Consider the following 57,671-nt stretch of genomic DNA (forward strand, 5'->3'; position numbering starts at 1 on the left):
AAAGCCCTTGCAAAAAAAGCAAGAAAACAAGAAATATATGTATTGCCGGGAGTTGAATTATCAGTAAATGACGGAGCAAACGGAATCCACTGTCTTGTTATTTTCAATCCTGTTGAATGGCTTGAAAATGGTACAGACTACATCAATCAATTTATAACCCAAACATTTGCAGGAAAGCATAATTACGAAAACGAAAATGGTCGCTCTAATGATAATCTGATTGAAACAATCAAAAAATTAAATGCTTTTGAGAAAGACTATTTCATTATAATGGCTCACATTGAGCAAAAAAGCGGTTTTTATAATGAGTTGGATGGAGGGCGAATCCAAGAATTAAGTAACAATCCTTTATTCCGTAAAGCCGTTCTTGGATTTCAAAAGGTTAGAACAAGAGATGTTATTGACAAGTTAAACCTATGGCTTGACAATAACCTACCTGCTTTTGTCGAGGGTTCAGATGCTAAAAATATTGAAGGAGTTGGAACAGGAAATTGTGTCAACGACATTACTCAAAAAACATACCTTAAAATTGGAGCATTCAATTTTGAAGCGATTAAATATACTCTGTTGGATAAGCAATTCAGACAAGAGAAAGAAACAACCAATCCAGTTAATGGCTACATAAAATCCATCAGTTTTAAAGGCGGAAAATTAGATGGTTCAACACTTCACCTAAACCATTCTATGAACAACTTGATTGGTATTAGAGGAAGCGGAAAATCTTCAATTTTAGAAGCCATCAGGTATGCTTTGGATATTGATTTGAACCGAAATCAAAATGTTGATTTTGAATATAAAACTAATTTGGTCAATGCTTTATTGGGAAGTGGTGGAAAAATAACATCTGTTTTGGTTGATGACCAAGGTAATGAATATAATGCTGAAAAAATTCTTGGAGACAGAACAAACATATATAAAAACGGAGAATTGCAACTTGGTTTAAAACCCAATGCCATTGTAAAGAAGCCGATATATTTTGGTCAAAAAGACCTTTCCCAAATAGGCGATTCTCTTTCAACTGAATATCTAATAAGCAAATTGATTGGTGACCGATTATTAACTAAAAAACGTGAAATAGAAGAGAAAAATCAGGACGTTTTAAAGCTTATCGGAGAACTCAAAAAAATAGATACCAAAGTCGGAAGAAAAGCAGATATAGAAGCCAAACAAGCTGAACTGAAATTAAAAATTCAGGTTTTCAAAGAAAAAGAAATTGACAAAAAACTCGAAAAACAAATATCTTTTGACAAGGACAGCAATTTTATCAAACGACTTGAAAAATTTGAGCAACGAGTAATTGACGGACTAAACGAATATGTAAGTGAGTATGAAGATAGTTTCCAAAGTTTCAAAGCATATTCGTCCAAAGAAAACACTAACGACATTGATGTTATAACACAACACTTTGAAGTATTTGAAAACCTTTTCCGTGAAGCCAAATCCCTTTCATCAAAATTGGGTGCAGAAAATTTAAAGCTTCAAAAAATGCATCAAGATTTCAATGTGAAATATGAAGCCCTAAAAGAAGAATTTTCAAAAATCAAAAGGGAAATTAATTTGCCCAACATTGAGGCGGACGATTATGTAAAGTATACTAAAGAGCTTGACCTTACAAAAGCTCAATTATCCGAATTGAATAAACTATCGAACAAGAAAAAAGAGATAGAGACCCAATTGAAACAAACATTGGTCTCATTACAAAATTTGTGGCACAACGAGTTTGAAATTGTACAAGAGGAAATCAAAAAAGTTAATGACGACCAAGATGCAATCAAAATAGCGGTTGACTTCAAAGGGAATAAGCAAGATTTTAAATCGTACTTAAAAGAGAACTTGAGAGGTAGTAATTTAAGGGATAACAACATTCAAGCAATCGTAGATAATTATAACGATTTGATTTCTGTTTATGAGGATTTGAACCAACCCAAAACCAAAATTTCCGAAAATCTTTCTGATGTACAACTAAACACATTTAGAGAATATTTCAACAGCAATATAGAGGCGTTTTTAACTTACCGAATACCTGATAAGTTTGACATTATTTATCGTGGACGACCATTGAACGAACATTCTTTGGGGCAAAGAGCTTCGGCATTGATTATATTCTTATTGACACTAAAAGAAAGTGATTTAATTATCATTGACCAACCAGAAGATGATTTGGACAACCAAACCATTTACAATGATGTGATTAAAGTATTGAAAGAATTAAAAAATTCTTCTCAATTCATTTTTGCTACCCACAATCCGAACATTCCTGTTCTTGGTGATTGCGAGCAAGTCATTTCGTGTAAATATGATGCCAACAGCATACAAATAAATCTTGGAAGCATTGATAATCAATTTATCAGAAATGAAATTGTAAACATTATGGAAGGCGGTCAAGAAGCATTTAACAACAGAAAAAGAATTTACGAATTATGGACGCATTAGAATTATTGGATTTAATCCAAATGGGTGAATCGAGCAAGGTTCAATTTAAAATTCGGGTAAACAATGCCAACTCAATTGGTGCGGAAATGGTAGCCTTTTCAAACACAAAAGGTGGAATGATTATCGTTGGAGTTGATGATAAAACAAAGTAAATAAACGGACTTTCTTTTGAAGAACTGCAAAGCACAAATGAGCTTTTGGCAAATGCAAGATCCAACAACATAAAAGCACCTATATACATCTATACCGAAACAGTAAAAGTAGAAGAACAAAATCTAATTGTTGCCCACATTTCAGAAGGAACAAGCAAACCGCATATGGACAATAATGGAATAATTTGGGTAAAAAACGGCTCTGACAAAAGAAAAGTAGTTGCCAAAGAAGAAATTGCCCGATTGCTTCAAAGTAGCGGAAACCTTTTTGCAGATGAAACAACAGTAACAGGAACAACAGTTAATGATATTGACGAAGAATATTTTCAAAAATTCATACTTGCAAAAACCAAGAAAACAATTGATGAATTAGGGCAATCAACCTCTACTATTCTTTCTAATCTTGGAATGTTGAAAGACGGAAAAATTAGTCTTGGAGGTTTGCTTCTATTTGGGAAAAATCCTCAACAATTTAGACCAACGTTCACGGTACAATGTGTTTCCGTGGTTGGAAATAATATCAGTACAAATGAATTTCGGGACAAAGAAGAACCTTTTACAGGAAACCTAAAAGAATTGTATGATAAAACTCTTTCTTTCATCACACGAAACCTAAAAAAACTGCAAAAAAGTGATGGTTTCAATTCTCAATCTGAATTGGAAATTCCTATTGAAACAATTGAAGAATTACTTGTGAACGCATTAATACACAGAGATTATTTTATTTCATCAAGTATTAAAGTATTCATCTTTGATAATCGAATAGAAATAATAAGCCCAGGAAAACTTCCTAATACACTAACTATTGACAACATTAAGATCGGAACTTCCATACCAAGAAATCCGATACTTTTTACTAATGCAAGATATGTTCTTCCTTTTGTGGGAGTTGGTAGTGGCATCCCGAGAGCCTTTGAGAATTCACCTGATTTGGAATTGATAAATGACACAGACAGAGAACTATTTATTTCTGTGATTAAACGACCTTGATAAATGCCGATATTTCAGAAATCAGTCATACAAAAACACCTTAAAAATCTTGATAAAGAAAAGGTAGAACAGGCATTTGAAACATTCCGAAAAAATTATAGTCCTTCCAAAATTGAGCAAATAAAAACGCTCAAAGAAGAAGAGTATCAGGACGGATTTTTACGTGAAATATTTGTTGATGTTCTTGGCTACACGCTTCGACCAGATGAAAATTACAATTTACAAAGAGAGTTCAAAAACCAAACAGACGGAAAAAAAGCTGATGGAGCAATTTTAAAAGATGAAAATGCCATTGCGGTAATTGAATTAAAATCTACTTCTACCAAAGACTTAACAAAAATTACCCAACAAGCTTTTAATTATAAAAACAATCAACCAGAGTGTAAATACATAATAACCTCTAATTTTCAAAAACTTCGGTTTTACATAGACTACTCTACCGAATTTGAGGAATTTGACTTGTTTTTTCTTGACAGAGAACGATTTGAGCTACTTTACTTAATTCTACATAAAGAAAGTATTTTTTCAAATCTTCCAATACAACTTAAAAAAGAAACGCAGTTTCACGAAAAAGAAATTTCGGAAGAACTTTACAAAGACTATTCGCATTTCAAAGATAAATTGTTTCACAATTTAATTGCAAATCATCCAGACAATGATAAGTTGTTGCTTTTCAAAAAATCGCAAAAACTTTTAGACCGTTTTCTATTTATTCTTTTTGCAGAAGATAGCGGATTATTGCCACCAAATTCGATTTCAAGAATCATCAAGCGTTTTGACATCTTAAAAGAAGAGGATGCTTACAAACCGATTTACGAAATTTTCAAGCAGTATTTCGGATATATGAATATTGGGCGACCAGGCAAAAAAGAATCCGACAATATTCCTGCATACAATGGTGGCTTATTTTACGAAGATTTATTGCTCAACAACCTAAACATTGATGATGAAATTTTAATTAACGATTTAAAGAAACTATCAACCTACGATTTCAATACAGAAGTTGATGTAAATATTCTTGGTCATATTTTTGAACATTCACTAAACGAAATCGAAGAAGTTACAGCAGAAATTGAAGGTACAGTTTCCGATCAAAAAAGAACAAAAAGAAAAAAAGATGGTGTTTTTTACACGCCAAAATATATCACTACTTACATTGTTGCCAACACTATTGGTAAACTTTGCATTGACAAAAGAAAAGAACTCGATATTGAAGAAATTGAATATGATGATTCGTTTCTAAAAAAAGATAAGACGTTAACAGTAAAAGGAAAAAAACTTTTCACAACGTTGACCGACTATAAAAATTGGTTGACAAATTTAAAAATTATTGACCCAGCTTGTGGTAGTGGAGCCTTTTTAAATCAAGCGTTAAACTTCCTAATCGAAGAACACGAAAAAATAGACGACATCATTGCTGACCTGACAAATTCACCTTTACGCCTTTTTGATACCGACAAAAACATACTTGAAAATAACCTTTTTGGTGTAGACATCAACGAAGAAAGTGTTGAAATTGCTCAATTATTGACCCAGCTTGTGGTAGTGGAGCCTTCGCACAGCTAAAAAAGACCGCAAACTTTCTAAATTGAACAATAATATTAAATGCGGAAACTCACTTTTAGCATCAGAATTTGATTGGCATAAAGAGTTTCCAGAGATTATGAAAAATGGCGGTTTTGATGTTGTTATTGGAAATCCACCTTATATTAAAGAATACACAAACCGACAAGCTTTTGACGGTTTACACGACCATCCTTGTTATCAAGGTAAAATGGATTTATGGTATTTCTTTGGTGCTTTGGCTTTGGACATTATCAAAAAAGACTACGGTTTAATTGGTTATATAGCACCAAATAATTGGATAACAAATGACGGAGCATCAAAATTCAGAGATTATGTAATTGAAAAAGGTAAAATTACAGAGTTTATAGATTTTAGCGATTTTAAGGTTTTCGATTCTGCAGGTATCCAAACTATGATTTACATTATGAAAAGAACGGACGATAATGAAAATTATGGTCTTGCCTTTTCCAAAGTTCTAAACAGCAAAATAAAACACGAAGATACACAACGTTTTTTGGAGAAAATAGTTGATGACAAATACGAATATTTTACTTCTACCATTGAGAAAAAGGAATTAGCAGGAAAGCCTATCAATTTTATCAATGGAGACCTTAACTTGATAATAGATAAAATATTATCAAAGAAAAACTTCAATTTAAAATCTGAAGAAATTGCTTCGGGAATTGATTTATTACAAGATTTCGTAAACAAAAAGCATAAAGAAACTCTTGAAGATGTTGAAATAGGAGATGGTATTTTCAATTTAAGTCAATCTGAATATGATGATTTAAACTTATCTGAAAAAGAAAAGGAATTGGTAAAACCTTTCTACACGACAAGCGAGCTTCTTCAATATTACGGAAATCCTAAAAATAAACTTTGGATAATCTATACGGATTCAAGTTTTAAAGAAGAGGAGAAAATACTTCCGTACCCAAATATTAAAAAACATTTGGATAGATTTTTAGATGTCTTTACATCTGTCAATAAGCCATATGGATTACACCGTTCAAGAGACGAAAAGTATTTTAAAGGAGAAAAGATTTTTTCATTACGAAAATGTTCCGTTCGTCCGAGATTTACATACACCGATTTTGATGCCTATGTGAATAGAACTTTTATGATTATCAAGACCGATAGAATAAACCAAAAGTATTTGACAGGGATTCTAAACTCAAATTTGATGGCATTTTGGTTAAAGTACAAAGGTAAAATGCAAGGAAACAATTATCAAATTGACAAAACGCCTTTAGAAAATTTACCTTTACAAAATCCAAGTACTGAAATTCAAGAAAAAATTGCTGATTTAGTAACAAGTATTATCTCAAATACTCAAAAGAAATCTGACTACCAAGAATTGTTAGAAAAAGCAAAAACGGATAATAATTTTGACCGAGAAATACAATTAACCAAAGCTTTAGAAGAAATAACATTGGAATTGGGAAATGCCGAAAGTAAAATCAATTCGATTATGTATGAGCTTTACGAAATTGAACCAACTGAAATTGCAACGATTGAGAAAAATATAAAATGAATGAAATAGCCAACGCTTAAAGCCATACACATTTGCAATTCGCACAAGCCAACACCACACCCAAAATTGCAAAAGAGTATGTCTTTGCCAACACTGACAAACAAACTGAAAAATAAAGCCAGTGGCTAACAATGTATATAAAAAATAGCGGTCAAAGTGCTAAAAGGAAAGTATAAACATAAAACAAAGGTCTGTGATAAACCGAAAAGTTAGTGCGTAAAATCCGCTACTTTTCATATACGAGACCGTTGTAAAACATTTAAGACCGAAATTTTGTAACATAAGAAAATGAATATCACCTTTTAAAAAAATAAAATTTATGAGAAAATTAATTTTGACTTTGACATTAGCATTGTTCACATCAATAGCTTTTGCGACTGAAATTACCGCTACGGTTATGTTTGAAAACTTAACGGACAAGGAATTAAAATCGGGAGAATTCACAATTATTGACCTGAACAGAAAAATTGAGGTTTCTAAAGCAGAAAATTTTAAAATTACTTTGCCAGAAAAAGGGAAATATCAATTCAGTTTTGTGTCTGACGACTTTACTGCTTATACTTTTTATCCAACACGAATTAATAAAAGGAAAAACACAATCACAGTTCGATTAATGGAAAAAAAGAATTCAAGAACGGTAAAATTTATTCTTTCCCGATGAATTTAGAAACTGACTTGACTGATGAGCAAATCGAGCAACGAATTGAAAATGGAACTCTGAATTTCATAATGCACGGAATTGATAGTTCTATACCAAAAGAATATGTTGAGTTCAAAGAAAAATATGGAATCGGACTGATAAAAGAGAATTGTGTAATTGACCCTTTGTCTTTCAAAAAAGCAACTGAAAATAATCAAATGATTTTCGACTTTTTAAATAAAAAATACGGAACTGATTGGCTGAACGAATTGAAAACAAAACCATTCGGAATAAAATAAAAACGTTTTACAACAAAGGCTATAAGTAATGCGAGATTATGAGCAAAATTCAATGGTTTTGGCATTTTTTTCGCTCACAATTTATATATTTATTGATTGAAATTTATAAATTAAAAATTGTTCGCTTGGGTCGGTGCTGAATTGAAAGGTTTTGTCTTTTTTGGCTCGCACTACTCATAGCCCAAACGTTAGTCGCAACCTAAAAAAACGAACAACTTATCAGATGAACAAACTATTCCACATATTCAGAGTTGACGAAGAAGAAGCAAAAAAGATTTCTGGACAACCTGACGAACCCCACAATCACGAGTTTGAAGAGTTATTAATTGGCATTGAAGGTGAATTGGAGCATTTCATTGATTTTAACACTACCAAAATCCAATCTCCTTTTGTGAGTTTCGTAACCAAAGGAAAAGCACACAGAGTAGTTCCAAAGCTACATAATGGCAAATGCGATATTTGGGCAATTCGTTTTAAAAGCGAATTTATTCCAGAAACCACATTTCAACTCTATTCGTTTTATCACACTCAAGCAAATTTAGAACTTGAAAAAGGACATTGTTTTCAGAGACTGGTTACCCTTTGTGAGATGATTTATGCCGAAACACAACAAGACACAACAGACCTTTCCATAATAAGGCAACTATTGGGTGTCCTGTTCACGATGATAGAAGCCGAACGAAAAAAGTTAGAACCACAAGACGAGCCTATTCAAAAAACGCAACATATATCCTTCGGAAACTTCCTGACGATTCTTGAAGAAAATTACCGAAGACCATTTGGTGTGGAATTCTATGCGGAAAAACTTTTTATGTCGTCAAGGAATTTGAACATCATCTGCCAAAATATTTTAGCACAGAGTGTTTCAGAAATAATCGAAACCCGAAAATTAATTGAAGCTAAAAACCTATTGATCTCTACAGAAAAAACCATATCTGAAATAGCTTATGAATTGGGCTACAATGAGAATTCTTATTTTTCTAACGTCTTTAAAAAAAAGGCAGGTCAATCGCCAGGTAAGTTCCGTGAAGAGATGAAAAATAGGTTAATTTCCTAAATCTACACTCCTCTTACCGAAAAGTGTAATTTGCTTCATCGTAAGTGCTACTATCTTTGTAAACAAATATTATTAACAATTAAATTTTATATGATTATGAAAAAAGTACTGATTTTATTAGCAATTACATTTTTGAATGTAAACGTATTCGCACAAGCAAACTGGAAGGTAGACCCTTACCATTCGTCCTTAAATTTCAATATTTCACATTCCGGAATTAGTATCGTGAATGGGAAATTTATGGAATATACCGGAAACCTTACTACAAATGGGGAAGCTTTAGAAGGGGCAAATGTTGATTTTACTGTTAAAGTAACAAGTATCAATACCAATGTAGAAGACAGGGACAACCACTTGAGAAGTGCTGATTTTTTTGAAGTTGAAAAATATCCAGAAATGACTTTTAAAAGCACGAAAATCTTAGCTACTGGAAAACCTGATCAGTATTTATTATATGGCGACCTAACCATAAAAGATGTAACCAAACCCGTGATTTTTGATGTGTACTATGGCGGAACTGCCAAAAGTGACCAGGGCGAAAAATTAGGATTGAAAGCCAAAACCACCATTAACAGATTTGACTACAATATTAATTATGATCCTACCGCAGAGGTATTGGCAAAGATGTAAACATAGTGGTGCACTTACAGTTTGCCAAGCAGTAATACGTTTAAAAATTATCCAATAACATTAAAAATATAAGAAAATGGAAACAACAAAATGGGCAATAGACCCAACACACAGCGAAATTACATTTAAAGTAAAACACCTGATGATTTCTAACGTAAAAGGAGAATTTAAAACCTTTCAAGGAACCATAGATGGCGAAGATTTTACAAAAGCAACCATTTCGGCAAACATTGATGCAAGTTCTATATCAACGAACAATGATGATCGAGACACGCATCTAAAAAGCCCCGACTTCTTTGAAGTTGAAAAATATCCGGAAATTACATTTGTGAGCAAATCCATTAAAAAAGTAGATGATGATGAATACCAATTAGTAGGTGACCTTACAATTAAAGGTACTACAAAAGAAATCACACTAGATACCGAGTTTGGAGGTTATATGAAAGACCCTTACGGAAACGAGAAAGCAGGTTTTTCCATAAATGGTAAACTGAACCGAAAAGACTTTGACTTTAATTGGAATGCCGCCCTCGAAGCCGGAGGTGTAATGGTTGGAAATGAGATAAAAATTAATGCAGAAGTTCAATTTGTAAAACAATAAGTCATGAAAATAGGAATAACAGGTGCTACAGGCCAACTGGGCCAATTAGTATCAAAAGCTAAAAGACAAGAATCCCGATGCCAAATTAGTGGCACTCGTGCGAAATCCCGATAAGGCAAAACCTTTAGGTATAGAGGCCAAAGCTTTCGATTATGAACAACCAGAAGCTTTACCAAAGGCTTTAGAGGACATAGATCGTTTGGTTTTTATATCGGGAAGCGAGATAGGTAAACGTGAAACCCAACATAAAAATGTAATCAATGCGGCAAAACAAGCTCAAGTTAAGCAAATTGCCTACACCAGCTTGTCGCACGCCGATACGTCGTCAATGATATTAGCTCCAGAACACCTTGCTACCGAAAAAATGTCGCAAGACTCGGGCATTCCGCACACGATTTTACGTAATGGATGGTACACCGAAAATTATACTGCGGGATTAAAGCAAGCAGTAGAGCAAGGTGCTATAATTGGTAGTGCGGGAGATGGAAAAATTTCATCAGCAACACGTGAAGACTATGCCGAAGCTATAGCCGAAACCATCATAAACGATGACCATACAGGCAAAACGTATGAATTGGCTGGTGATCAAACCTTCACCATGCAGGATTTGGTCGCCGAAGTGAGCAAACAAACGGGTAAAAACATCGAATTTGTGAACCTTCCAGAAGCAGAATATGCACAAAAGCTACAGGAAATTGGATTACCTGAAGGGATGGCTAAAGCGTTTGCGAGTTTAGATTATAGCGCTTCTAAAAACGATTTGCATGATGAAAGTGGCGAACTCGCCCGTTTAATTAACCGTCCCACTACTTCTTTATCACAGGCGGTTAAAACTGGATTGAATTAAATTTTAAAATTACGGCAATAGAAACATAGAATCTATTGCCGGTTTTATTCTTTATTCAACACAATTGGTTATTAGAATACGAATAGATTATTAATTGATCCTAGTCCACTATTGCAACGCTATAATAGGTCTGAAGAAGTGGTCAATACGGTTTGTTAAATAGCCAGTCCAATTTCTTCAGCTACCAATGGCGAAATATTGCAGATGAAAGGAGGTATTATTGATATTGTAATATAAATATAGAAGATGAAGGTTATTCCAGGACATACATGTCGTGTAATTAAGAAAACTCAACTAACAAAAAATATGCTTCGCATAGATTTTGAAATTTCGCAATCTAATTCGGCTATTGTATTCAAACCAGGTTGCTATGTAAAGTTACACCTCCTCGTGACTAACCGAAAAAAGCCTAAAGTGCGCACTTATACTTTAAAAAATTACGATGAGGTCAATAAAATTCTCACTATAGATTTTGCATTGCACCAACCCGCCGGCATAGCAACAAACTGGGCAATGTGTGCTTGGGCTATTGAACTGAACGCTTTATTCTTGTTTGGCGCTGTGGGGCTAATTTTTACGGGAGCAGGAAAATATTCAATTGATTATCGGTTGGGTAAAAAAACGGCCTAATCTAATTTTTTGCAAAGCAAATGAATAGAAAGCAATTTTTAAAATCAATAGCTTTATTGCCCTTAATACCTTACAGTATGACATTAAAAGATTTAAACAAAATGACCTCAACAATGAGTAACACAGGTAAAATGCCTGTGCTTTTCTTAGGTCATGGCGACCCTATGAATGCCATTGAAGAAAACGAATTTGTTTCGGCATTCAGAAAATTAGGTCAAGAAATTATAAGACCAAATGCGATTCTTTGTATTTCAGCACATTGGGAAACTAAAGGAACATTTGTAACAGCAATGCAAAATCCACCAACCATTCACGATTTTGGTGGTTTTCCACAAGCATTGTTTGACGTTCAATACCCAGCAAAAGGAAGCCCAGAATTGGCGGAAGAAACCAAAAGTATTATTACCAAAACAGAAGTTGGATTAAACGATAAATGGGGGCTTGACCATGGAGCTTGGAGCGTAATCAAACATTTATATCCAAATGCCGATATTCCGGTCATACAAATGAGCATTGATTATTCGAAACCGGCAAGGTATCATTACGAATTGGCTCAAGAGCTAAATAGCCTTCGCCATAAAGGCGTTTTAATTATTGGAAGCGGTAATATGGTGCACAACCTGCGTAGGGTGTCCTGGAACAAGCTAAACGAAGAATTTGCTTTCGATTGGGCTACCGAAGCCAACGAAAAAATGAAAAGCCATATTTTAAGTGGAGACCATCAAAAACTTATCGACTTTAAATCGCAAGGAAAAGCATTTGATTTAGCCATCCCAACACCTGAGCATTATTTGCCTTTACTTTATACCTTGGCATTGAAAGAAGAAAATGAAAAGGTAACATTGTTTAACGACAAATCTGTTGGAGGTTCATTGTCAATGACTTCTTTAAAAATAGAACCTAATTGATGAGCATAGAAAAGTCGAGTAGGTAAAGGGGAATCTCACCCCTAAACCTCTCACAGAACCGTACGTGATAGTCTCCCATCATACGGCTCTTCTTAACAAGTCTATGGCGTAAAACCGTATTGCCAATGCACAAACAGATTAGGATAATGCTTTGCAGTTTCCTGTAACCATTTGTAGGCAAAAAACCAGTGTTTACGCCTAAATCTCCGATATTTGTTGCGTACCCATTTTGCCAGACGCATATTCAAGAAACGAAATACATAGTGTAATTCACTCATTCTTACTTTGCCGTAATAATTAATCCAACCTCGTACTTTTTCTGCTATTATGCCTGCCAAATCTGGCAGGCGTAAATGAACCATACGATGAAGTTTCATCTTAAACAAAGTTTGATTGATGCGTTTCTGTCGTTTACGACTGATTGACGGTGTAAATCCCAAATGAAAGTTCCCAAAATAGCCCTTTACCATTCTTGGCTTAAATGTAAATCCAAGAAAATCGAATGTTACATAATGAACCTTAAATGGTGGATGCTTCTTTTGGTTGCGTTTGCAATAAACGATATTGCTCTTGCCGTCTTTTATCTGCAATTTGCACTGTTTAAATCGGGCTTTTACCGCTTCCAACGTCCGCAAGGCTTGTTTAAAATTATCGCAATGGATGATAATATCATCAGCATAGCGCTCAAACTTTACTTCCGGGTGGTTGTTCTCAATCCACTTATCAAAAACAACATGCAAGAAAATGTTTGCCAGTAATGGGCTAATAACACCTCCTTGTGGTGTGCCTTTGTCTCGTGAATGAATACTACCGTCTTTCTTTTGAATTGGAGCCTTTAACCAACGTGCTACATACAAGTGAATATGCTTTTCTTTGGTAAAATGTCCTAATGCTTTAAGCATTAAGTCATGGTCTATCTCATCAAAAAAACTCTTGATATCCAAATCTATCACCCAATCCATTTTCATGCAGTTTTCCCTGCATTGCTTTATGGCTTGATGCGCTGATTTGTTTGGTCGATAGCCAAAAGAATCTTTACTAAACTGTTTATCTACAATCTGTTCTAATTCTTCTCTTATTACCATTTGAGCCGTTCGGTCTTACTGTTGGAATGCCAAGCTTCCTGATTCGACCGTCTTCTTTGGGTATTTCTACCTCGCGCATTAGTGCTGGAAAATAACTACCATCGCTAACCTATTCCATACAGGATATAAGTATTTCATAGGACGTGAATGTACTTCTTACTGACAAATTATCAACACCTGAGTTTACCTTTGTTACTCTTTACCTTTTTAAAGGCATCCCATACCTGTCGCTTTAATATCGGTTGCGACTTTTGTTTCTCTTTGAAAATCATCCTAAAAAAATCTTTAGTTGTAATACAATTTAAAACTGTTAAGTCAGTCCCTTCGCTCCATTTCCATTACAGAAACTTCATCACTACTACAGACTAATCCGCCACTAATTAACAGTATCGCTACTTTCTACCTTGCCCTTCGGGGTTGTGGTATTTTTGCACTATTAATTAGCTTCTTCTCCTGTTCCGTAATTGAGCCGTAAGCAAAGCTCCTGCCCTCTTTATGCCGATTGCCACTTGACCAGAAATAGGTATCATGTCAAGTTCTGTTCTCGCAAGACCGCCCATCCCTCGATTTTGACAATACTAAAGTTGTTTACGACACTTCTACAAGGGTTCAATCTCGTCTCTTTCAGCTTCTTTACTCCTACCATAGCAAACTACTCTGAAAACAACACAGGTAGTGCATTTAACCTTATCGCTCAAGACCAACCCGTGAAAGGAAAGCCCCATAAGGCGGTTTGACTGGTGTGCCTAATCACTCCCAGCCGAGAGACCAATCCTCATCGTACTCTTTACGTGAATCCACCTGAAACAAATGCCAGGGTCGTTTCTAAATACCAATGAGACTCTCATCTCAATTACAGTTATGTTACTTGTTTTCAATGAACTTAATCACTATCTTGTATCCCCAAGTAACGCAGGACACACGGCAGTGACTAACAACGTATATAAAAAATAGCGGTTCAATAATCGCTTAATCAAAAGAAAATGAATAAATTAAAGGTCACCTATAATCCGAAAAGTTAGTGCATAAAATCCGCTACTTTTCATATACAAAAACGTTAGTCGCAAGGTTATAAAGACATACAACACAAACACAATATGAAAAGTATTGACGCTTACATTTATATTATCATTAGTCTACTTGGAGTAGCATATCCTATATTATTACAAGTTGTAGCCCGACTTGATGAAAAGTATGAATCAGAGCAAATTGTGAAACTTTTTAATAAGGAATGGGAAGGCAATGCTTTTCAATATTCATTGTATTCATCTCTAGTCTTAGTAGTTATATGGTCTTTAAAAATTCCACCTATATTTCAATTAAATGGGCTCTTAGGCTTTTTAATAGAGAATTCAGCCGACATTCTAATTGGATTAAATACGATTTTACTTGTGATATTCTTTTTTTTGTATGTGCGAAAAGTGTTGATTTATTATACTCAGACAGACCTTATTTCTTACCTAATCAAAAGGCACTATGAAGGATAACCCTGATTTAAAATATTTTTCTGTACTTTCTGATTTATTGTTGAAATCAATTAGAAATCAGCAGACTAATGTTTCTAAAACTCTTTCCGACTTTTTTTATGGTGCATTTAGACAAGTAAGAGAGCAATCTAAAAACAAACCAGTTGTGTATCCAGTCATTTATTACGAAGTTGTGTATAAAGCAATTGAAGAGTTGGCTATTCTTAAAGAAAAAAGAAATTACCTATTAGAGCATAGAACTGCAGGTGAAATTTGGCTTCTTGGAGAATTACAAGATTCTGAAATTTCAGAAGAAACATATTCTTGGATGTGGCGAAATTTACTTCTTGCAATTCGCTACAAGCAAGACGATTTAATTATGAATCATTGGGAAACCTGCCATCAATATTACAATTATAGTCTTCAATATATCCACGAAGAATACGATTACACTTCAGGAAATTTTCAGGTAAGCAACAAAGAAATAGTTGAGAAAAGAATAAATGAAAGATTGAGATTTATTGAGTTTCATTATGCATTAGGTGGTTTATTGACATACAAGGAGCGTTATGCTTGTTTAAAACGTATTTTCAATTACACTCAAAGTGAACCCCCTAAATATGAATTGCTCCCTGAGTCTATGTATGAAATATTTAAGTTTTATGCTGACATAAGAGACCCTTATGAAAGAAAATACTCTTGGATTTCTTACAAATACCCCTTTCCCGAGACTAGTGGAATCAGAGCGGATTCAGTAACAAAAAAATGGATTATGTCATATATGGCGATTTTGTTTTTAAGACAGTATACCATATATCCATATTTAATAACAATGAAACCGTTAGATTTTCCACCTGTACCAAACACACAAAGTGAAATAAAACAATGGATTGAAGGTCTTGATTTCTTCAAAAAACTTGTTGCTGACCATTTACAAAATAGTCTTTTGCTAAAAACATTGAATCTTGACTTCATTACAAAAGATTGGTGTGCTGAAAACAAAAAAATATATCCAACAGACTTCATTGATGAGTTTAAAGAGATACTTGAAAATGCATACAATATAAACGCTCTTAACCTCCCTGTAGCAGAAGAAAAGGTTGCTCTATTTGAAAATTCAACTACAAGAATAATTGAAGAAACATTTGAAAAACTTCAACCAATCAATAATAAGGCAGCAATACAAGATGACAATTCTGATAAGTGGTATGTAAGTGGACAAAGAATGCTTCAGGACAAAGATGCTTTTTCTGTGAATCCAGAAGTGCAAGACATTGATTTTGACTCGTTCTTAGCAACTATTGTGTCAAGAAGCATAATTGACGGATTAGGTGAAACATTTTTAAGAAAAACATCACAATCATATTTGCTAAAGCCTGATGAATTATTTAAAGCAATTGACAATCTAGCAGTTGACGAGAATTATCTGATTGTTACGTTTGGACTTAACTTTGATTACTTCATTAACCATCTAAAAATTAATGATTTATCAACGACTGAATACAAGAAAATCCAAATTCATTCTTTTAATGGCTCTCATTTAGTGCGTCAGTCTTTGTTTGTGTTAAGAAAGAGTGACTTGCCAAGTATTTCAACAAAACCAATTGATGAAACAATAATTACAAAGTATTCTTTAAAAAAGATTAGTCAATCATTAAACCTGTTCTCTTCCGTTATAGATATGAACAATACTAGTGATGATGTTTTCATAGAATACAAAGAGCATAAATCAGACGATGAATTAAGAAAATCAGTTCTTTTGTCAATAATCATATCGACAGAACTTAAATGGAAAAAGAATATTAAGGTAATTGAGCTTCGACAATTTTCAGAGTATAGACAGAAAGGAATAGCAAATAAATTAGACGATGTAAAACCAATTGACGATGAGAAACCCAGCAGCTAACAGCGTGTATGTGCAATAGCGGGTGAAGTGGTAAATCGAAGGTCTGTGCTTCTAAGAAACTTTGTGCTAAACGGACAGGAAAGTGCATCTAATCCGCTACTGCACATACACGCGGAACGTTGGTAGCAACTACTCCATAATATTTTTAAAATTATAGGCTCACCCATTTTTTGATAAAGTAAGTTGAAGGATTTTTTTTGGTGGAATTTTTCTAAATCCTAAATGATAGGCATATCACGATGATTGATAACGAATAAAATCTTATCACGACGAGAAAATCACAATACGCAACAATAGGCTGATTTGCAATAAAATAGTGAATAAAGAAAACGACAAACGATGCTAAATCAAAAATTAAAGCTAAACGTCAGCGAAATTTTATAACATCGAAATTATGGGAAATTTGAAACGTGAGTATGAAAAAAAATGGGTGCGAAAGGCTTGGGCATTTTCAGCAAATGTTCTCGCCTACTCCACCGCTACTACCAACAATGTGTATCATTAATAGCTGTGTTTGGGCAAAATTTTAAGGTTTGTGATTTTTTTCTATCTTTACCAATAAAAACGAAAATGTGTTGACTTTTTGCACGCCACTAATGATACACTCGCCCGTTGGTAGCAACTACTCCATAATATTTTTAAAATTATAGGCTCACCCATTTTTTGATTAAATAAGTTGAATGGATTTTTTTCGGTGGAATTTTTCAAAATCCTAAATGATAGGCTTATCACGATGATTGATAACGAATAAAATCTCATCACGACGAGAAAATCACAATCCGAAACAATAGGCTGATTTGCAATAAAATAGCGAATAAAGAAAACGACAAACGATGCTAAATCAAAAACTATGGCTAAGCGTCAACGAAATGTTATAACATCAAAATTATGGGAAATTTGAAACCTGGGAAAGAAAAAAAATAGGTGCGAGAGGTTTGGGCGTTTTCAGCAAATGTTCTCGCCTACTCGACCGCTACTACCAACAATGTGTATCATTAATGGCTGTGTTTGGGCAGAATTTTAGGGTTTGAATTTTTTTTCTATCTTTACCAATAAAAACGAAAATGTGTTGACTTTTTGCACGCCACTAATGATACACTCGCCCGTTAGCACACATTAAAACCAACAAACACATTGTATTTACAATAATTTTTCGTAGTTTCAGCATTGAATCAAAAAATAAATATTATGAACAAGTATGAATTATGGGAGCAAAAAGTTAATTGCGAAATCCCAAACAAGGAAAATCCATTTGACGAAGCTGGTTTACAGCACAACCAATTAATGGCAATTATCGAAGAAAAAGGTAATCCTAAAATGTCTTTGGATGAAGTTTATGAACTTTGCGACAGTGTGCTGTATGAAAAATAAAGAAGAATTAATACCTAATTACTCTTCAAAACAATTCGCCACACCAATAGTAAATCTTGACAGTCAAAGAGAGTATGAAAACTTTATTAATTCTCTTGACTTAGATAATCAGCTTAAAAGGTATTTATTTGAACTTTTTGATATTATGTTTAAATATGATGCAAAAAATCTATGTGATATAATAGGCGAAATAAAACGATTTGAATCAAATTTATTAAAAAATCACAAACCAAAAGATGTAGAAAATGTCCTGATTACTTCTTCGGTAGGTCGTTACTCCTTAGCTTATTGGGATGACCGTTATGATCAAGGAGATATTTCAGCTAAAGCATTTTGGAAGAAATTTTTTACTGGCGTTGCGGATGCAGTAGGAGCCACTGCTGGAGCAATTACTGGTTCTGCTACAGTTGTTGGTGGAATTGCTGGTGGTGTCGTTGGTGCAATTGGAGCAAGTTCAGGGTTTGCTAGTGTATGGGATGTTTTTGCAAACTAAGGAGAACATTATGAAAGTAATATTTTTTACATTTTTTATATTTTTTACTTTTTCAGTTTCTGCACAGATAGACCCTGTTTGGTATAATTTGTTAATACCACACGATAAGGCTGAAACAATAAAAGATATGTTAGAAAAGGAAGGTGTTGATTTATCAATTGACACCTTACCTTATTTAATATTAGATTACAAGAATGACAAATTTTTTCTAACTAAAAAGACTGAAAAGTCAAATATCAGGGCATTCAAGATTCTAAAAACCACAGCGGATTTTTATGTTGTTTGTAGTGATAATGTAGATTTATGTGATTGTAAAGCCAATACATTCATTTATAAAAAATCAAACGACAAACTACAACGGATTCAAAGACCTTTTAGCTTCTCTTTAAAGAGAAATATAATCAAAAGATTAGATGATATGGAATTAGATAAGCCTGAAGGTTATGAAGACTTATCTTTTTGTGAAATACTTGAAGGTCTATAACTGAAGTCAAACGTGTGCTAACAGCGCATAACAAAAATGGCGAAATTTGTGATTGAATCGAAAATTTTGGTATTTTTAGAAACTTAAAGTTAACCGAAAAGATTGCGCATTTTAGCTCGCCACTTTCGCTATGCGCGAGACGTTGGTAGCAACTACTCCATAATATTTTTAAAATTATAGGCTCACCCATTTTTTGATAAAGTAAGATGTAGGATTTTTTTCGGTGGAATTTTTCTAAATCCTAAATGATAGGCTTATCACGATGATTGATAACGAGTAAAATCTTATCACGACGAGAAAATCACAATCCGAAACAAAAGGCTGATTTGCAAATAAAATAGCGATTAATGAAAACGACAAACGATGCTAAATCAAAAATTAAAGCTAAATGTCAACGAAATGTTATAACATCAAAATTATGGGAAATTTGAAACGTGAGTATGAAAAAAAATGGGTGCGAGAGGCTTGGGCATTTTCAGCAAATGTTCTCGCCTACTCCACCGCTACTACCAACAATGTGTATCATTAATAGCTGTGTTTGGGCAAAATTTTAAGGTTTGAGATTTTTTTCTATCTTTACCAATTAAAACGAAAATGTGTTGACTTTTTGCACGCCACTAATGATACACTCGCCCGTTAGTGGCAAGCATAAAAAACACGAAACATAAACAGTAATAATATGAAATTATCAGACTTCGCTCTCATAACACACTATGAAGACAGACTCGGAACCTTGGCTGAGAAGGCATCAAATGAACCTTGGGAGTTTTCAGAAGAACATAAATACTATGACGACAGACCATATGCAATATTGAGAAGGTATGTTGAATATACCTTTACAAAATTATGGGATGAAAATAAAATCAAGTACACAAACAACAAAAAGTACGCTTCTTTTAATACAGGTTTAGTTTCAGACCATTTGGAAGATATATATGCTTTTTTTGAAAAACACAACACGCAAAATAGATATGTTCTGAAAGGTTTTTTTTGGGAAAGTGAAGATGCTATTTCAACTAACTTTGACCACGACCTACCACATACAGCAAACTATTTTGAAGTTCCAGGCGATTTACTATACGACCCAAATAGAAAACTAATGCCAAGATATGACCATATTATAAGGGACAACAAAGAAAGGTGGATTAGAAACTTGGGGCAAATGTCAGACAAGGAAATCCGTCAAACACTTATGGGTGCTATACCCGAAATCGAAAAAATGGTTAGGAATAATTATAAGATTGCTATACCTCAATTTCGCTTCGATGAATTTAGGGGCAACAGAATTCAGCTTCTTTTACCATTGCAAATTGAAAGAAATGGAAAAATTGACTTACTAGCTTTAGTCGTAGACAAGGTAAAAAAAGTAACAATAGATGAAGAAACCCAAGAAGAACAGGAAACTCAAGAAGAGCAAGACAAAACATACATTGCTACAACTTGTCTAGAATTGCCAATGGCTTACACGAACGCTAGGCTGATTGTTAAACCTTCAAGTGATTGGTTAAAGCCTTAATATATGCCTACAATAATTGACAACATAGAATTAGACGAAACGAATGTTGAGTTCAATTATGCTTCCGACTTTGTAAAGCATACCGACAGACTTGTCTACTTAACAGGAAAAGCAGGAACGGGTAAGACCACGTTCCTAAAATATCTGCGAGAAACAACAACAAAGAATACTGTAATTCTTGCACCGACAGGGGTAGCTGCTATAAATGCAGGTGGGCAAACTATACACTCATTTTTTCAGATTAGACCAAGCGTCTATGTTCCAAACGATAAAAGATTAAGAACAAGAGCAGACATTGGAGATGAAGATAAAAGCACCATTTACGAGCATTTCAAATACTTCAAAGAAAGACTAGAAATAATAAGGGGTTTAGAACTCCTAATCATTGATGAAATCTCAATGGTCAGATGCGATTTAATTGATGTTGTTGATAGACTATTACGGGTTTTTAGAAGAAGAGAAAATGAACCTTTTGGTGGTGTTCAAGTAGTTCTAATTGGTGACACATTTCAGTTACCTCCAATTGCCGACTTTGAGCAATGGAATTTACTTCAACCATATTATAAAAGTCCATTTTTCTTTAGCTCAAAAGTTATCGAACAGAATAAACCTGTTTACATTGAACTAAAAAAGATTTACAGACAAAACGAACAAGAATTTATTGACCTTCTAAATCGGGTTCGAATAAATCAAGTAACCGCCAACGAATTTAAATTACTTAATTCAAAGTATAACCCTACATTCACACCTAATGGTCAAGCAAATTATATCACACTTGCAACTCATAACAAACTAGTCGATAGTACGAACCTCACAAAACTAGCTGAACTAACAACAGAACTAAAACTATTTGAAGCCACTGTCAGCGGACTTTTTCCAGACAATATAATGCCAACAGACAGAATTTTGCAGCTTAAAGAAGGTGCTCAAATTATGTTTATAAAGAATGATAAGGCAAAGAGATACTACAATGGAAAAATTGCCAAAATCAGCAAAATAGAAGAAAATAAAATCATCGTTGAATTTTCAGAAGGGAATGAAATAACAGTAGAAAAACAAGAGTGGAATAATATAAAATATACTTGGAACGAAAAGGAAAAGAAGATTGAAGAAGAAGTAATAGGGACATTTACACAATTCCCTATAAAACTTGCTTGGGCAATTACAGTTCATAAAAGCCAAGGACTTACTTTTGAAAAGGTTATTGCTGACTTAGGAGCCGCATTTGCTTCAGGACAGGTTTATGTTGCATTAAGCAGATGTACTTCATTTAGTGGATTAGTCTTGAAAACTCAAATCGGACAAAATGCGATTAAGACAGACCCCCAAGTTTTACAATTCGCACAAAATGAAACACCAAGTACATTAATTGTTCAAGAATTGAATTCGGGTAAAGCAGACTTTTATTACAGGAAAGTTCGAGATGAAATTCATTCTCTGAATTTTGAAGAAGCGTACAATAATTTCATAAAAGCACTCAAATTTAGAAATGATATTGAAACAGACCAGTTTAAAAAATATTTTATAGTTACAGCTAAACGACTTGGTTCATTTAGACAAAAATTTCCTGAGCTAATTGCTGAAAAAGAGACATTAAAACAGGAAAAGAAAGAATTGGAGCTTACAGTTTCAGAACTTGAGAATGAGAAAGCAACTCAACAAACGAAAATCAATGAACAAAACAAATCAATAAAACTCTTACTTGACAAAACTAAAGAGCTTGAAAAGTTCAATGAAAAATTAAAGTCTGAAATAACAACTTTGAACAAGAATAAATTAGATGCTGAAAAATCAATCCAACAGCATCAAAAAACTATTCAAGAACATAAAAAGACAATATCAGAACTCGAAGCAACGAAAAGAAACAATGAACAAGAAATAGAACGATTAAGAAACTTAAAATGGCACCAAAAACTATTCGGACAGAAATAATGCCAGCCACTAACAGCACCTACACGCAAGTGGCGGTTCAGTGGTTAAATCAAGCTTTGTGCTTCTACCCAAGTTTGTGCTCGGTTGACAGTATATCGCTCCGAAATCGCCACCTGCGTGTAGTCGCAAAACGTTGGTAGCAACTACTCCATAATATTTTTAAAATTATAGGCTCACCCATTTTTTGATAAAGTAAGATGTAGGATTTTTTTCGGTGGAATTTTTCTAAATCCTAAATGATAGGCTTATCACGATGATTGATAACGAATAAAATCTCATCACGACGAGAAAATCACAATCCGCAACAAAAGGCTGATTTGCAATAAAATAGCGAATAAAGAAAACGACAAACGATGCTAAATCAAAAACTATGGCTAAGCGTCAACGAAATGTTATAACATCGAAATTATGGGAAATTTAAAACGTGAGTATGAAAAAAAATGGGTGCGAGAGGTTTGGGCATTTTTCTGCAAAAGTACTCGCCTACTCCACCGCTACTACCAACAATGTGTATCATTAATGGCTGTGTTTGGGCAAAATTTTAAGGTTTGTGATTTTTTTCTATCTTTACCAATAAAAACGAAAATGTGTTGCCTTTTTGCACGCCACTAATGATACATTCGCCCGTTGTGCAACATTTAAGAAAACCCGTACATGACATTAAACATGACTGAATTTTGGGATTCAAATTATTACGATAATCCGCCTTTGACCGATAAAATGATTCAGCAAGCGGAAACTGTATTAGGATTAAAACTGCCTGATTCTTTTCTTGATTTGCTTAAAATTCAAAACGGTGGATACACAAAAGGATTTGCCTTCCCAATGACAACAAAGACTACATGGGCGGATAATCATGTGCCATTGACTGAATTGTTCGGAATTGTTTTGGACAAAGAATCGGATTCTGCACATAATATTATGCAATCTGACTATATGACTCAAGAGTGGGGATTGCCTGAAAAGCAAGTTTTATTGACTGGAGATGGTCATTGGTGGATTACTCTTGATTATCGAAAGAGTGATAAACCTTCAGTTAGGTGGATTGATTGTGAATGTGGAGAGGATATTCATATTGCAGATTCTTTTGAGGACTTCTTAAATGGACTTGTAAGCGAAGATGAATTCGCAGATAATATGATTTAAAATTATAATTAAATGAAAGTAATAGGATTTATAATATTTGTGGTCGTTTTTTTCTGTTCTTGTCAAAGCGACATAAAAGCAAAATTTGAAATAACGAATGAAACAGAAATATTGATTGATTCTATTAATATAAAATCGTTTGACCACAACGATAACCCGAATTGGATAAAACTTAAATCTGGACAAAATCAGCTCTATTGGTTAGATATGACTAATTTGCCAAAAGTTGATGGGGATTATTTGTTGACTTACAGAGATTCAGTACTTAAAACTGTTAGATTTGGTTATTTTACAAACGGATTTCCATTGGAAAAAGTGACCAACATAAAAATTAAAAAAGATACTGTGATTATTGACCAAATCTATGATGACTATTAGATAAAACGTTGCACAACAATGTATAAAAATAATAGCCGAGATAGTAGTAAATCCAAGGGTTGTAGCCCGCTTCAACTTTCTTGTAACTTGACAGGAAAATGCCACGCAGTCGGCTACTATTCTTATACTAAACGTTACCTACCATTCCCCATATCAAGAAACTCGATTAATTTCTATTGCTAACGATGCCGATAAAATATTGGTTATTATTTTTGTAATGATCCTTTGTAAGACCGATTTTTCAAATGGTGCTTGAGATAGAGCCCGTGCGCTCATTCTGGTTGAAATGTAAAAAAGCCCCGACTCTTCTCAGGGCTTTGTTGATAATTTCAGTGGTGGCTACGATAATTCGCAGACCCCGTTCAGAATAATTTTCAATACAAAAATACATTTCCTTAGGATCTTTTTTGTTTAATACTTAAATATTTTTCAATTATGGCAAGAAAGAAAAAGTTAGAAATGGAAATTGTAAACCAACATGCAACAGGTATTGACATTGGAAGTCGGTCTCACTTTGTAGCAGTTGGACAAGCCCTAGAAGATGTAAAAGAATTTGGGGTTTATGCAGAAGATCTTACTGCAATTTGTCAACACCTAAAAAGCTATGGTATTACCTCAGTTGCCATGGAAAGCACAGGAGATTATTGGCAAAATCTTTTTACAGAACTCATCAAGCATGATTTTGAAGTTATTTTATGCAATGGAAAATTTACCAAACACGCAAAAGGTAAAAAAACAGATGTTAAAGATGCAAGATGGATTCAAAAACTGCATGCATTAGGTTTGCTTACAAGTAGTTTTTTGCCTGACCAGCAGACTGAAATACTTAGAACTTATGCACGTCAGCGAGGCAATATTATACATCAAGCGTGGCACTTCAAGAAAAATGCAAAAGCATGCCTTAAGTTTTTAAATTTTAGACTTGATGTTGTAGTTAAAGACATTTGTGGTCTTACAGGTCTTAAAATCATAGAAGATATTTGCAAAGGAAATTTAGACCCTAATGAACTTGCTAAGCATCGGCACTACAATTGCCGAAAGTCTGAGGCAGAAATAGCAAAAGCCCTCCATGGCAATAACAGGAAGACTTTCTTTTTGGGTTAAAACAAGAATTTCAAACTTATCAGTTTTTACAAAAACAATTAAAGGCTTGCGATAAACAGATAGACCAATTCATAAAAAAGCATCTTGACACAAATCCAGAATTAAAAAAACTAAAAACCAATCCAAAACCTTATAAAAGAGAAAATAAGAATGCTCCCAAAATAAAGGATTTTAATCAAGTAGCTTATCAGTATTTTGAAGGTGTGGATCTGCTTGCCATTGAAGGCGTAAGTCATGCTACAATACTTAGTATTATGGTAGAGATAGGTCCGGAAGGATTTAGAAAGTTTAATTCTTCAAAAGAATTTGTCTCTTGGTTAAGACTAGCACCAAACAACAAAATATCAGGCGGTAAAGTGCTTAGTTCAAAAGTTCCTAAAGGGAGTAATAGATTAAAAATAGCATTACGACAAGCAACTAATTCTATTGGAAATTTAAAAGATACACACTTGTCTGATTTCTTTAAGCGTGTCGCATTTAGAAAAGGAAGACAAGCGACAGTAAGCGCAACAGCAAGAAAATTGGGTGTAATCATATGGAATATGGTTACAAAAAAAGAACCTTATAAACCGCCAAAAGAATATCTATTCCTCGATCAAAAAAGAAAGTTAGGCATAGCCAAAAGAATGAGGAAACAAATCGCTAAATTTGGATTAACTAATGAAGATTTAGGCTTAAATGCAAATATCTATAAAACAGCAACTTAATTTACGTTAGTCAGAATATAAAACACAAATTCAAATTGAAAAATATTAGACAATTTTTACTTTTAATCTTCCTTGTTTCTTGTAGCAAAGAAAGTGGAACAAAAAGTTATTTCAATTCGGATTTTGAAGATACTAAATCATCTAAGATAAATTTAAATGAATTTAATTCATACGGTGAATTAATGAATTCAATTGAAAAGATTGCATGCTCTGACAGGATTACAAATTTATCTTTTAACGGAGTTCATAATAAAAAGGAAATCCACATTTTTAGTTTTTGTCCTGATAAAATGCCAGTTTATGACCCGAAAAACAGGAATACGATCTACTTCGAAAAAGGAAATTTAATTAAAAACGAGAAAATCGTAAGTTTTGATTCATTGGATTACATTTTAAATAAAGATTTCAAAAATTACGGGGAAAATCTAAATTTCGCTGACAAACCCGAAAAATTAGTAATTATTATATTAGATGATAAAAATGGGGATTTAGAAACATTGAAAAACTTTTTAGATAAAATCACTAAAGCATATGATACAATTGGAACTTCAAAAAGTTTAAAAGTAATGATGGACAATTATGTGGAAATACCACCAATGCCAAAACTCTGAATTAAAAACTGAACTGATAACAAAGTATTGCGTGGAGAATACGCACCACAACAATAGCTATAGGCAATAGCTTGGGTTCATGCTAAAAACGAAAGTTTGGGATTTATTTTCTAACTCTACGACTGAAAACAAAACTGAATGGCTTTTTTGGCGCTACTGCCAATAGCCAAACCGTTAGAGTGCATTTGAAAAAAGCAATTAACATATCGATAATATTTATCATTCTTTTGGTCGGTTGTTCTCAATCAAAAAAGGACAAAGTCATAACGGATAAGTCCAATGACCTAAAGAACAGTATTGAGAACGTAAAATTGGAATTAGATAAATTAATAATTGAGTCAATCGACAGTACAGTCTTCAGAGATTACAGCATTGAATTTATAACAAATGCCTCAATTGACAGTTTGACTAAATCACATCTGACTTTTTGGACTTTAGAAAACACTAAACTTACCGATAAAGAAAGGCTATTGCTGAAAAGCTTAATTGAATCCGATAAAAATTATAATTTCAATGTTAGTGATTTGATAAAAGAAAAACTGTCAAAATCAAATCAATTGACGGACAATCAATACATTAAAAATTTAAATAAAATTGCAATTGATTCAAGTCAGAATGTTGCTCTAACAATTATTGGGACATATTTTACGAGTAAAAGACCTGAAAGTAGGATTTCTGGTTGGGAAGAAATTGTTGTTTTTGAGAAAATCGCTGACAAATGGAGAAAAAGAAAAGAGGTTATGTATGTGGAATATTAAAATACGCACTCTAACACCGGCTATAATCCATTGCTCGCTATGGCGATAAACCAAAAAACAGTAGCTTTAACATGGCTCGATTCCTACTCCGAAAAATCTCTAATTTTTCTCCGCAACGGAATCATAGCCAAACCGTTGTGTGTAACTACCAAAAAATATTTTAAAAATTATAGGCTCACCCATTTTTTGATAAAGTAAGATGTAGGAATTTTTTCGGTGGAATTTTTCTAAATCCTAAATGATAGGCATATCACGATGATTGATTACAAATGAAATCTCATCACGACGAGAAAATCACAATCCGCAACAAAAGGCTGATTTGCAATAAAATAGTGAATAAAGAAAACGACAAACGATGCTAAATCAAAAGCTATGGCTAAACGTCAACAAAATGTTATAACATCGAAATTATGGGAAATTTAAAACGTGGGAAAGAAAAAAAATGGGTGCGAAAGGCTTGGGCGTTTTCAGCAAAAGTTCTCGCCTACTCCACCGCTACTACCAACAATGTGTATCATTAATAGCTGTGTTTGGGCAGAATTTTAAGGTTTGTGATTTTTTTCTATCTTTACCAATAAAAACGAAAATGTGTTGCCTTTTTGCACGCCACTAATGATACACTCGCCCGTTACCTGCAAGCTGAATAAAGAGCCACCGCTCGGTCAAGCACATTTATTTTTTGCCAACGCTAAAAGCCAACGCAAAAAAAATAAAAGAGCTTGCCTTCCCCACCGCCACCCGAAAAAAATATTTGACAACTTGATGTAAAATTCGCAAATTATTTTTACATTTGCTAAAAATAAGTCAAATCAATAAAATGGCAAGTTTCGGAAATTTCATAAAAACAGAAAGAGAAAAACGAGAATGGACTCAAACTGAATTCGGTGCAAAAATCGGAATCAATACAAGTGCAATAAGTCGAATAGAAAACGGAAGTCAAAAATTTAGTAAATCAAAGCTAAAGAAACTTTCAGAATTATTTGAAATTCAATTGCAACAAGTAACGGACTTATTTTTTGCAGACAAATTTGCTAGAGAAGCTTTTAAATATAAATGCTCGGAATCAGTATTTACTGTTGCTGAAGACACTGCAAATTATTATCGTAACACCAATGTTAAACAGGGAAAACTAGAACTATGAGTAGAGCTTTAAAATATATTGACTTGTTCTCTGGTGCTGGTGGTTTTTCGCTTGGTTTTGATAATAAAGGCTTTCAAAATGTCTTTTCAGTAGACATTGAACCTAGTTTTTGTGAAACGTATAATCATAACTTCCCAAGTCATAATTTAATCCAAAAGGATATTTGTAACGTAACAGACGCTGAATTAAAATATTTAAAAGAATATGATGAAATTGATGTTGTTATAGGCGGACCACCTTGTCAAGGGTTTAGTATTGCTGGAAATATTGGAAGAAAATTTATTGAAGACCCAAGAAACAGATTATTTAAAGAATTTGTAAGAGTTGTAAAAGTTGTTGAACCAACTTACTTTGTAATGGAGAACGTTGCTCGATTATATAACCATAATAAAGGAAACACTAGAAAAGAAATTATAAATGATTTTGAAAATCTAGGTTATAAAGTTGAATGTAAAATTCTAAATTCAGCAGATTATGGAGTTCCTCAAGTTAGAAAAAGAGTAATATTTATTGGCACTAAAAACAGTCAAAAAATACTATTTCCAAAAAAAGAAATTGATAAATATATAACTGTAAAAGAGGCTTTATCTTCATATCCAAAATTAGAATCTGGTCAGGAATCAAAAATCCCAAACCATATAGCAATGTCTCATTCTGAACAAATGTTGCATAAAATGAGCTTTGTTTCAGATGGTGGAGATAGAAATGAAATCCCTGAACAAATTAGACCAAAATCAGGTGATGTTAGAAAATATATAAAATATTCAAGCGATAAACCTTCAGTAACAGTTACTGGAGATATGAGAAAAATATTTCATTATGAACAGAACAGAGCATTGACAGTACGTGAATTAGCAAAACTTCAATCTTTCCCTGATGATTTTGTATTTAAAGGCACAAAAATATCACAACAACAACAGGTAGGTAATTCTGTTCCGCCAAAAATGGCTGAAGCTATCGCTAGTATAATTATTAAAATGAGTGAAAATGTTTAAATATCCTAAAGTTAATTACATAGGCAATAAAGAAAAGATTGCAAAGTGGATATGCGACCAATTCCCAACGGATGCAAACACACTTTTTGATGCTTTTTCTGGTGGATGTTCTTTAAGCTATGAAGCAAAATGCAGAGGATTGGAGGTTTATACAAATGATATATTAAAAATAAATTACCACATTGCAAATGCGTTAGTTAAGAACAATAATACTTTACTAGATAAGTCTGATATTGAAACTATTTTTAGAGGAGAACCTTTTGAAGGTTTTATGTTTCAAAATTATTCAGAAGTGTATTTCTTTCCACAAGAATGCAAAGAACTTGATTTGTATAGGCAAAACATTGAATTACTTGAATCAGAGGAGAAGAAATCATTAGCATTTTCTTTAATGAGAAGAGCTATGATTCGTAAAATGCCCTATTCTAGGTTTACATTAAATTGGGATAAAATAGTTCAATTAAGAGATGAGGAATACAGCTATAAAAAATATAAGCGAAGAAGAGCTTATCACAACCAATCATTTAAACATCATTTTCTTCAAAATTTAAATGAGTACAATCAAGCGGTATTCAATAATGATAAAAATAATATTGCTTACAACGATGATATTTTCAATTTGTTAGAAACTGTAAAAGCAGACATTATTTATTTAGACCCACCATATACAGGAACAATGAATAATTATTTTGGTTTTTATGGTTTGGTAGACGATTTTATAACATCAGAAGTAACAAAACCATTTGAAAACAACTTTGTAAATAAAAATTCTGCAATTGAGCTTTTTGATAAATTGTTTTCTAAACTTAATAATTTTAAATATTGGTATTTAAGCTACAATAACTCTTCTTTTCCAAGCAAGAATGAATTACTTTATCTGTTGGGTAAATATTCAGACAATGTTGAAGTAATTGAGCGTAAACATAACTATCAAATTACTGGTAAAAACAAAAAAGAAAAGAATAAAGAATTTTTATTCATTGTGAAAAATGAAAATTATAAAGAAACTATTAAAGAAAATTATGCCACAGCAGAACTATGAAGAGTATTGGAAACTGACCAATGCCTTTTCTGATTATAATGGTACAAAGTTTTTAGACACATTGGCTGTTTGTATCAATTTTATTGATGACCATAAAAACGAAGAATATTCTGAAGAAAAATATTCAAAACTTCAGGACGAGATTCATAAAGTAAATCCTATTAACCATATTTCGATTAGAAAGTCTATTAATCAATTGGTTAAAATGGGATTTATTAATTCTTTTTTGGTTTCATATCATCCTCAAGCTAAAGAGTATATTGAAGCTCGAACAAATAAGAAAAGAGAAACACTTTTATCCAAAATTGTTTACTCAAATTCAAGTTTCAACAGAGCGGTAAATAATGAATCTTCGATAAAACAAATCAATTTCCTAATTCAAACACTAATTGAGAAAGGCAAATTATCAAAAGAAGAAATCATTGCCTTAATGCTTGTTGATATTGAAGCTTATAAAAAACCATTTATAACTGAATCAGAACTTTCAGAATATGTCAAAGAAGCTAAAGAAATTGGTTTTTTAGAAAGAAAATATAATCAAATTGGTTACCTATACAACCTTCTTGGAAAATTAGATGATTTAGTTTTTGTGAAAGAAGACCTCTATTTTAAAGAAGATGCAGAACAGATTTTTGGAGAGGATTTAAAAGCAGTATCAAAAAGAAGAGACCCATATTTACATAGATTATACAAAAATCAATTACAAGAGGAATGTGAAGAGATTTATGGAAATCCTATGTGTGTTTTAGAGCATCTTTCTTATCCTGTTTTAATTGCAAGTCATATCAAACCATTTATTGATTCTGACGATAATGAAGCATACGACCCAAACAATGGATTGTTATTAAGCAGAACAATTGATTCGTTATTTGACTTAAAATACATATCATTTACAGATGAAGGAACTATGATTTTCTCAAATAGAATATCAGATGATGTAAAGGAGTTTTGGAAAAATTATAAACTCGAAGAAAATATATTAAACGATAAGAGAAAAACATATTTGGCTTATCATAGAAATCTAATGACAGAAATTGATGCCCGAGCATAAAGCCATACACATTTGCAATTCACACCAGCCAACGCTGCAACCAAAAATTGCAAAAGAGTATGTCTTTGCCAACGCTGAAAACCAAGCAGAACGGAAGAAGTCGAGTAGGTAAAGGGGAATATCCACCCCTAAACCTCTCACAGAACCGTACGTGATAGTCTCCCATCATACGGCTCTTCTTAACAAGTCTATGGCGTAAAACCGTATTGCCAATGCACAAACAGATTAGGATAATGCTTTGCAGTTTCCTGTAACCATTTGTAGGCAAAAAACCAGTGTTTACGCCTAAATCTCCGATATTTGTTGCGTACCCATTTTGCCAGACGCATGTTCAAGAAACGGAATACATAATGTAATTCACTCATTCTTACTTTGCCGTAATAGTTAATCCAACCTCGTACTTTTTCTGCTATTATGCCTGCCAAATCTGGCAGGCGTAAATGAACCATACGATGAAGTTTCATCTTAAACAAAGTTTGATTGATGCGTTTCTGTCGTTTACGACTGATTGACGGTGTAAATCCCAAATGAAAGTTCCCAAAATAGCCCTTTACCATTCTTGGCTTAAATGTAAATCCAAGAAAATCGAATGTTACATAATGAACCTTAAATGGTGGATGCTTCTTTTGGTTGCGTTTGCAATAAACGATATTGCTCTTGCCGTCTTTTATCTGCAATTTGCACTGTTTAAATCGGGCTTTTACCGCTTCCAACGTCCGCAAGGCTTGTTTAAAATTATCGCAATGGATGATAATATCATCAGCATAGCGCTCAAACTTTACTTCCGGGTGGTTGTTCTCAATCCACTTATCAAAAACAACATGCAAGAAAATGTTTGCCAGTAATGGGCTAATAACACCTCCTTGTGGTGTGCCTTTGTCTCGTGAATGAATACTACCGTCTTTCTTTTGAATTGGAGCCTTTAACCAACGTGCTACATACAAGTGAATATGCTTTTCTTTGGTAAAATGTCCTAATGCTTTAAGCATTAAGTCATGGTCTATCTCATCAAAAAAACTCTTGATATCCAAATCTATCACCCAATCCATTTTCATGCAGTTTTCCCTGCATTGCTTTATGGCTTGATGCGCTGATTTGTTTGGTCGATAGCCAAAAGAATCTTTACTAAACTGTTTATCTACAATCTGTTCTAATTCTTCTCTTATTACCATTTGAGCCGTTCGGTCTTGTACTGTTGGAATGCCAAGCTTCCTGATTCGACCGTCTTCTTTGGGTATTTCTACCTCGCGCACAGTACTGGAAAATAACTACCATCAGCTAACCTATTCCATACAGGATATAAGTATTTCATAGGACGTGAATGTACTTCTTGTACTGACAAATTATCAACACCTGAAATTACCTTTGTTACTCTTTACCTTTTTAAAGGCATCCCATACCTGTCGCTTTAATATCGGTTGCGACTTTTGTTTCTCTTTGAAAATCATCCTAAAAAAATCTTTAGTTGTAATACAATTTAAAACTGTTAAGTCAGTCCCTTCGCTCCATTTCCATTACAGAAACTTCATCACTACTACAGACTAATCCGCCACTAATTAACAGTATCGCTACTTTCTACCTTGCCCTTCGGGGTTGTGGTATTTTTGCACTATTAATTAGCTTCTCCTGTTCCGTAATTGAGCCGTAAGCAAAGCTCCTGCCCTCTTTATGCCGATTGCCACTTGACCAGAAATAGGTATCATGTCAAGTTCTGTTCTCGCAAGACCGCCCATCCCTCGATTTTGACAATACTAAAGTTGTTTACGACACTTCTACAAGGGTTCAATCTCGTCTCTTTCAGCTTCTTTACTCCTACCATAGCAAACTACTCTGAAAACAACACAGGTAGTGCATTTAACCTTATCGCTCAAGACCAACCCGTGAAAGGAAAGCCCCATAAGGCGGTTTGACTGGTGTGCCTAATCACTCCCAGCCGAGAGACCAATCCTCATCGTACTCTTTACGTGAATCCACCTGAAACAAATGCCAGGGTCGTTTCTAAATACCAATGAGACTCTCATCTCAATTACAGTTATGTTACTTGTTTTCAATGAACTTAATCACTATCTTGTATCCCCAAGTAACGCAGGACACACAACTACACACAACAATGGCTATAAGTAATTGCTTGTTCTCGCCTACTTCTGAAAATCCTCGCGGATTTTCAGTTTGGTGTGTATTTGCAAAGTTAAGTGCTAACCCACGCAACTACTCATAGCCTAGACGTTAGGCACAAGGCTGAAAAAAATATCTTGCTAAAATTGAACATCTCACTAAAATTTGTAAATTAGTAATATGAAAAAACAGCGAATATATTTGGACACTTCAGTTTTTGGTGGATACTATGATAACGAATTTCAAGAATTCACAAAACCACTTTTTGAAAGAATAAAGGATGGAGAATTTAAAGTGCTTCTTTCTGCCATTTTGCAAAAGGAACTTGAACCAGCGCCTGAAAAGATAATTAAATTAATCACTGATTTAAAAGCTGAATATACTGAATTTTTGGACGAAGATGATGATGCTGTTGAATTAGCAACTGAATATATTGCAGAAAAAGTTGTTGGTCAAACAAGCTATGCGGACTGTCTGCATATTGCATTAGCAACTATAAACAAAGCTGATTTACTTGTTAGTTGGAATTTTAAGCATATCGTAAATATAGAGCGAATACGAGGCTATAATTCCATCAATATAAAAAATGGATATAAACAATTGGAAATTCGCTCACCAAGAGATTTAATGAACTATGGAAACTAAAACAAAAAAAGAATTTGACGCTGTCAAGTTTGCAAGAGAACAAAAAGACAAATTAAGTGAAGTTCTATCTAAAATGTCAAAAGAAGAAATAGTAGCTTACTTTAAAAAAATTAGATTGGAAAGTCGGATAAAGCCCAGTGCCTAACACGAGGCTATAAGTAATGCTGTATGATGTGCTTAACCGAAGTTTGAGATTTTTTGCTAAATTTGTTGAAAAGTTGAAAAGTAGTGGCATTTTTGCACAGCACTACTCATAGCCAAACCGTTACCAGCTATGTTAGACCAAACTACAACCTCAAAACTTAAAAAAAATATAAGTGGAGGTAAGATACCACTAAAAACGGGGCGAAATCGAAAAGCCAAACGAGTATGATAAACTAAAAAAAATGAAAATGAAAAAAGTGATTTTAACTTTTGTGCTCTGTAGCACACAATTCTTTTCTTACGCCCAACCAACACTTAACAATATTGAGAATTTTGTTGTCGGTATGACACTTGTTTTTCAAGAATGTGACACATCAGGTGTTAAGGTTGGGAAGAAAGGCGGAAACAGAATTTGGGATTTTTCTGACTTGCAAAGTCTGAATTCAAAGACTATTACTGAAGACATGATTTTACCAGATTCAACAAATTATAAAGATCAATTTCCAACCGCTAATTTAGTTGAGAAGTATTCAGACGGACGGCTTGTTTTTGCAGAAATAAATAAAAATGAAAATTATCTGGTGGGCTTTGTTGACAATACAATCCCCATTAATATGAAATATGAAAAACCTATGCTATTTGCAAAACGTCCAATACATTTTTCTGACTCAATCTCTGATACATATACTACTAAATATAATATAAAAAATCTTGACTTCAAGGGACAAGGAACAGTTACTATAATTGCGGACGGTTATGGAACTTTGGTTTTGCCAAATGGTAAGTTTGAAAATGTTTTGAGAGTTAAAATAACTCAGCAACAAAAGGATACTTTGGTATAATACTCAACTAATACATCTACGAGCACTGTTACTTATGTGTGGTTCAATGACAAATACCGTTCAGCACTATTGAAAATTAGTAAAACCAAATCAGACTATTATTCAAATAAAACAGTAGAATATCTTTTAAAAGAAAGTAACTAAATTTAATGATATGAAAAAGAAAGACGGTTCAGACATTGGAGGAATAGTTTGTGGAGGATTTATGTTTTTAGGAGTTGGCATAGGCTGGCTTTTACAACAAAACTTTGTTATGACCGGTGCAATAGGATTGGGTGTTGGTCTTATTGCTATGGCGACAATTATGGTATATTACAAAAAGAATAATAATGATTCAGAATAAGTAAAAGTGGAAAACACAGCTGGTAACAGCGTATATAGTTTATGGCGGATTTTATTATAAACCGAAAATTGTAGTATTTTTATAAATTAAAAGCTTAACCGAAAGGCGAGCGGTTGTTATCCCGCCACAAACCATATACGCGAGACGTTGTGCCATATTAAAAAAAAATGAAATGGTTAAATGACTAATAAGTTTCGGGCTAACCACCCATATGATAACAGTTTATCACTCCTGTTTTCGACAATTTAAAATCTTAAATTTCATAACTTACTCAAAGCGTATTAGTTACGATATTTTTGTTTTCATTTTGGGTGTCCCAGGGTGTCTTTTTAGTAAATTTGCACTGTGTTTGTTCGCAAAAAGAAAAATAAAAGCGGTGTAATTAGCGTCCAAGTCATTGACAAAAGTAGTGGCAAGTATCGCTTATTAAAGACCATTGGCAGCAGTGCTACTAAAATTGAAGTTGACCATCTATATGAACAAGGTAAACAATGGATAAAAAATTATACGGGAGCACAAGAATTAGATTTTAACGATTATAGACAGCACACAGAACTTGTTCTTCAAGGACTTGAAGAAATATCTGTTTATATCCGGAACTGCTTTTAGGAAAGCTTTTTAATCAGATTGGGTTCAATCAAATTAATCATGATTTATTTAAGCAATTGGTTCTTGCTAGACTTTGCTACCCTTCTAGTAAGCTTAAGACATCAGATTATCTTTTTAAATACCAACATAAAGCTATTGATGTTCAAGTTATTTACCGATACATGGATAAGCTTCATAAACAACACAAATCCCAAATACAAGAAATTAGTTATAATCATACCTTGAAAATACTAGATGGAACAATAAATGTAGTATTCTATGATGTTACCACTATTTATTTTGAAATTGATAACGAAGATGAATTACGCAAAACAGGCTTCTCTAAAGAAGGCAAACATCAAAATCCGCAAATTATGCTAGGGTTATTAGTTAGCAAAGATGGTTACCCATTGGCTTACGATATTTTTGAAGGCAATAAATTTGAAGGACACACCATGCTACCAGTCATTGATAGTTTTAAGAAAAAATACGGATTAGATCAATTAGTCATCATCGCTGACTCTGGGCTACTTTCTTCTAAAAACATAGAAGAACTTCAAAGCAAAAGTTATGAATTTATTCTTGGAGCTAGAATTAAAAATGAGAAGTCCTTTATAAAAGAAAAAATATTAGCTTTAAAACTTAAAAATGGAGAGAGTGCAGTTGTAGAAAAAGGTAATTTGAGACTTATCATAAGCTATTCCGATTCAAGAGCCAAGAAAGATAAGCACAATAGAGAAAAGGGATTAAAGAGACTGGAAAAGAAAATTAGATCAGGAAAACTAACCAAGTCAAGTATCAATAACAGAGGTTACAATAAATATCTAAAACTTGATGGAGAGCTAAAAGTTTCAATAGACAAAACAAAATTTGAAACAGATGCAAAATGGGATGGTCTAAAAGGCTATATAACTAATGCTAAATTGAATAAAAATGAAATTTTAGAGAATTATAGTCATTTATGGAAGATTGAAAAGGCTTTCAGAATAGCTAAGACAGACTTGAAAATAAGACCAATCTATCATAGAGTTCAGCGTAGGATTGAAGCTCACATTTGCATAGCTTTTGCAAGATATAAAATACACAAGGAACTAGAAAGGCAACTCAATGAAAAGAAATCTTCATTAAGTCCTGAGAAGGCTATCAACATAGCAAAAACAATTTATGCGGTAAAAATAAAACATCCAATAACAAAAGAGATAACTTATCTAACTCACATCAAAAGTGAAGAGCAGAAAAAAATTGCAAATCTATTCGATTTTTGATTTGGGTGTCCCAGCGACGAAAACAGGAAAAAAAATGAAATGGTTAAATGACTAATAAGTTTCGGGCTAACCACCCATATGATAACAGTTTATCACTGATCTTTAATCAAAAACTAAAGTCAGTTAAATAATTAACATTTTGTAAAAAAAGTAAAACTTAATTATTAAAAATTATTATTATGTATTTAAAAAAATTTAATTTTATTTTATTTATTTCATTATTTACATTAACATCCTGTACAGATGATGCTAATTCTTTGAAAGATGATAACATTCTAAAATCAATTAGTAGTGCCGAAGAGTTACCTTTTAGCAAAATAAAAGAGATGGCTCAACAGCATAACACAATTCTAAGAAATATACACACAGAATTTGGTGATGTTTCAGATTACAGTAAAAATGAGGAAGAATTACTAACTTTAAGTTTGTTTAATGATTTAGATATAAACACTAATATAAATCAAGAAGATGCAATTTCTTTTTCTGAAAATGTAAGGAGTGTAGAAGACGTTATAACACTTTTACCACATGAATATGAAAAGGAATACATTAGACAAATTAGAACAATACTTTATAATTCTGAAAATTTAGAAGACTTAAATAATGAAGTAAATATAATCGTTGATAATATAATTAATGATCAAAGAGAGATGTACAAAACCCCTCTATTGTTATATGCTGAAACTATAAAGACTTCTGCTGAATATTGGGCGCCAGAAAATATTGGGGGTTTAGGATATGGTGATGAAATATTAAACAATAATAAAATGCTCAAATCTGATTCTAACTGGCAAAGTGTAGCTGAAACAGATGGTCAAGCTATTGCTACAGGAATGATTGGTCTTGCGGCTTATGGTGCTTGGGGTGTTATGTTTGGTCCTGCAGGTTTTGCTTTAACAGGTGCTTCACTTCTTTGGGTTGTAGGTGAAGTGGCTTTAAGTTCTGCTATGTGGGGATAATGAATAAATGGATAATTTTATTCTTTATATTTATTATTGTAACAATCTTTAACCACATTACTTTTTGTTCTTTAAAAAACTTAGACCCTTTAAATACAGAATCAGATGTAGTTATTAAATCGATTTTTTATTCTATGTCAGTTAGCTTTTTATTAGGTTTTGTATTTTTAAAGAAAGGAATTAAAAAGTAAACATGGCACAACCCTGCATATATTCAATAGCGGCTTTTGGCTTAAACCGAAGGCCGCTATTGTTTCAAAATATACTTTTTAAAGTCATAAATTTGGAATATTTTCACCGCTACTGAAACATATGCTTCCCGTTACCACACATTCCCCATATCAAGAAACTCGATTAATTTCTATTGCTAACGATGCCGATAAAATATTGGTTATTATTTTTGTAATGATCCTTTGTAAGACCGATTTTTCAAATGGTGCTTGAGATAGAGCCCGTGCGCTCATTCTGGTTGAAATGTAAAAAAGCCCCGACTCTTCTCAGGGCTTTGTTGATAATTTCAGTGGTGGCTACGATAATTCGCAGACCCCGTTCAGAATAATTTTCAATACAAAAATACATTTCCTTAGGATCTTTTTTGTTTAATACTTAAATATTTTTCAATTATGGCAAGAAAGAAAAAGTTAGAAATGGAAATTGTAAACCAACATGCAGAGGTATTGACATTGGAAGTCGGTCTCACTTTGTAGCAGTTGGACAAGCCCTAGAAGATGTAAAAGAATTTGGGGTTTATGCAGAAGATCTTACTGCAATTTGTCAACACCTAAAAAGCTATGGTATTACCTCAGTTGCCATGGAAAGCACAGGAGATTATTGGCAAAATCTTTTTACAGAACTCATCAAGCATGATTTTGAAGTTATTTTATGCAATGGAAAATTTACCAAACACGCAAAAGGTAAAAAAACAGATGTTAAAGATGCAAGATGGATTCAAAAACTGCATGCATTAGGTTTGCTTACAAGTAGTTTTTTGCCTGACCAGCAGACTGAAATACTTAGAACTTATGCACGTCAGCGAGGCAATATTATACATCAAGCGTGGCAGCTTCAAGAAAAATGCAAAAGTGCACTTAAGTTTTTAAATTTTAGACTTGATGTTGTAGTTAAAGACATTTGTGGTCTTACAGGTCTTAAAATCATAGAAGATATTTGCAAAGGAAATTTAGACCCTAATGAACTTGCTAAGCATCGGCACTACAATTGCCGAAAGTCTGAGGCAGAAATAGCAAAAGCCCTCCATGGCAATAACAGGAAGACTTTCTTTTTGGGTTAAAACAAGAATTTCAAACTTATCAGTTTTTACAAAAACAATTAAAGGCTTGCGATAAACAGATAGACCAATTCATAAAAAAGCATCTTGACACAAATCCAGAATTAAAAAAACTAAAAACCAATCCAAAACCTTATAAAAGAGAAAATAAGAATGCTCCCAAAATAAAGGATTTTAATCAAGTAGCTTATCAGTATTTTGAAGGTGTGGATCTGCTTGCCATTGAAGGCGTAAGTCATGCTACAATACTTAGTATTATGGTAGAGATAGGTGGAAGGATTTAGAAAGTTTAATTCTTCAAAAGAATTTGTCTCTTGGTTAAGACTAGCACCAAACAACAAAATATCAGGCGGTAAAGTGCTTAGTTCAAAAGTTCCTAAAGGGAGTAATAGATTAAAAATAGCATTACGACAAGCGACTAATTCTATTGGAAATTTAAAAGATACACACTTGTCTGATTTCTTTAAGCGTGTCGCATTTAGAAAAGGAAGACAAGCGACAGTAAGCGCAACAGCAAGAAAATTGGGTGTAATCATATGGAATATGGTTACAAAAAAAGAACCTTATAAACCGCCAAAAGAATATCTATTCCTCGATCAAAAAAGAAAGTTAGGCATAGCCAAAAGAATGAGGAAACAAATCGCTAAATTTGGATTAACTAATGAAGATTTAGGCTTAAATGCAAATATCTATAAAACAGCAACTTAATTTACGTTAGTCAGAATTAGAAACGAGTTTTCGATTAAAAAATAACGATTGATTTATAAAAACACGAGCTGAATTTTAAATACCAATTCGAAAAAAAACTCTATGAAAAATAATTGATTGGATGATTTTTGAGCTGATATTCTTAATCGAAAAATCGAATTTTTTTTGCGATTTTAAGGAATTGAATGAAAATAAGGGATTTGATTTTTTTCAATTTTTTGGCTGAAATTCAAAATCTCGGATGAATAAAAAAAACAAACTGAAAGGCTTTTGATTGAAATGATTGGCTTAACCGAATGAAAGTTGATAAAATCAAACAGAAATTGACACGTGGAATGAAAGTCGAGTAGGTAAAGGGGATCTCACCCCTAAACCTCTCACAGAACCGTACGTGATAGTCTCCCATCATACGGCTCTTCTTAACAAGTCTATGGCGTAAAACCGTATTGCCAATGCACAAACAGATTAGGATAATGCTTTGCAGTTTCCTGTAACCATTTGTAGGCAAAAAACCAGTGTTTACGCCTAAATCTCCGATATTTGTTGCGTACCCATTTTGCCAGACGCATATTCAAGAAACGAAATACATAGTGTAATTCACTCATTCTTACTTTGCCGTAATAATTAATCCAACCTCGTACTTTTTCTGCTATTATGCCTGCCAAATCTGGCAGGCGTAAATGAACCATACGATGAAGTTTCATCTTAAACAAAGTTTGATTGATGCGTTTCTGTCGTTTACGACTGATTGACGGTGTAAATCCCAAATGAAAGTTCCCAAAATAGCCCTTTACCATTCTTGGCTTAAATGTAAATCCAAGAAAATCGAATGTTACATAATGAACCTTAAATGGTGGATGCTTCTTTTGGTTGCGTTTGCAATACACGATATTGCTCTTGCCGTCTTTTATCTGCAATTTGCACTGTTTAAATCGGGCTTTTACCGATTCCAATGTCCGCAAGGCTTGTGTAAAGTTATCGCAATGGATGATAATATCATCAGCATAACGTTCAAACTTTACCTCTGGGTGGTTGTTCTCAATCCACTTATCAAAAACAACATGCAAGAAAATGTTTGCCAGTAATGGACTTATGACACCTCCTTGTGGTGTGCCTTTGTCTCGTGAATGAATACTACCGTCTTTCTTTTGAATTGGAGCCTTTAACCAACGTGCTACATACAAGTGAATATGCTTTTCTTTGGTAAAATGTCCTAATGCTTTAAGCATTAAGTCATGGTCTATCTCATCAAAAAAACTCTTGATATCCAAATCTATCACCCAATCCATTTTCATGCAGTTTTCCCTGCATTGCTTTATGGCTTGATGCGCTGATTTGTTTGGTCGATAGCCAAAAGAATCTTTACTAAACTGTTTATCTACAATCTGTTCTAATTCTTCTCTTATTACCATTTGAGCCGTTCGGTCTTGTACTGTTGGAATGCCAAGCTTCCTGATTCTGACCGTCTTCTTTGGGTATTTCTACCTCGCGCACAGTGCTGGAAAATAACTACCATCTGGCTAACCTATTCCATACAGGATATAAGTATTTCATAGGACGTGAATGTACTTCTTATGCTGACAAATTATCAACACCTGAAGTACCTTTGTTACTCTTTACCTTTTTAAAGGCATCCCATACCTTTCGCTTTAATATCGGTTGCGACTTTTGTTTCTCTTTGAAAATCATCCTAAAAAAAATCTTTAGTTGTAATACAATTTAAAACTGTTAAGTCAGTCCCTTCGCTCCATTTCCATTACAGAAACTTCATCACTACTACAGACTAATCCGCCACTAATTAACAGTATCGCTACTTTCTACCTTGCCCTTCGGGGTTGTGGTATTTTTGCACTATTAATTAGCTTCTCCTGTTCCGTAATTGAGCCGTAAGTAAAGCTCCTGCCCTCTTTATGCCGATTGCCACTTGACCAGAAATAGGTATCATGTCAAGTTCTGTTCTCGCAAGACCGCCCATCCCTCGATTTTGACAATACTAAAGTTGTTTACGACACTTCTACAAGGGTTCAATCTCGTCTCTTTCAGCTTCTTTACTCCTACCATAGCAAACTACTCTGAAAACAACACAGGTAGTGCATTTAACCTTATCGCTCAAGACCAACCCGTGAAAGGAAAGCCCCATAAGGCGGTTTGACTGGTGTGCCTAATCACTCCCAGCCGAGAGACCAATCCTCATCGTACTCTTTACGTGAATCCACCTGAAACAAATGCCAGGGTCGTTTCTAAATACCAATGAGACTCTCATCTCAATTACAGTTATGTTACTTGTTTTCAATGAACTTAATCACTATCTTGTATCCCCAAGTAACGCAGGACACACAACTACTGCTAACATTATGTATCTTCAATGGCGAGGTTTGGGAGCTGAAACCGAAAGTTTGGGATTTATTTTCTAACTTTACGACTGAAAAACGAAATGCATCGCTTCTTTGGTCGCCACTGAAAGATACACAGACCGTTAGCAGTAAGCAAAAGAACGACACTACTATGAAACGATTTATAGACGAACAAGGGACATTTGAAATAAAAGTACCAGCAACATGGAAGCATTCAATTAAGAATGAAAAAGTGCATACTTTTCAAGAATATGAAATTTGGAAATCAGATGCATTCCAGCTTTCAATTAATTCATTAGATACCGAAGAAAAGAAAAACAATTTTCAAAACTTAACTAAATCATTAGAAATTGAAAAAATTGGTGCTCTTGACTTTAGTAAATTTCCAGACAACGGAGATGAAGAGTTTACAACAAAAACTTGGATAAGACAATTTGGCGATAAAATGGTCACATTTACTTTGACGCATCCAAATAATCCTGATAAAGAGCTTGATAGTAGAACGATTGAAGACAAAATTGAAATGGTACACTCAATTTTAAAAGAGTTCAAACTAATTGAACCTGAAAAAAGTGGTCAAGTAATTAGCTCTTACAGATTTGATATGTTTTTACAAGGAGTCGGAGCAACTGGACTAATTTTAAGTAAAGCAGTCGAAAATAAGGCATTTATTGAAGCGACTTGTGTTTTAGCAAGTCAAATTGATGCTCTTTTAAGGGTTGGAATTATTCTAAAAAATCAGATAGATAATGACAATAGCGAGATTGAAACTGAATGGTTTTATCAAGGATTAACTGATAAGAAAAAATCTGAAAAGGATATATATATAAAAGCCAAAGAATTAGGAATAATTGACCAATCAATATTTGATAAGCTTTATACATTATACGATGATAGAAACAGAGTAATACATCGTTTTATAATTTCTGAAATTACATTGGCTGAAGTTGAAGAGATTGCATATAAATACTACCAGAAACAGCAAGAAATAAATAAAATAATATATAATCTTGAAAGTGAGCAGATAAGGCTAAATATTGGTATGACAAGAGTGGACAATGATGGACAGAGTAAGGATAATCACTTGGAATATATCAAAGGAAAAATTGGGAAACAGAATTATTTTGATGAAAAAGAATAGAATGCCTACTGCTAACATCATATATAAAACATTTGGCAGTCAGTGGGTTATCAAGCGTTTCATCTCGTATCAAAAGTACTTGTAACTTGACAGGAAAGTGCTTCGAAATGCCAAACGTTTCATATACGTAACCGTTGGGCACAATCCCTCATAGACTCATAGAAACTTTAGTCCCTCGGCTAACGTAAAATGAGTAAATTTGGATTGAAAATTGAAATGATGAATAAAATATAAATAACTGATTTACAGTAATATAATTTTACGTTAGCCAGAATTTGTTATAAGGCGGGACAGACATAAGATATATACAAAAGTTTTTAGGCCATAGCAGTATCAAAACGACTACAGTTTATACTCATATTAGTCAAAAAAGCACTAAAAAGATAGAAAGTCCATTAGATAAAATGGCAAAAAAGTATAAAAACAAGCCTAAAAATTAAAAAAGTGGTGTATTTTTGTGGATATATACTAGTTATGCCCAAGCTAAAAAATGAGACTGCTAATAATTAACATACTGCTTTTATTCTCGACCCAAGTTTGGTCACAAACTGACCTTGGAATCGGACTTGTCTCTATCAACTTTGACGACAAAACAGTTTTGAAATTTTATTCTGACACTTTAGAAAGTAAGCCTGAAAAGATTGTTGAGTTTTTTAACGACAAGACAATTAACAGTTGGAATATAAAGGACTTGAAAAAACAACAAGAATGGCTTAAACCTGAAATCCTTTGGTTAGACTATTTTGAATTTACATTCCGTTGTTTGACCCCTACAGACAAATGGATTGAAGTAATAGTAAATAATGAAACAGGAAAATCTTATTGGATAGAAAATACTGAACTGACGGAATTTAAAAATTGGGAAGAGTTCCTGAAAAATATGTTTGGAGTGGCTAGACTACCTGACTTCAAGCAAAGCATAAAGACTAAACCGACTGAAAATGTCGCCGACATTAAATATCAAGGAACTGATTGTTTTGTGGTCAAATCAATGAAAGGAGATTGGATTGAAATTTCAACTCCTGACCACTGTGATGACAGTTATACCGAAAGTACAACAACAATAAATTCAGGTTGGATAAGATGGAGAAAAGGAAATAAATTATTAATTGACTACTTTACGACAAGTTGAAAATGAAAAAAGCCAGGGCATAACAGCACCTAAGAAAACATGGGGCAGACAGTGGTTTACGACAGGTTCGTTCTTCGTGGCTAAATTTGTCACGGGCGGACAAGTAAGAGCTTCGAATGCCCCACGTTTCTTAGTCGCAAAACGTTGGTAGCAACTACTCTATAATATTTTTAAAATTATAGGCTCACCCATTTTTTGATAAAATAAGTTGAAGGATTTTTTTCGGTGGAATTTTTATTAACCCCAGATGATGATCTTATCACGATGATTGATAACGAGTAAAATCTTATCACGACGAGAAAATCACAATCCGAAACAAAAGGCTGATTTGTAATAAAATAGTGAATAAAGAAAACAAGGAGCGATGCTAAATCAAAAACTTTGGCTAAACGTCAGCGAAATTTTATAACATCGAAATTATAGGAAATTTGAAACGTGAGTATGAAAAAAAATGGGTGCGAGAGGCTTGGGCATTTTCAGCAAAAGTTCTCGCCTACTCCACCGCTACTACCAACAATGTGTATCATTAATGGCTGTGTTTGGGCAAAATTTTAAGGTTTGAATTTTTTTTCTATCTTTACCAATAAAAACGAAAATGTGTTGACTTTTTGCACGCCACTAATGATACACTCGCCCGTTACCTGCAAGGCGAAAAAAAAGCCAACGCACATAAAGGCACATTTGTTTTTTTCCCAAAAGCGCACCACCAAACGCTTAAAAAAACAAAAGAGCCTTTTGCCAACGCTAACGGAAATGAATAAATTATGAGAAAAGAATTGCAAAAACCGATTTTGACTTTGTTGTGCGGATTGATTGGTTCGCTGTCTTTCTGCCAAGTTCAGTTACCGAAAACACCAACACCATCGACCTACCAAACGATTACACCGAACCAATATATGCCCGAGAACGTAATACCAATTCCAACCGTTCCGACAGTAACCAATTTTGGACAGGACAGAATTCGACAGCAGAACCAAAAACTGATTGCAGAAGTTGAACGCAACGAACAAATACGTGCACAACAACAAAGACAACTGAATGTCGATGTTGCAGAATTCAATAGAAACCGAATAAATTACTCACTACCGAGTAAAAGCGGTATCGAAAGCACAAAGTATTACCGAAAGGCTTTTGACAAATTGAATGAACTAAACCCAAATGACTTTTCCGTGAAGGATGCTACCTTTATCATAGAAAACGCCTACTTTGAGGAGCAACAGAATTACGACGATTTTAACAAGCTCGTAAAACAGACTGGCGATTTTCTACGTGAGAAAATGGGTGAAATGGATTTTGACCCGAACAGCAATGTGGCGAAAAACTATATGCTTTTCAAATTCTTTTCGGACACGCTCGAAATAAAGTCAAAAAACTTAAAACATTTGCCTTTCAAGTATGACTTTGAAGATTACCAAGGCATCAAAGATTGGTCAAAGATGTTCGTAACAAAATTATTGGCAACAGGAAAAGGGCAATGTAACTCATTGCCAAGGTTATATATGATATTGGCAGAGGAAATCGGAGCAGAAGCTTTTCTCTCAATGTCGCCAAACCATTCGTTCATAAAATTCCGTGATGAAGATGAAAATTGGTACAACGTTGAACTCACAAATGGAATGTTCACAACTACTTCCTCAATTTTACTTTCTGGCTACATAAAATCCGAGGCATTGCAGAACGAAATCTATTTGCAAACGATGTCGAGCAAGCAATTGCTGGCGCAACTGCTTGCCGATTTTGCACAGGGCTACGCCCGCAAATTTGGTTATGACCCGTTTGTCAAAAAGGTTGTTGACAGAGCTTTGGAATTGTACCCAAACAGTATCACGACAAATATGCTCAATTCAAATTATTTGACTATTGAATTTGAATATGTTGCTAACCAAGTTGGTATCAACCCAAGAGATAGAGAGCAATTACAAAATATCAGACATTTTCCGAAAATCATTGAAAAACTCAATGAGGTCAATGCCCAATATGCAAAAATTGACAATCTTGGTTTTGAACATATGCCAGCAGAGGCTTACGAAAATTGGCTTAATTCCTTAAAAGAAAACAAACAACAACAGGAAAGCCAAGAAATGAAAGTACAATTTGACATCAAACTTAAACAACCAATAAAAAACTAAATGAAGAAAACATTTGTCATAATAATATTTCTATTTGCTTTTTCTGAAAGCTCAAAAGCACAGGATTATTTCTATGAAAAAAGCTTTAATCTTTTGAGTGATATGCTCGAAGGAAAAGAAGTTTTAGATTTTAAAAATGCTGTCTTTAGCGTTGAAAATGCCTATCTAAAAGGCAGGTTAGATACAATTATTCTTAATAATGAGATATCTATGTTATCAAGTCTCGCAAAAAAAATACAGTCAGAACGTAATTTAACGTATGACGGTAGAGATAAATCAAAAGTAGAAAAATATGCATCTCTATTTTCGATAATGAATGACAGCATTAAAGTTCAAGACCAAGACGGTAAAATATTCTATTACATACCTTTTGCTTACGACTTTGAAGACCCGTTTGGACACGAAGACTGGAAAAGTATGTTTGTTACTGAACTTTTAAGGACTAAAAAAGGTAACTGTCACTCACTTCCCTATTTATATAAAATACTTGCAGAAGAGTTAGGAGTTGATGCACATTTAGCACTTGCACCAAATCACGTTTACATAAAACATAAAAGTGAAAAAGACGGTTGGTATAATACAGAACTTACAAGTGGTATTTTTCCAATTGATGCTTGGTTAATGGCTTCTGGATATATCCATATTGATGCTATCCGTAACGGAGTTTATATGAAAGCCTTGACTGATAAGGAAAGTATTGCACTTTGCTTGGTTGACTTGGCGCAAGGTTATCAAAGGCAAGAATTTTATGATTTAGATTTTGTAATTAAATGTGCGGATAAAGCACTCGAATATTTTCCAAATTATGTGAACGCAATGATTTTAAAGACAGAGGTAAAAGGAAAAAAAATTGAGAATTTACTTTATGAAAAGAATACTAACTTTTCAGATGTCAACAAATATCCCGAAACAAGAAAAATATTGCTAAATATTCAAAACGAATTAGGAGTTATTCACGAACTGGGTTATCGTCAAATGCCAGAAGATATGTACTTGAACTGGCTTGTTTCATTAAAAGAAGAACGAGAGAAATATTCAAACAAAAAAATCAATACCTTTAACAATAAAACTAACTAATTATGAAAAAACACTATGTAGCAATCTTGTTTTTATTTACTTTCAGTTTGGGCTTTGCACAAACTGAAGATAGTTTGAGCATTAAAGAGCAAGAAAGACGGGAGGCAAATATACAAGCAGGTAATCCTTTTAAGCGGTTTGGATACAAACCCAAAATTCACACTTTAAGCAAAGGCAAATATCTTGAGTTTCACGATTTGGACAGTATTGTAAAGATTGGCTCTTTTTCATATCACGTTAAAAGAAAAGTAGTAACAAGGTTTACAGAACAGAAAGAAGTTTATTCAGAGGCTACCTTGCGTCCAGAAATTATTAGTCGTTGGTTCAGTCCAGACCCATTGGCAGAAGAATTTCCTGATAAATCACCGTATAATTTTGTTAATAATAATCCTATTCGATATGTTGACCCTGATGGTAGGGCACCAGTCGATTGGATTAAAAACCGATATGGCGACTATTTATGGGATGACAATGCAGTTGACCAAGCCTCTACACGTCAAGGTTGGACTTATGTTGGTAAAGAATTACCACAAGGAACACATTCTTATGATGTTCTAACAGAAGTCGATGGCTCTCTTTATCATAAAAATACAACCAACCTATTTGCAAAAGTAGGAAATTTGTTAGGAGGCGATTTTGTAGAACACAAACCATACGACCCTGTTGGCGAAAATAATTTAAGTGAAGGAATAAATACAGGTATCGCAATGGTTGGAGGCAACTACGTGATGCAAGGCTCGAAAAAAGTTATTTCTGGTATATTGGGCAATGTCTCGACTAAATCAAGTATGACAACTGTCGGTCGTTGGATGTCGCAAGCAGAATATAATGCAATGCGTTCAACAGGCACTATGGTAGAAGGAGCAGGCGGTCAAACTTTTGTATCTACAGGTGGTCCAAATGCCTTTACTTCTGCTGTAAAAGGTTCTGTTTATGCTGAGTTTGAAGTGGCAACAAATAGTTTATTGCAAGGAGGAAAATCAAATTGGTTTAAAGCACTTGATCCAAACTCTGGTCAAGCAATGCAAAGTGCATTGAACAAACAAGGTGGCGAATTATTACCGCAAATTAAAAATTTAACAGAAGTACTTATCACTAAATAAGATTATGGAAAATTCTAAACTGAAAGAAAAATTTCTCAAAGAAATTGAACCAAAAATGAATAATTTTGAAATTATCCATAAGGATTTTAAGGAAGGTGACTTTGGCTCATTAGAACAAATTGAATTTAATTCTGAAAATATTGGAGGAAACATTGATTTTTGGAGTAAAGGTTGGTTAGGTATTTTCTTATGGGATTATAAAAAAGAGAAGGAAATATTAAATACTCTTAATGAACCTAATGAAGAAAAAGATAAAAAAGAAAATTTTGAGAAAATGAAAGAAATTATAACAACTTATATATAAAGCTAAATATGAGATTATTCTTTAAAATATTCTTTGTCTGGTTATTGTTTGTAATTATTGTAACCTTTTTAAACGGATATTTATATCAAAAAACTGATTTAGATACTTTCAGTACGTTTTTTAGTTACTTAACTTTAATTTTAAGTTGTCCATTATATTTTTTGGATAAAACTTATCCATTCTACGCACAAGGTTCTGTTTGGTTTGTTATTGGATTGACATTACTAAACTTATTAATACAAACAATAATTCTTTTTGCCGTTGTCAAAATTATCAAGTCGATTCGTGTGTGAATTCCTCAAATTAAATAAATGAAATTAAACATTTACCGCAAGCACATTTGCAATTCGCACCAGCCGAAGCTAAAGCCAAAATTGCAAAAGAGCTTGCTACATTCGATATTTTAATAAACATTTTAACTAACTAAATGGAACAGCAGAACGCAAAAGCCCAGCAGGTAACAATGTATAAAAATAATAGCGGTTTATTAGCGAAAACGAAACAAAGTAAATATAATAAAGGTCTGTGTTTAACTGAAAAGTTTGTGTTTATAAATCCGCTACTATTCTTATACTAGACCGTTGGTAGCAACTACTCTATAATATTTTTAAAATTATAGGCTCACCCATTTTTTGATAAAGTAAGATGTAGGAATTTTTTCGGTGGAATTTTTCTAAATCCTAAATGATAGGCTTATCACGATGATTGATAACGAATAAAATCTTATCACGACGAGAAAATCACAATCCGCAACAATAGGCTGATTTGCAATAAAATAGTGAATAAAGAATACGACAAACGATGCTAAATCAAAAATTAAAGCTAAATGTCAACGAAATGTTATAACATCGAAATTATGGGAAATTTAAAACGTGGGAAAGAAAAAAATGGGTGCGAAAGGCTTGGGCGTTTTCAGCAAATGTTCTCGCCTACTTCACCGCTACTACCAACAATGTGTATCATTAATGGCTGTGTTTGGGCAGAATTTTAGGGTCTGTGAATTTTTTCTATCTTTACCAATAAAAACGAAAATGTGTTGACTTTTTGCACGCCACTAATGATACACTCGCCCGTTGTGTGCAATTTGAGAAAAATAGACAGACTTGTCTGTTTTTTGAAAAATTGTTTTATATTTGCATTGTGAAACATTCAGAAATACGACATAGAATTATTGAAACAGCATCAAAACTGTTTTATAAAAATGGATATAACTCTACCGGAATAAATGAAATAATTTCTGAAGCAGGTATTGCAAAAGCAACATTATATAGCCATTTTAAGTCTAAAGAAGATATTTGTATTGCCTACTTGCGATTTAAGAATAGTACGTTTTTAAACGACATTAAAGAATTTACTACTTCAAAGAAAAAGGGAACTGAACAAATATTAGCCTTGTTCGACTTTCTGCAACTCTTTTTTAAAGACCAAGATTTTAATGGCTGTTGGTGTATAAAAACAGTGGCGGAAATTCCGAAAGACAATCAAAACATAAGAATTGAAATACAAAATCAAAAAACTAACTTCATCAAGTTCATTAAGGAATTAGTAATCAATAACCTTAAAGATGTGAAAGCAGAAAACATAGATTCATTAGCTAGAAAAATTTATATGTTGTATGAAGCAGGAGTTAGCGAAAGTCACTTACATCAAAAAGATTGGCCGATTTCAGAGATGAAATCAGTTTGTCATCAAATTATAAGTTAAAAAAATTTACCTAAACAAAGACAGACTTGTCTGTTCATTATTAATAATTTAAATATATAACAAATGGAAAATTCAAAAAAAGAAACCGCTATAATCATTGGTGGAACAACGGGAATGGGAAAAGCAACTGCTGAGTTACTTTTAAAAGACGGTATGGAAGTCATCGTACTAGGTCGACCTAACAAGAATCTAGACACAACTAAGGAAGAGTTATCAAAGCTTGGTAGCGTCAAAACAATGGGTATCGACTTGTTCGATTCTGAATCCATTCAAAATTTCATTAATGACATAAAAACCATTGCACCAAATGTAAAATACTTGGTCAATGCAGAGGATATTTCAGTCCAAAATCATTTTTAGAGCATACAGCTCAAGATTATGATATCTATCACAATTTCAATAAGGCGTTCTTCTTTATAACACAAGCCGTTTCTAATTTAATGAAAGAAAATGGTGGTGGCTCTATTGTAAACATAGGTTCAATGTGGGCGAAACAGGCCATAAAAGCAACACCATCTTCTGCCTACTCAATGGCAAAAGCAGGTTTACATAGTTTAACACAACACTTGGCAATGGAATTAGCAGAACACAACATTAGAGTGAATGCAGTTTCGCCAGCTGTAGTAGTTACACCAATTTATGGTGCTTTTATCGAGGAAGATAAAATTGAAGAAACACTACAAGGGTTTAACGAATTCCACCCAATTGGACGCGTTGGAAGACCAGATGATATTGCTAAAACAATTCATTTTTTACTGACTGACCAAAGCTCTTGGGTGACAGGTGCCATTTGGGATATTGATGGCGGTGTAATGGCAGGAAGAAATTAATAATCACTTTTAAAGAAGCTCTATTTGACTTTCAAATAGAGCTTCTTTTTACTAAAAAAATAATGCATTGAAAGAGCGTATTTTAATTGTTGGTGGTGGTTTAAGTGGGCTAACTTTAGCCTATTTGCTTTCAAAAAGAAATATAGAAGCAAAGGTTTTAGAAGCCTCACCAAGACTTGGTGGACGTATTCAAACTATAAAAGGAACATTAGAAACACCTTTGGAATTAGGTGCTACTTGGTTTTCGGATATGCATAAGAATATGTTTAATCTATTAAATGAATTAGGCTTACAGAAATATGAACAGTTTTCTAAAGGCAAATCTTTATTTCAAACCAAATCATTCGAGCCACCACAAGAATTTTTTGTACCAGCATCTCAAAGCCCATCCTATAGAATAGCAGACGGAACGCAAGCACTAATTGATGCATTGGCGAATCAATTAGATAATGAAAACATAAAACTAAACACCAAAGTTAAAGCGATTACGGACATTGGCAATGCGTTGGAAGTCAAAATTTCTAAAGGTCAAAAAATTCAAGCAGATAAAGTTATATTATGTGTACCACCACAATTGGTAGATTCACAAATTCAATTTTCACCCGAACTGCCGAATTCAGTTACGAAAGTTCTGCCCACAGTTCATACTTGGATGGCTGGTTCTATAAAGTTCGTTTTAGAATACAACAACCCTTTTTGGCGGAATAATGGGCATTCAGGAATGTTGTTTAGTCACTCTGGTATTGTTAGCGAAATGCACGACCATACAAATGCAAAAGAAAATAAATTTGGTTTCACAGGATTTTTAAATGGAGGTGCGATTTCTTATTCTCAAGAAGTTAGAAAAGAATTTGTCATACGACAACTATCAGAACTTCTTGGCAATGAAGTTTTAAATTACAGTAGTTATTCTGACAAGGTTTGGTCAGACAAATTTGTTGTGAGCGAAAGCCAAACTATTCTTAGACCACATCAAAATAATGGACATTCCTTGTCGCAAAATAGTTATATGAATGATAAATTATTCTTCTCTGGAACGGAAACAGCAACAGAATTTGGTGGTTATATGGAAGGTGCTATTATTTCAGCTTTTAAAGTAAATAAACGAATAAAATTGGTTTCTAAAGAATAAAAACTGCACACAACAACGTGTATAAGCAATAGCGGTTTGAGTGTGAACTTGAACCGTTTTTGTGTTTAATTAAGTATCTTGCTATCCGAAAAGTAGTCCTTTTAAATCCGCTACTGCTCATACACAAATACGATGTGCAACATTCCCCATATCAAGAAACTCGATTAATTTCTATTGCTAACGATGCCGATAAAATATTGGTTATTATTTTTGTAATGATCCTTTGTAAGGCCGATTTTTCAAATGGTGCTTGAGATAGAGCCCGTGCGCTCATTCTGGTTGAAATGTAAAAAAGCCCCGACTCTTCTCAGGGCTTTGTTGATAATTTCAGTGGTGGCTACGATAATTCGCAGACCCCGTTCAGAATAATTTTCAATACAAAAATACATTTCCTTAGGATCTTTTTTGTTTAATACTTAAATATTTTTCAATTATGGCAAGAAAGAAAAAGTTAGAAATGGAAATTGTAAACCAACATGCAAAGAGGTATTGACATTGGAAGTCGGTCTCACTTTGTAGCAGTTGGACAAGCCCTAGAAGATGTAAAAGAATTTGGGGTTTATGCAGAAGATCTTACTGCAATTTGTCAACACCTAAAAAGCTATGGCATTACCTCAGTTGCCATGGAAAGCACAGGAGATTATTGGCAAAATCTTTTTACAGAACTCATCAAGCATGATTTTGAAGTTATTTTATGCAATGGAAAATTTACCAAACACGCAAAAGGTAAAAAAACAGATGTTAAAGATGCAAGATGGATTCAAAAACTGCATGCATTAGGTTTGCTTACAAGTAGTTTTTTGCCTGACCAGCAGACTGAAATACTTAGAACTTATGCACGTCAGCGAGGCAATATTATACATCAAGCGTGGCGACTTCAAGAAAAATGCAAAAGCACCTTAAGTTTTTAAATTTTAGACTTGATGTTGTAGTTAAAGACATTTGTGGTCTTACAGGTCTTAAAATCATAGAAGATATTTGCAAAGGAAATTTAGACCCTAATGAACTTGCTAAGCATCGGCACTACAATTGCCGAAAGTCTGAGGCAGAAATAGCAAAAGCCCTCCATGGCAATAACAGGGAAGACTTTCTTTTGGGTTAAAACAAGAATTTCAAACTTATCAGTTTTTACAAAAACAATTAAAGGCTTGCGATAAACAGATAGACCAATTCATAAAAAAGCATCTTGACACAAATCCAGAATTAAAAAAACTAAAAACCAATCCAAAACCTTATAAAAGAGAAAATAAGAATGCTCCCAAAATAAAGGATTTTAATCAAGTAGCTTATCAGTATTTTGAAGGTGTGGATCTGCTTGCCATTGAAGGCGTAAGTCATGCTACAATACTTAGTATTATATGAGATATATCCGGAAGGATTTAGAAAGTTTAATTCTTCAAAAGAATTTGTCTCTTGGTTAAGACTAGCACCAAACAACAAAATATCAGGCGGTAAAGTGCTTAGTTCAAAAGTTCCTAAAGGGAGTAATAGATTAAAAATAGCATTACGACAAGCAACTAATTCTATTGGAAATTTAAAAGATACACACTTGTCTGATTTCTTTAAGCGTGTCGCATTTAGAAAAGGAAGACAAGCGACAGTAAGCGCAACAGCAAGAAAATTGGGTGTAATCATATGGAATATGGTTACAAAAAAAGAACCTTATAAACCGCCAAAAGAATATCTATTCCTCGATCAAAAAAGAAAGTTAGGCATAGCCAAAAGAATGAGGAAACAAATCGCTAAATTTGGATTAACTAATGAAGATTTAGGCTTAAATGCAAATATCTGTAAAACAGCAACTTAATTTACGTTAGTCAGAATTTAAATGAGAAATGATTAAATGATAATATCGGACTAACCACCCAATTTTATGTGAGTAACAAGGATAAAGCAGATTAATTGTTACAATAAAAGCTCTGCTCAGTATTAATTTATAAATTTTAAAAAGATGAAAAATGTAAGAAGAATTATGTGTTTGACATTATGTCTATTTATTTTTTCTTGTGATGACTCTGTGGATGAAACACAAGAAGATGTTATATTGATGTCAAAAAATTTAGAACAACTAAATTATATTGAATATCAAGATGCGTTAGATATTTCAAATCAACTTATAAGTGAATCGATGGAATATTTAGAAAATCTTGAGTATAGAGAACAGTCTGAAAGTGAAATAAAAAATGAATTTTACAATCAAAGCACGGTATTAACAAATTTGTCTAATGTGTTAGAGTATGACACTGAAATAGTACCCGACAACTATAATCAATTTGATATTCAGATAGAGATTTCTGATATAAATAATTCTGAATTTCTCAATGAAATTCAGAAAGATTACGCTTCAAATTTGCTGAATGCTGTTGAACAAAATAATTTTGATGAATTAATTCGTATCAAAGATTCATTTAAAAATGACGTTGTAAGTAATCCAGAATTGAGAATTTTCAATAGTGGTATAGCATTAATTGAGTCGGCACAAATGTATATGAACTCCAATGGCGATTATTCTTATACTACTTTTGGAGATGATGATTGCCTTCATGCGACTTTAGTAGGTGGTGTTATGGGAGGTGTATACGGCATGATTTCCGGAGCCATTGGAGGAGGTCTATCAGGTGTAACCTTAGGTTTTATTTTTACAGGTGGTATACTTTCAGTACCAGCAGGTGGAGCTGGTGCAGTTGCAGGAGCAACAAGTGGTGGTTTTCTTGGTTTTTTAGGTGGCGCAATCTTAGGATATTTAGGTTGTCTTATTTTCGGATAATGAAATCAGTCAATGATAAAATATTCATATTTGTAATACCATTATTGATAACAATTAATTTTTATTATTTCAAAATTATAAAATTAGATAATTTTTTGGACTGTCTAGGTTTTTATTTACTTGGAGTAGTAATATTTTATGTTATCAAAAGATTTTATTATATGACTTGAATTGAATTAAAAACGTTGCACATCAATGCATATATTCAATAGCGGCTTTTGGCTAAAACCAAAGGTCGCTTTTGTTTTTAAATTGATTTTTATACAAAAACTTTAGCTATTTTTACCGCTACTGAAATATATACAAACCGTTGTGAGCAATACTGAAAGCAACATTTAGCATTAATTAACATTTTTACTGTTTGACGAAATAGAATTCAATTTTATTTTTGTAAAAAAAAATAATTATGAAAAAAACAATTTTACTGTTAGCTTTAACACTAGGTGTTTTGAGCTTAAATTCGTGTAGTGATGAACAACTACAAGTTGAAAACAATCAAGAACTAATGAAGTCTGCTGAGTCGGATTGGCCAAAAGTTAAAGAAGGTGGTGTAAAAACAACTTGGACGCTTGGTAGAAAATCTAGAAATTGTAGAGGATTAGGTATTTGTAAACATAAAAAAACTTCTGGCTACATTAAGTTCGAACAAGGAACTCTCGATATTCCTTTAGCAAAGTCTTTTGAAAATGACGAAAGAACAATTGATGGTTTTATATCACCATCTTCTGATGGTACTCAATTCGCATTTTTAATTAATGAAACTAATTTGCAAAAACTCGAAGATTATACAGATTTTCGAACATTAATTATTGAAGAAGATTATTATTTCGAAAATGAAGATGTGATTGAGTTAAGAATTAATGAAGGCTTTTTAATTGAGGCAGGAACATATGATTTTTCATATGATTCAACATACGATGTTTACGAAGTGTGATATTCACAAACAAAAATAATTGATGATGAAAATATTTTCAACATTACTTATTGTATTAATATCGTTCACGTCGATTGGTCAAACGAACAGCGAGAATTACTTAAAGCAATATGATATATCTAAAGGTGCAATAAATGAGTTAACGTTCATAAATAAAACTCAGTTTAATAATTTTATTTCAACATTTGAAGATAATAAGGGTTTTGAGTTGCCTAAATTTTTTATTTTAGATAATTCAGGTAAATTATTAAAACATAAACTTGATGTTCGAATTAGTGAATGTGGGAAAGGTGATGTTAATGAACTGAGAAAAAAATATTTTAAGAACCTACCAACAATTGATGAACTGAATAATTTTTTTAACGAAAAATTGGAGATTCCTGAGGAAAATGATTTTATCGTAGTTTTTATTTGGCACGAAGCTATGGATAAATTTAATCAACATACTTTTGAAACTTATCATACTTGGAAGGAAAACGATAACATAAAATTTTATTTTCTTAATTTAAATATGTGATAAAGGTCGAGTAGGTAAAGGGGAATCCACCCCTAAACCTCTCACAGAACCGTACGTGATAGTCTCCCATCATACGGCTCTTCTTAACAAGTCTATGGCGTAAAACCGTATTGCCAATGCACAAACAGATTAGGATAATGCTTTGCAGTTTCCTGTAACCATTTGTAGGCAAAAAAC

56 protein-coding genes and 3 pseudogenes (2 of these 59 running past the window's edge) are annotated in these 57,671 nt (G+C 33.4%); 55 read left to right on the top strand and 4 right to left on the bottom strand.

Going from position 1 to position 57,671, the window contains the following annotated elements:
* The 13 genes and pseudogenes from IGB25_RS05010 to ygiD form a co-directional block, all read left to right on the top strand.
* On the top strand, positions 1-2,433 hold the 3' portion of the coding sequence (locus IGB25_RS05010; RefSeq protein WP_211066429.1) for a TrlF family AAA-like ATPase. The gene continues 201 nt to the left of window position 1, outside the view; only the last 2,433 of its 2,634 coding nucleotides appear in the window; its start codon lies beyond the left edge, outside the window; the stop codon is at positions 2,431-2,433.
* A complete protein-coding gene (locus IGB25_RS05015; RefSeq protein WP_211066430.1) occupies positions 2,421-2,585 on the top strand; it encodes a helix-turn-helix domain-containing protein in 165 nt (54 codons plus the stop codon). Before IGB25_RS05010 ends, IGB25_RS05015 begins: the two co-directional genes overlap by 13 nt.
* Positions 2,586-2,630: 45 nt before the next feature.
* Complete coding sequence (locus IGB25_RS05020) at positions 2,631-3,575, top strand: ATP-binding protein (protein ID WP_211066431.1); 945 nt, start codon at positions 2,631-2,633, stop codon at positions 3,573-3,575.
* 3 nt (positions 3,576-3,578) lie between these two features.
* A complete protein-coding gene (locus tag IGB25_RS05025) occupies positions 3,579-5,141 on the top strand; it encodes a type IIL restriction-modification enzyme MmeI (RefSeq protein ID WP_211066432.1) in 1,563 nt (520 codons plus the stop codon).
* A gap of 22 nt (positions 5,142-5,163) precedes the next feature.
* A complete protein-coding gene (locus tag IGB25_RS05030) occupies positions 5,164-6,675 on the top strand; it encodes an Eco57I restriction-modification methylase domain-containing protein (RefSeq protein ID WP_211066433.1) in 1,512 nt (503 codons plus the stop codon).
* Between the two features lie 319 nt (positions 6,676-6,994).
* Positions 6,995-7,336: a hypothetical protein gene (locus IGB25_RS14770; RefSeq protein WP_247653625.1), complete on the top strand. Its 342-nt coding sequence runs from the start codon at positions 6,995-6,997 to the stop codon at positions 7,334-7,336.
* The gene (locus IGB25_RS14775; protein WP_247653626.1) at positions 7,333-7,614 is read left to right on the top strand and encodes a hypothetical protein; all 282 of its coding nucleotides are present in this window, start codon (positions 7,333-7,335) and stop codon (positions 7,612-7,614) included. Before IGB25_RS14770 ends, IGB25_RS14775 begins: the two co-directional genes overlap by 4 nt.
* Positions 7,615-7,837: 223 nt before the next feature.
* Positions 7,838-8,671, top strand: coding sequence for an AraC family transcriptional regulator (locus IGB25_RS05040; protein WP_211066434.1), 834 nt, complete (start codon positions 7,838-7,840; stop codon positions 8,669-8,671).
* 96 nt (positions 8,672-8,767) lie between these two features.
* A complete protein-coding gene (locus tag IGB25_RS05045) occupies positions 8,768-9,301 on the top strand; it encodes a YceI family protein (protein ID WP_247653627.1) in 534 nt (177 codons plus the stop codon).
* 76 nt (positions 9,302-9,377) lie between these two features.
* Positions 9,378-9,902, top strand: coding sequence for a YceI family protein (locus IGB25_RS05050; RefSeq protein ID WP_211066435.1), 525 nt, complete (start codon positions 9,378-9,380; stop codon positions 9,900-9,902).
* A 67-nt stretch (positions 9,903-9,969) separates the two neighbouring features.
* Positions 9,970-10,749, top strand: a pseudogene (locus IGB25_RS05055) (SDR family oxidoreductase); the annotation flags it as partial.
* A 246-nt stretch (positions 10,750-10,995) separates the two neighbouring features.
* Positions 10,996-11,379 carry a siderophore-interacting protein gene (locus tag IGB25_RS05060; RefSeq protein ID WP_256437250.1) on the top strand — a complete coding sequence of 128 codons (384 nt, stop codon included), beginning with the start codon at positions 10,996-10,998 and terminating at the stop codon, positions 11,377-11,379.
* Positions 11,380-11,399: 20 nt separating this feature from the next.
* Entirely contained in the window at positions 11,400-12,287 is an 888-nt protein-coding gene (ygiD, locus tag IGB25_RS05065; protein WP_211066437.1) for a 4,5-DOPA dioxygenase extradiol, read from the top strand.
* A 101-nt stretch (positions 12,288-12,388) separates the two neighbouring features.
* On the opposite strand, the gene IGB25_RS05070 is transcribed toward ygiD, so the two are convergent.
* Positions 12,389-13,372, bottom strand: a complete 984-nt coding sequence (locus IGB25_RS05070; RefSeq protein WP_211065654.1) for a reverse transcriptase domain-containing protein — start codon at positions 13,370-13,372, stop codon at positions 12,389-12,391.
* 1,476 nt (positions 13,373-14,848) lie between these two features.
* On the opposite strand from IGB25_RS05070, the gene IGB25_RS05075 reads away from it, so the two are divergent.
* The 17 genes from IGB25_RS05075 (at position 14,849) to IGB25_RS05150 (ending at position 31,473) form a co-directional block, all read left to right on the top strand.
* On the top strand, positions 14,849-16,744 hold the full coding sequence (locus tag IGB25_RS05075; RefSeq protein ID WP_211066438.1) for a hypothetical protein: 1,896 nt from the start codon (positions 14,849-14,851) through the stop codon (positions 16,742-16,744).
* A 1,188-nt stretch (positions 16,745-17,932) separates the two neighbouring features.
* On the top strand, positions 17,933-18,115 hold the full coding sequence (locus tag IGB25_RS05080; protein ID WP_211066439.1) for a hypothetical protein: 183 nt from the start codon (positions 17,933-17,935) through the stop codon (positions 18,113-18,115).
* Complete coding sequence (locus IGB25_RS05085) at positions 18,105-18,608, top strand: hypothetical protein (RefSeq protein WP_211066440.1); 504 nt, start codon at positions 18,105-18,107, stop codon at positions 18,606-18,608. The genes IGB25_RS05080 and IGB25_RS05085 overlap by 11 nt, the downstream gene beginning before the upstream one ends.
* A 10-nt stretch (positions 18,609-18,618) precedes the next feature.
* On the top strand, positions 18,619-19,092 hold the full coding sequence (locus IGB25_RS05090) for a hypothetical protein (protein ID WP_211066441.1): 474 nt from the start codon (positions 18,619-18,621) through the stop codon (positions 19,090-19,092).
* A gap of 388 nt (positions 19,093-19,480) precedes the next feature.
* Positions 19,481-19,621, top strand: coding sequence for a hypothetical protein (locus IGB25_RS05095; protein ID WP_211066442.1), 141 nt, complete (start codon positions 19,481-19,483; stop codon positions 19,619-19,621).
* Between the two features lie 150 nt (positions 19,622-19,771).
* Entirely contained in the window at positions 19,772-20,608 is an 837-nt protein-coding gene (locus IGB25_RS05100; protein ID WP_211066443.1) for a DUF3825 domain-containing protein, read from the top strand.
* Between the two features lie 3 nt (positions 20,609-20,611).
* On the top strand, positions 20,612-22,540 hold the full coding sequence (locus IGB25_RS05105; RefSeq protein ID WP_211066444.1) for a DEAD/DEAH box helicase: 1,929 nt from the start codon (positions 20,612-20,614) through the stop codon (positions 22,538-22,540).
* Between the two features lie 666 nt (positions 22,541-23,206).
* Positions 23,207-23,686 carry an SMI1/KNR4 family protein gene (locus tag IGB25_RS05110; protein ID WP_211066445.1) on the top strand — a complete coding sequence of 160 codons (480 nt, stop codon included), beginning with the start codon at positions 23,207-23,209 and terminating at the stop codon, positions 23,684-23,686.
* Between the two features lie 12 nt (positions 23,687-23,698).
* Entirely contained in the window at positions 23,699-24,064 is a 366-nt protein-coding gene (locus tag IGB25_RS05115) for a hypothetical protein (RefSeq protein ID WP_211066446.1), read from the top strand.
* Between the two features lie 435 nt (positions 24,065-24,499).
* The gene (locus IGB25_RS14780; RefSeq protein ID WP_247653629.1) at positions 24,500-25,168 is read left to right on the top strand and encodes an IS110 family transposase; all 669 of its coding nucleotides are present in this window, start codon (positions 24,500-24,502) and stop codon (positions 25,166-25,168) included.
* Positions 25,169-25,371: 203 nt separating this feature from the next.
* Positions 25,372-25,875, top strand: a complete 504-nt coding sequence (locus tag IGB25_RS14785) for a transposase (protein WP_247653610.1) — start codon at positions 25,372-25,374, stop codon at positions 25,873-25,875.
* Positions 25,876-25,910: 35 nt separating this feature from the next.
* Positions 25,911-26,486, top strand: a complete 576-nt coding sequence (locus IGB25_RS05125; RefSeq protein ID WP_211066447.1) for a hypothetical protein — start codon at positions 25,911-25,913, stop codon at positions 26,484-26,486.
* Between the two features lie 185 nt (positions 26,487-26,671).
* Positions 26,672-27,244, top strand: a complete 573-nt coding sequence (locus IGB25_RS05130) for a hypothetical protein (protein WP_211066448.1) — start codon at positions 26,672-26,674, stop codon at positions 27,242-27,244.
* 817 nt (positions 27,245-28,061) lie between these two features.
* A complete protein-coding gene (locus IGB25_RS05135; protein WP_211066449.1) occupies positions 28,062-28,385 on the top strand; it encodes a helix-turn-helix domain-containing protein in 324 nt (107 codons plus the stop codon).
* The gene (locus tag IGB25_RS05140; RefSeq protein WP_211066450.1) at positions 28,382-29,380 is read left to right on the top strand and encodes a DNA cytosine methyltransferase; all 999 of its coding nucleotides are present in this window, start codon (positions 28,382-28,384) and stop codon (positions 29,378-29,380) included. The genes IGB25_RS05135 and IGB25_RS05140 overlap by 4 nt, the downstream gene beginning before the upstream one ends.
* Complete coding sequence (locus IGB25_RS05145) at positions 29,373-30,422, top strand: DNA adenine methylase (RefSeq protein ID WP_211066451.1); 1,050 nt, start codon at positions 29,373-29,375, stop codon at positions 30,420-30,422. Before IGB25_RS05140 ends, IGB25_RS05145 begins: the two co-directional genes overlap by 8 nt.
* Positions 30,370-31,473 (top strand): HNH endonuclease signature motif containing protein, encoded by a 1,104-nt coding sequence (locus IGB25_RS05150; protein WP_211066452.1) that lies wholly within the window; start codon positions 30,370-30,372, stop codon positions 31,471-31,473. Before IGB25_RS05145 ends, IGB25_RS05150 begins: the two co-directional genes overlap by 53 nt.
* Positions 31,474-31,661: 188 nt before the next feature.
* Here IGB25_RS05150 and ltrA (IGB25_RS05155) read toward each other — a convergent pair whose 3' ends face one another.
* The gene (gene ltrA, locus IGB25_RS05155) at positions 31,662-32,726 is read right to left on the bottom strand and encodes a group II intron reverse transcriptase/maturase (RefSeq protein ID WP_211066387.1); all 1,065 of its coding nucleotides are present in this window, start codon (positions 32,724-32,726) and stop codon (positions 31,662-31,664) included.
* A 1,042-nt stretch (positions 32,727-33,768) separates the two neighbouring features.
* On the opposite strand from ltrA (IGB25_RS05155), the gene IGB25_RS05160 reads away from it, so the two are divergent.
* From IGB25_RS05160 to IGB25_RS14795, 9 genes are all read left to right on the top strand, one after another.
* Positions 33,769-34,233: a PIN domain-containing protein gene (locus IGB25_RS05160; protein ID WP_211066453.1), complete on the top strand. Its 465-nt coding sequence runs from the start codon at positions 33,769-33,771 to the stop codon at positions 34,231-34,233.
* Positions 34,223-34,378 (top strand): hypothetical protein, encoded by a 156-nt coding sequence (locus tag IGB25_RS05165; protein ID WP_211066454.1) that lies wholly within the window; start codon positions 34,223-34,225, stop codon positions 34,376-34,378. Before IGB25_RS05160 ends, IGB25_RS05165 begins: the two co-directional genes overlap by 11 nt.
* 247 nt (positions 34,379-34,625) lie before the next feature.
* Entirely contained in the window at positions 34,626-35,219 is a 594-nt protein-coding gene (locus tag IGB25_RS05170; protein ID WP_211066455.1) for a hypothetical protein, read from the top strand.
* A gap of 154 nt (positions 35,220-35,373) precedes the next feature.
* Positions 35,374-35,562: a hypothetical protein gene (locus IGB25_RS05175; RefSeq protein ID WP_211066456.1), complete on the top strand. Its 189-nt coding sequence runs from the start codon at positions 35,374-35,376 to the stop codon at positions 35,560-35,562.
* Between the two features lie 345 nt (positions 35,563-35,907).
* Positions 35,908-36,171: a hypothetical protein gene (locus IGB25_RS05180; protein WP_211065212.1), complete on the top strand. Its 264-nt coding sequence runs from the start codon at positions 35,908-35,910 to the stop codon at positions 36,169-36,171.
* A gap of 32 nt (positions 36,172-36,203) precedes the next feature.
* Positions 36,204-37,415: an IS1634 family transposase gene (locus IGB25_RS05185; protein ID WP_256437267.1), complete on the top strand. Its 1,212-nt coding sequence runs from the start codon at positions 36,204-36,206 to the stop codon at positions 37,413-37,415.
* Between the two features lie 179 nt (positions 37,416-37,594).
* Entirely contained in the window at positions 37,595-38,374 is a 780-nt protein-coding gene (locus IGB25_RS05190; RefSeq protein ID WP_211066457.1) for a hypothetical protein, read from the top strand.
* 682 nt (positions 38,375-39,056) lie between these two features.
* On the top strand, positions 39,057-39,665 hold the full coding sequence (locus IGB25_RS14790; RefSeq protein WP_247653710.1) for an IS110 family transposase: 609 nt from the start codon (positions 39,057-39,059) through the stop codon (positions 39,663-39,665).
* 267 nt (positions 39,666-39,932) lie between these two features.
* Positions 39,933-40,370 (top strand): transposase, encoded by a 438-nt coding sequence (locus IGB25_RS14795; protein WP_247653631.1) that lies wholly within the window; start codon positions 39,933-39,935, stop codon positions 40,368-40,370.
* 428 nt (positions 40,371-40,798) lie between these two features.
* Here IGB25_RS14795 and ltrA (IGB25_RS05200) read toward each other — a convergent pair.
* A pseudogene (gene ltrA / locus IGB25_RS05200) lies at positions 40,799-41,833 on the bottom strand (group II intron reverse transcriptase/maturase); the annotation flags it as partial.
* Positions 41,834-42,875: 1,042 nt separating this feature from the next.
* Between ltrA (IGB25_RS05200) and IGB25_RS05205 the strand changes: the two are divergent.
* The 16 genes and pseudogenes from IGB25_RS05205 (at position 42,876) to IGB25_RS05275 (ending at position 57,494) form a co-directional block, all read left to right on the top strand.
* A complete protein-coding gene (locus IGB25_RS05205; RefSeq protein WP_211066458.1) occupies positions 42,876-43,865 on the top strand; it encodes a hypothetical protein in 990 nt (329 codons plus the stop codon).
* Between the two features lie 490 nt (positions 43,866-44,355).
* A complete protein-coding gene (locus IGB25_RS05215) occupies positions 44,356-44,997 on the top strand; it encodes a hypothetical protein (RefSeq protein WP_211066459.1) in 642 nt (213 codons plus the stop codon).
* Positions 44,998-45,605: 608 nt separating this feature from the next.
* On the top strand, positions 45,606-45,758 hold the full coding sequence (locus IGB25_RS05220; protein WP_211066460.1) for a hypothetical protein: 153 nt from the start codon (positions 45,606-45,608) through the stop codon (positions 45,756-45,758).
* 3 nt (positions 45,759-45,761) lie between these two features.
* On the top strand, positions 45,762-47,126 hold the full coding sequence (locus IGB25_RS05225) for a hypothetical protein (protein WP_211066461.1): 1,365 nt from the start codon (positions 45,762-45,764) through the stop codon (positions 47,124-47,126).
* Positions 47,127-48,203 (top strand): hypothetical protein, encoded by a 1,077-nt coding sequence (locus tag IGB25_RS05230; RefSeq protein ID WP_211066462.1) that lies wholly within the window; start codon positions 47,127-47,129, stop codon positions 48,201-48,203.
* A 2-nt stretch (positions 48,204-48,205) separates the two neighbouring features.
* The gene (locus IGB25_RS05235) at positions 48,206-49,306 is read left to right on the top strand and encodes a hypothetical protein (protein WP_211066463.1); all 1,101 of its coding nucleotides are present in this window, start codon (positions 48,206-48,208) and stop codon (positions 49,304-49,306) included.
* 4 nt (positions 49,307-49,310) lie between these two features.
* Entirely contained in the window at positions 49,311-49,610 is a 300-nt protein-coding gene (locus tag IGB25_RS05240; RefSeq protein ID WP_211066464.1) for a hypothetical protein, read from the top strand.
* A gap of 1,140 nt (positions 49,611-50,750) precedes the next feature.
* Entirely contained in the window at positions 50,751-51,314 is a 564-nt protein-coding gene (locus IGB25_RS05245; RefSeq protein ID WP_211066465.1) for a TetR/AcrR family transcriptional regulator, read from the top strand.
* A 114-nt stretch (positions 51,315-51,428) separates the two neighbouring features.
* Positions 51,429-52,144 (top strand): annotated as a pseudogene (locus IGB25_RS05250) (SDR family NAD(P)-dependent oxidoreductase).
* 67 nt (positions 52,145-52,211) lie between these two features.
* Positions 52,212-53,276 carry an NAD(P)/FAD-dependent oxidoreductase gene (locus IGB25_RS05255; RefSeq protein ID WP_211066466.1) on the top strand — a complete coding sequence of 355 codons (1,065 nt, stop codon included), beginning with the start codon at positions 52,212-52,214 and terminating at the stop codon, positions 53,274-53,276.
* A gap of 476 nt (positions 53,277-53,752) precedes the next feature.
* Positions 53,753-54,187, top strand: coding sequence for an IS110 family transposase (locus tag IGB25_RS14800; protein ID WP_247653632.1), 435 nt, complete (start codon positions 53,753-53,755; stop codon positions 54,185-54,187).
* The gene (locus tag IGB25_RS14805; RefSeq protein WP_247653633.1) at positions 54,163-54,378 is read left to right on the top strand and encodes a hypothetical protein; all 216 of its coding nucleotides are present in this window, start codon (positions 54,163-54,165) and stop codon (positions 54,376-54,378) included. Before IGB25_RS14800 ends, IGB25_RS14805 begins: the two co-directional genes overlap by 25 nt.
* A 234-nt stretch (positions 54,379-54,612) precedes the next feature.
* The gene (locus tag IGB25_RS14810) at positions 54,613-55,083 is read left to right on the top strand and encodes a transposase (RefSeq protein ID WP_247653634.1); all 471 of its coding nucleotides are present in this window, start codon (positions 54,613-54,615) and stop codon (positions 55,081-55,083) included.
* A gap of 144 nt (positions 55,084-55,227) precedes the next feature.
* Positions 55,228-56,043, top strand: a complete 816-nt coding sequence (locus IGB25_RS05265) for a hypothetical protein (protein WP_211066467.1) — start codon at positions 55,228-55,230, stop codon at positions 56,041-56,043.
* 406 nt (positions 56,044-56,449) lie between these two features.
* On the top strand, positions 56,450-56,977 hold the full coding sequence (locus tag IGB25_RS05270; protein WP_211066468.1) for a hypothetical protein: 528 nt from the start codon (positions 56,450-56,452) through the stop codon (positions 56,975-56,977).
* 25 nt (positions 56,978-57,002) lie between these two features.
* Positions 57,003-57,494 carry a hypothetical protein gene (locus IGB25_RS05275; RefSeq protein ID WP_211066469.1) on the top strand — a complete coding sequence of 164 codons (492 nt, stop codon included), beginning with the start codon at positions 57,003-57,005 and terminating at the stop codon, positions 57,492-57,494.
* 92 nt (positions 57,495-57,586) lie between these two features.
* On the opposite strand, the gene IGB25_RS05280 is transcribed toward IGB25_RS05275, so the two are convergent.
* Positions 57,587-57,671 carry the 3' end of a reverse transcriptase domain-containing protein gene (locus tag IGB25_RS05280; RefSeq protein WP_211065654.1) on the bottom strand. 899 nt of this gene lie beyond the right edge of the window, so only the last 85 of its 984 coding nucleotides appear in the window; its start codon lies off the right edge, out of view; the stop codon is at positions 57,587-57,589.

Origin of the sequence: Flavobacterium sp. CS20 (genome assembly GCF_018080005.1) — a bacterium.
Lineage (GTDB): Bacteria > Bacteroidota > Bacteroidia > Flavobacteriales > Flavobacteriaceae > Psychroflexus.

What these genes read in the sequence shown, in the direction of transcription:
- IGB25_RS05060 (WP_256437250.1), top strand. Translation starts at nt 10,996, where the DNA reads ATGAAGGTTATTCCAGGACATACATGTCGTGTAATTAAGAAAACTCAA.
- IGB25_RS05025 (WP_211066432.1), top strand. Translation starts at nt 3,579, where the DNA reads ATGCCGATATTTCAGAAATCAGTCATACAAAAACACCTTAAAAATCTT.
- IGB25_RS05085 (WP_211066440.1), top strand. Translation starts at nt 18,105, where the DNA reads ATGAAAAATAAAGAAGAATTAATACCTAATTACTCTTCAAAACAATTC.
- IGB25_RS14800 (WP_247653632.1), top strand. Translation starts at nt 53,753, where the DNA reads ATGCAAAGAGGTATTGACATTGGAAGTCGGTCTCACTTTGTAGCAGTT.
- IGB25_RS05145 (WP_211066451.1), top strand. Translation starts at nt 29,373, where the DNA reads ATGTTTAAATATCCTAAAGTTAATTACATAGGCAATAAAGAAAAGATT.
- IGB25_RS14770 (WP_247653625.1), top strand. Translation starts at nt 6,995, where the DNA reads ATGAGAAAATTAATTTTGACTTTGACATTAGCATTGTTCACATCAATA.
- IGB25_RS05170 (WP_211066455.1), top strand. Translation starts at nt 34,626, where the DNA reads ATGAAAAAAGTGATTTTAACTTTTGTGCTCTGTAGCACACAATTCTTT.
- IGB25_RS05230 (WP_211066462.1), top strand. Translation starts at nt 47,127, where the DNA reads ATGAAGAAAACATTTGTCATAATAATATTTCTATTTGCTTTTTCTGAA.
- IGB25_RS05175 (WP_211066456.1), top strand. Translation starts at nt 35,374, where the DNA reads ATGAAAAAGAAAGACGGTTCAGACATTGGAGGAATAGTTTGTGGAGGA.
- IGB25_RS05100 (WP_211066443.1), top strand. Translation starts at nt 19,772, where the DNA reads ATGAAATTATCAGACTTCGCTCTCATAACACACTATGAAGACAGACTC.
- IGB25_RS05015 (WP_211066430.1), top strand. Translation starts at nt 2,421, where the DNA reads ATGGACGCATTAGAATTATTGGATTTAATCCAAATGGGTGAATCGAGC.
- IGB25_RS05225 (WP_211066461.1), top strand. Translation starts at nt 45,762, where the DNA reads ATGAGAAAAGAATTGCAAAAACCGATTTTGACTTTGTTGTGCGGATTG.
- IGB25_RS14775 (WP_247653626.1), top strand. Translation starts at nt 7,333, where the DNA reads ATGAATTTAGAAACTGACTTGACTGATGAGCAAATCGAGCAACGAATT.
- IGB25_RS14780 (WP_247653629.1), top strand. Translation starts at nt 24,500, where the DNA reads ATGGCAAGAAAGAAAAAGTTAGAAATGGAAATTGTAAACCAACATGCA.
- IGB25_RS05190 (WP_211066457.1), top strand. Translation starts at nt 37,595, where the DNA reads ATGTATTTAAAAAAATTTAATTTTATTTTATTTATTTCATTATTTACA.
- IGB25_RS05165 (WP_211066454.1), top strand. Translation starts at nt 34,223, where the DNA reads ATGGAAACTAAAACAAAAAAAGAATTTGACGCTGTCAAGTTTGCAAGA.
- IGB25_RS05090 (WP_211066441.1), top strand. Translation starts at nt 18,619, where the DNA reads ATGAAAGTAATATTTTTTACATTTTTTATATTTTTTACTTTTTCAGTT.
- IGB25_RS14805 (WP_247653633.1), top strand. Translation starts at nt 54,163, where the DNA reads ATGCAAAAGCACCTTAAGTTTTTAAATTTTAGACTTGATGTTGTAGTT.
- IGB25_RS05045 (WP_247653627.1), top strand. Translation starts at nt 8,768, where the DNA reads ATGAAAAAAGTACTGATTTTATTAGCAATTACATTTTTGAATGTAAAC.
- IGB25_RS05275 (WP_211066469.1), top strand. Translation starts at nt 57,003, where the DNA reads ATGAAAATATTTTCAACATTACTTATTGTATTAATATCGTTCACGTCG.
- IGB25_RS05050 (WP_211066435.1), top strand. Translation starts at nt 9,378, where the DNA reads ATGGAAACAACAAAATGGGCAATAGACCCAACACACAGCGAAATTACA.
- IGB25_RS05215 (WP_211066459.1), top strand. Translation starts at nt 44,356, where the DNA reads ATGAGACTGCTAATAATTAACATACTGCTTTTATTCTCGACCCAAGTT.
- IGB25_RS05080 (WP_211066439.1), top strand. Translation starts at nt 17,933, where the DNA reads ATGAACAAGTATGAATTATGGGAGCAAAAAGTTAATTGCGAAATCCCA.
- IGB25_RS05110 (WP_211066445.1), top strand. Translation starts at nt 23,207, where the DNA reads ATGACTGAATTTTGGGATTCAAATTATTACGATAATCCGCCTTTGACC.
- ygiD (WP_211066437.1), top strand. Translation starts at nt 11,400, where the DNA reads ATGAATAGAAAGCAATTTTTAAAATCAATAGCTTTATTGCCCTTAATA.
- IGB25_RS05150 (WP_211066452.1), top strand. Translation starts at nt 30,370, where the DNA reads ATGAAAATTATAAAGAAACTATTAAAGAAAATTATGCCACAGCAGAAC.
- IGB25_RS14810 (WP_247653634.1), top strand. Translation starts at nt 54,613, where the DNA reads ATGCTACAATACTTAGTATTATATGAGATATATCCGGAAGGATTTAGA.
- IGB25_RS05105 (WP_211066444.1), top strand. Translation starts at nt 20,612, where the DNA reads ATGCCTACAATAATTGACAACATAGAATTAGACGAAACGAATGTTGAG.
- IGB25_RS05070 (WP_211065654.1), bottom strand. Translation starts at nt 13,372, where the DNA reads ATGGTAATAAGAGAAGAATTAGAACAGATTGTAGATAAACAGTTTAGT.
- IGB25_RS05115 (WP_211066446.1), top strand. Translation starts at nt 23,699, where the DNA reads ATGAAAGTAATAGGATTTATAATATTTGTGGTCGTTTTTTTCTGTTCT.
- IGB25_RS05140 (WP_211066450.1), top strand. Translation starts at nt 28,382, where the DNA reads ATGAGTAGAGCTTTAAAATATATTGACTTGTTCTCTGGTGCTGGTGGT.
- IGB25_RS05235 (WP_211066463.1), top strand. Translation starts at nt 48,206, where the DNA reads ATGAAAAAACACTATGTAGCAATCTTGTTTTTATTTACTTTCAGTTTG.
- IGB25_RS05270 (WP_211066468.1), top strand. Translation starts at nt 56,450, where the DNA reads ATGAAAAAAACAATTTTACTGTTAGCTTTAACACTAGGTGTTTTGAGC.
- IGB25_RS05095 (WP_211066442.1), top strand. Translation starts at nt 19,481, where the DNA reads ATGTCAACGAAATGTTATAACATCAAAATTATGGGAAATTTGAAACGT.
- IGB25_RS05265 (WP_211066467.1), top strand. Translation starts at nt 55,228, where the DNA reads ATGAAAAATGTAAGAAGAATTATGTGTTTGACATTATGTCTATTTATT.
- IGB25_RS05040 (WP_211066434.1), top strand. Translation starts at nt 7,838, where the DNA reads ATGAACAAACTATTCCACATATTCAGAGTTGACGAAGAAGAAGCAAAA.
- IGB25_RS05160 (WP_211066453.1), top strand. Translation starts at nt 33,769, where the DNA reads ATGAAAAAACAGCGAATATATTTGGACACTTCAGTTTTTGGTGGATAC.
- IGB25_RS05075 (WP_211066438.1), top strand. Translation starts at nt 14,849, where the DNA reads ATGAAGGATAACCCTGATTTAAAATATTTTTCTGTACTTTCTGATTTA.
- IGB25_RS05135 (WP_211066449.1), top strand. Translation starts at nt 28,062, where the DNA reads ATGGCAAGTTTCGGAAATTTCATAAAAACAGAAAGAGAAAAACGAGAA.
- IGB25_RS05205 (WP_211066458.1), top strand. Translation starts at nt 42,876, where the DNA reads ATGAAACGATTTATAGACGAACAAGGGACATTTGAAATAAAAGTACCA.
- IGB25_RS05240 (WP_211066464.1), top strand. Translation starts at nt 49,311, where the DNA reads ATGGAAAATTCTAAACTGAAAGAAAAATTTCTCAAAGAAATTGAACCA.